A 57,671-nucleotide genomic window follows, 5' to 3' on the forward strand; every position below is an offset into this window, starting at 1 on the left:
ATTGTAGCTACACCAGCAACAATTTTCTTTAAAATACTCCTACTCAATAAGATTATTATCTGTTATACCATTATTCATAATTACTATAATAATTGAATGAAACAGACGATCCATATTACTACCTCACAACTATAAAAATTAATTTTTATATGGTTATATTAACTCGTTTTTTAAAAACAAATGCCAAAGTGGTATAAATGCTACTTTTATAGCAAATATGCCAGTTTTATTAGCAAAATTGACTACAAGTTACTTATTTTCTATCAGAAAGTCTTTAAGTTCATTACTGTATTCAGTCATGCCTGCCAAAGCTATATTTCGGATAACGTCATGGCACTGATCTAAGTAATGTTCTTCTGATTTTTCTTGGTATTGTAATAGGCCTTTAAAGAAAAGCAATAAAGTTTTATAAAAGTATATTTCCGGTATAGTAGCAATTTCTTCGGCACTATTGATATAAAAATCTACTTCTTGGTAGCGCTTTTCCTTAATGCAAAAAATCAAAATATTAATTATTATTCCCAAAATGTTTTTTTGAATAGAAATTGAATTATTGTTTTTAAATTGCGTAACTGCACGTTTACTGATGATTAAATTTTCGTCTAAATTATAAAAAGATATACAATTGCAATAAAGTTTAAGGGTATCAGCATCAAAAACATCGGCAACAAAGATTCGGTTTTTCATGTTTTCTAAGGTAGCCGCATCAATACTAGAATAGTCATCATCAATGATTGCTATGTAAATATTAAGCAGCATTAAATGCTCTTCTTTATTCGGCAAATCTCCCTTAGCAATCTGATTATAAAGCTTGAGCAAATCAGCCCTTTTCCCGTTATAATAGGCCTTATTAGCGGCCAAACGTAATGCTCGATCTTCTGAGCTTATTAAGCGATCATGTGGATTTAACTTCTCAAAAAATTCTATTACCGAAATTTTATTTGCATGCAACAGGTTAATCAGATCATCTGCGGAGATGCGATTCAGTCCTTTTTCCACACGCGCATAAAAAGACGGGCTAAGTACATTTTTTGCCCAAGCCTTTTTAGTTGCAGCGTGCATTAAGCGATATTTTTTTAATAGTTCACCAATTTCCATTATTAACTCCTTTAGCCTAATTTCTTTTACACTTTTTATTGTGGAATTGATTTATAATAATTGCAATCCTAATTGAAAATTATTAAGCAAAACTATTATTATGTTAAATAATTAATTGAATTGCTTATTTAGTGCCAAAATGCCGGGGGTAAATACTAAATGACCCCAACTGCAAAACATGTTAGATTAGATCCGTGAAGATGATGTGGCAATTGTAACCGAACTTGATCGCTTAGGGTGCAATAAGCAAGACTTAACTAAGATTATGGGTGCAATCAAAACAAAGGGGGCAACTAGCTAAACAATTTTTGGCTTAAAAGCCCCATCTCATAACTTGGTAAAGTTAAATTTTAGTGTTTATCTGTGTTTTGTTGAATGTGGGTCAACGAACTCGTTATGAGCTAATAAAAATATAATCATAATTTTTAGATATTGCCGCAAATGATAATGACGTGTCCTTGTTCTTTTACATAGTCTGTAGCTTCACACATTTTCTTCCTTTCCTTTTTTCCAATTCAGGAATTTAATTTTCTCTCGCCCAAGGGCAATTCACTTAATGATGGTTTAATTTAATGGGCACTTGTTTGCAGGCTTAAGAACGGAAATCTTTTCTAGGTACGAAGCTGGCTATCACAATTTACTTGAATTAAGGCAAGTGATTAATGATTATCTGCATAAGGTGCAGACTAAAAGGCTTAATGCCAATTGAAGATTGCCATCAAGCCTTAGCCCAGTAATTATTAAAATTTATTAGTTCAACTTTTGGAACTTACTTTAAATTGTGTCAGTTTTTTATTATCTTAAAGTTAACTTAACAATACATTCACACCGCGGTGTTTGCGGTAGCATATCGACGTTTTCGATTAAACGAACATTATAAATATCACTAAGTAAAACGAGATCTTGCGCTAGCGTAGATGGATTACAAGAAATATAAACAAAAGTTTTGGGTTTAATTTTTAGTAAAGTCTTAATTAAACTTTTGGCTAAACCTGTTCTAGGTGGATCTACGATTAGTGCATCGATTGAGACCCCATTTTGCTCTAGTTGAGGAAGAATTTTTTCAACACTACCTTGGATATAGTTGGCGTTATGTAAGTGATTTAATTCAACGTTATGGTTGGCGTCTGCAACAGCTTCCGGGATAGTTTCAATACCAATTACTTGTTTAACTTGATCTGCTGCTAAGATTCCTAAAGTTCCGACTCCACTATAAGCATCAATTAGGGTGTCCTCTGGACCTAAATCTAAAAACTTCAGAGCATGTGAGTAAAGTGTTGCGGTTTGGACTGGATTAAGCTGGAAAAAGGCTCGTGGTGAGAGAGCAAATTTTTTCGTTAAAATCTCATCAATAATTTGATTTTTACCCATTAGTTTGGTGGTTTTATTACCCCAGACCTGTGGATTGTGCCAATCCGTCTCATTTTGAAAGACACTGACAACATTTGGTAAATTAATAATTTCGGCACTTAATGCTGGTAAGTTTTTAATAAGATGGCCGACGGTTACTAAAGTGACTTGTATTTCGTTAGTTGCTTGGGCTTGACGGACTACAATAGTTTTTAAACCATCTGTATGGCGGTATGGATTGGCAATCGCTACGTGAAACTTTTCTACTAGCTCTTTAATTTGGCGCTCAATTTTTTGCGTTTTTTCACTTTGGGTTGGCATAATGGGTAAGTCATATAGCTGGTGGGAATTAGGCGCAAATAAACCTAAATTAATCTGCCCATGATCTTGTTCAATTTGATATTGAGCTTTGTTACGGTAGTGCCATTGATTGGGTGCTGGAATTGTGGGCTTGACTTTATATTTGTTATAACCACGAGGATGATATTTTTTCAAGGCTTCTAAAACATTATCCCGTTTAAATTTTAGTTGCTTTTGATAGGATAGATGGGCTAATTCTAAGCCGCCAATTGCTAAATCTACTCCCGCAGGAAAATCTACTCGATCAGGACTTTTTTCTTTGATGCGAACTAGTTCAGCCTGAATGTAATGAGGGAATTCTTTAATAATTTTGGCAACTACCACTTCATCAGGTAGTGCATTTGGAATAAAGATAATTTTTTTACGATAATAGCCAATACCTTCTCCATTAATGCCAAGTCTTTTAATCGTAATAATTACATTTTTTTCGTTAGTCATTGTTTGCTTAACTTTTTGGTTCATAATTTTTTCTTTCTACAATAAAAATATTAAGGGTTAATAACATATTCTACTCTATCGAAAAAGTTTTTAGCAAGAAACAAAGAAATTTGTTAGCATAAAAGAGAAATAATAGGAGGGTGGATAAAGATGCCGATTATTACTAAAGTTAGTAGTCAAAAAAAACCTGGTCGCTATAATATCTTCTTAGATGGTCAGTATGCTTTTTCAGCTAGTGAACGAACAATAGCTGAATTTGTACTTTTAAAAGGACAAGAATTAAGTAATGAGAAAGTTGAAGCCGTAAAACAATTTGATGCTGATGCTAAGGCAACAAGTATGGCATCAATTTTTCTAAGTTATGAACCGCGTACGGTTTATGAAGTGTTACAATATTTAAGCAAGCATGGTATTGCTGAACAGTCAGCCCAAAGTGCAGTACGAGAACTTAGTGAAATGGGCTTTTTGGATGATCGGCAATACGTAAACCTTGTATTACAACAAAATTTACGTATTGGCACTGATGGACCACTAAGTTTAGCGCGTAAGCTTGAGCAAAAGGGAATTGATCCTGAAATAATTCAGCAAGCGTTTGAGCAGGTTGATGAGGAACAGTGGCAAGAACCAGGATTACATGTTTTACGGTCATTGAAAAGTAAAATTGGTCAGATAGCACAACTGGAACTTGAACGTAAGATGCGCACAAAATTGCTGAGTCATGGCTTTACTAGTGACCTTAGCGCTGCAATTGTTGCCCAAAGCAATTTACAAACAAATCAAGTAGCACAATTAGCTGCTTTAAAAAAGCAGGGGATAAAAGCCTATAAACGATTTCGAAGGTTAAATAAAAGTGAACGTGAAATTAAGATACGTAATTATCTTTATGCACATGGCTTTAGTAGTAGCGAAATTGAGTCTTTCCTGCAAGGAGAAATTATCCCACTTGATGAATTGGGAGAATATTAGGAGATTAATTATGAAAAAATTACAACCGCAGTTAACTTTTATCGGCCGCCCTTTTGCTGATCAGTTGCTAGACGAGCAACGCACTTTTACACAAGCTAATTTAGAAATGGAGCAAAATGAAGTCTTTCAGTCCTTCTTGGCTAATAATAATTTGAAGGCAAAAAGAAGTAATATGATTGTTTTTGGTCCAGAAAATTTTATGTATTGGTATGGTGTAACTGTTGCTAAAGAAATTGAAGTTCCGCAAGGATTGTTGCGTTTTGTTTTACCTGAGACGCAAGTAGCAATTAAACAACAGAATAATCAAAATCTTTCATTTTTTAGTCAGCCTTTAAATGTTGTTGTAGCACAATTTTTACAAGAAGTAAGGGATGAAGGTATTCAAACTTATGAAAATCTTGGTGATAGTTCAATGCCATATATAGTGCAAGATTTAAATTTAGACACTAAACAATTAACCCAAATGTTGTATCTTGAGGCTGATAATTAAAAGCTAATGTTGGTTAGGGTCAATAGAAAGATTGTCATATTCAACATAAGCACCTAAACATGTTGATAAAAGCATAATCAAGAAAACAAAGCCGACAGATTTGCCAACTATTTGATCTAAAGTTAGAAAATGTCTAACCACAAAAGTTGCCGCAAAACATAAAATAAAATCAAGTATGACGTTTGCCACTAGGAGTAGATATCGTCGCCTAATACTGAAAAAGCGTAGCAGCTGTTTAAGAATGCCATCATTAACTTCTACAGCCAATAGATCGACAGGTCGCTGAATAGTTGCTTTAATGGCAAACATAATAAAAGCGCCAACTATTGCTCCAATGACCGTTCTAAATAAATCAGCCGAGTGTAAAACGAGTGCATCATAGCCGATGCCAATAATTGTGAGGCTACACAAATAGGGAATTAATAGTAAAAAGGTGAAGACAAGTAAGACGTGACTTTTTTTCATAGATTAAACCTCATTTCTTACGTGTATTTTAACATATCAGCGCGGTACATGATATAATGTGACTACTTGAATTGTTATTTTAAGAAAGAGAGAAAAAATATGGCTAGCGACCCCGAAAAGGGTAATTTATTTCGACGTTTCAAAAATAAATTATCCCCTTCAAGTGATGAAGAAACAAAAGAGCATTTAATAAAAGAAATAAAAGCCTTACATGAATGCAATGAGATTAATGATAGCGAATTTTCTATGTTAACTGCAGTTTTGGATTTTCAAAGCAGAATGGTTCGTGAGGTAATGGTTCCACGAATTGATGCTTTTATGGTTGATTGCGGCGAAAGTTTTCAAGATAATCTTGATGAAATTTTACGCGAGCCATATTCACGCATTCCGGTTTATAAAAAGGATAAGGATAAAATTGTTGGGGTGATTCATATTCGAACAGTTTTACGTAAAGCGCGTGAAAAGGGCTTTGATAAGTTGGATTATGCTGACGTAATGAATCCACCTTTGTTTGCACCAGAAACAACAGATTTGAGTGAATTATTAGTTGAAATGCAACAAAGTCAGCAACAACTTGCTATTTTAACGGACGAGTATGGTGGCGTAGTTGGATTAGCTACAATTGAAGACTTAATTGAAGAAATAGTTGGCAATATTGATGATGAGGTTGATCGCGCTGAAGTATTATTTCAGCAAATTGCATCTAATAAGTACGTCATTTATGGCAAAATGTCACTTGATGAATTTAATGAGCAATTTGGAACAAATTTAGAAATGGAAAATGTTGATACAATTGCTGGCTTTGTTATCACCAAATTGGGTATTATTCCTGCTAAAGGTGAAAAACTATCAGTTAAACTTGATAATGGGATGATTTTGACCACTAGAAGAATGATGCGTTCAAGGTTAGCAACCGTTCTGTTGACCATACCAGAAAAAGAAGTACAAAAAGCAAAAAAGGAAGAAGAGCAGAGTAATTAATGAGTGAGGGACTTTTAGATAAAGTACAAAAAAGAAGAACATTTGCTATTATTTCACACCCTGATGCAGGTAAAACGACAATTACAGAGCAAATGCTTCTTTTTGGAGGAGTAATTCGTAATGCTGGTACCGTTAAAGCACGAAAAACGGGCCACTATGCGACTAGTGATTGGATGGAAATCGAAAAACAACGTGGTATTTCTGTTACTAGTTCTGTGATGCAATTTGAGTATCAAGGAAAAAGGATAAATATTCTCGATACTCCGGGACATGAAGATTTTTCAGAAGATACCTATCGGACCTTAATGGCAGTTGACTCTGCCGTTATGGTAATTGATTCGGCTAAGGGAATTGAACCTCAAACCAAAAAATTGTTTAAAGTCGTCAAGCAACGCGGCATTCCAATTTTTACTTTTATGAATAAGCTTGATCGCGATGGGCGCCCACCGCTCGACTTGATTGCTGAATTAGAAGACTTGTTAGGAATTGAGGGGGTGGCGATGAATTGGCCAATTGGCTCCGGTCAAACACTGCAAGGATTATATGATATAGCAAACAATCAGGTTGAATTATATCATCAAGCAGGGGCAAAACAATTCATTCCGTTAAATGAAGCGGGAACTTTACCGGCCAGTGAGCCAATGAGTCAAAATCCTCAGTTCCAAGACACTTTAGGTGAAATTGAATTAATTAAAGAAGCGGGAAATACTTTTGATCTTACTAAGATTATGGCTGGTGACCAGACCCCAGTATTTTTTGGCTCAGCCTTAACTAATTTTGGCGTGGAAACTTTTTTAAAGGGTTTTGTTAAATTAGCACCTGCCCCTGCAAGCCATGTGGTTAATCAGGATGAACGCTTGGAGGCAGATGATGCAGAATTTTCTGGCTTTGTATTTAAAATCCAAGCAAATATGAATCCACAGCATCGTGATCGAATAGCCTTTGTTAGAATCGGTAGTGGTGAGTTCAAAAAGGGACTCGATGTAACTTTAGCGCGAACTGATAAGCCAATTAGATTAAATAATGCGACTGAATTTATGTCTAGTGAGCGAGTTCAAGTTTCTGATGCTGTCGCTGGCGATATTGTTGGCTTATATGATACGGGTAATTTTCAAATTGGTGACAGTATTTATGCTGGTAAACGCAAGATAACGTATCCTGCCTTGCCAGAATTTACGCCAGAATTGTTTGTGCGTGTTACAGCTAAAAATGTGATGAAACAGAAGTCCTTTCATAAAGGAATGAACCAGTTGGTTCAAGAAGGAGCAATCCAGCTTTATCGTAATTACCAAACAGATGATTATATTTTAGGTGCAGTTGGTCAGTTACAATTTGAAGTTTTTAAATTTAGGATGAAGAATGAGTACAATTCTGAGATTGAAATGACTAATATTGGTCATCGTGTAGCTAAATGGATTGATCCTAGTCAATTGGATCCAGCAATGTCAAGTAGCCGTAACTTGCTTGTAAAGGATCGTTATGATCAACCTTTGTTTTTATTTGAAAATCAGTTTGCTGAAAGATTTTTCCAAGATAAATATCCAGATGTTAAATTGACTGAAAAATTATAGGTAAAAAGAACTTTCCTTGAAGTTAAAATGTTTTCATAAATTAACACTTTACAGTATGTAAAAAAATAAGAATCTGGGAAAAACTATTTCCCAGACCACCAAAAAGGGTTTGAACATTTATGTTCAAACCCTCTTTATATTAGTTTAAAGAGCTAGCTTCTTTTTAGACTCTTATTTATCAACGTGAATTTCCATTACTCTTTGATTTTTATCAGATATCAATGTATATGCTGGGGCTTCTTCTTTAATTAGTCGCTCAATGATAAAATCAATTTCTTCTTTACGAACACGTCGGTTGTGGTTTTCCAAAACAATTTCGATTGCATCGTCACTTTCAGTATAGATAACAGAGGTATTGCCTAGGGAATAAACCTTGACATAATTGACGTTAGTTGTATTTAGTTGACTATGAACTAATTCACGATAACTATTGGTCACATCTATCAAATGCATGCTATTCACCCATTTCTTCTATTTTCACTATTTCTTTACTTTATTATAACGCTAATTTTCACTTTTTTCTTTAATATTTAATAAAAATATTATTTTTCTTCACTAATGACTATTTTTTGATTATCAACTTTGGCAAGTAATTTTTTAGCTGTTGGATGATCAAGTTTAAAATCAGCTACTTTATCTTCAATTTCTTCTTGGATTATTCTTCTAAGTGGGCGTGCCCCCATTGCTGGATTATATCCTTCTTGAACTAATTGCTCCTTAGCTTCGTCTGTAACGGTAATATTAATTCCTTGGTTTTTGACCATACCGTTAACTTCATCAAGCATTAAATTGACAATTTTAACTAAATCTTTAGTTGATAATTCGTTAAATTCAATTACATCGTCTAAGCGATTTAAAAATTCAGGTTTAAAGAATTCACTCATTGAATTACGGACAGAATCGGGTTTTTTGCCTGCGGTTTCAGCAGCAAAGCCTACACTGGCACGTTTAATTCCTTGACCTGCATTTGAAGTCATAATGATAATTGTATCCTTAAATGAAACTTGGCGTCCTTGTGAGTCAGTCAAGCGACCATCATCTAAAATTTGTAAGAATAAATTCATTACAGATGGATCAGCCTTTTCAATTTCATCTAGCAAGATTAAACTGTATGGATTACGCCGAACCTGTTCAGTTAATTGACCAGCTTCTTCATAGCCAACATAACCCGGTGCAGAACCAATTAATTTAGAAACTGAATAGGATTCCATAAATTCTGACATATCAAATCTAATCATGGCATTTTCTGAACCAAACATTTGCTTAGCTAATTGCTTTGCTAGCTCTGTTTTACCAACTCCAGTTGGCCCAACGAAAAGAAATGAGCCAATTGGACGACCCGATTTGTTAAAGCCAATTCGATTACGGCGAATAGCTCGCGCCAACTTATCAACAGCTTCATCTTGGCCAATAACATGTGACTTCAAATTTGTAGCCAAGTTTTGCAATTGATTTTCTTCTTGCTTTTGTAATTCGCCTACCGGGATACTTGTTTTTTCTTCTACAATTTTATCCATTATTTTATTTGTAATAATAGGTGACTTATCCGGATCAACGTTTTGATTTTTCATTTTATTATATTTTTCAATTTGATCACGGTAATAAGCGGCTTTTTCATAGTCTTCGTTTTTAAGCGATTCCTGTTTAAGTTGTTGTGCAGCTTCAATACGTTCTTTAATTTTGTCCTTGTCTACATAAGGGATTGTTAGATTCATACGCGAACCAGCTTCATCAAGTAGGTCAATTGCTTTATCTGGTAAAAAGCGATCTTGAATATAGCGTTCAGATAATTCAGCTGCAGCCTGAATAGCATCATCTGTATATTGTACATGATGATAATCTTCATAACGCTTTTTAATTCCTTGGAGAATGCGAATTGTTTCTTTAACAGAGGGTTCTTTTACATCAACTGGTTGAAATCTTCGAGCTAAGGCTGAATCTTTCTCAATTTCACGATATTCTTTGAGAGTAGTTGCTCCCACTAATTGTAAATCACCACGGGCGAGGGCCGGTTTAATAATATTACCAGCGTCCATTCCCCCTTCAGCGTTTCCTGCACCAACAATCTCATGAATTTCATCAATAAAAAGAATAATGTCATCTTGATTTTGTAATTCATTAATCAGTTGTTGCATACGTTGTTCAAATTGTCCACGAATTCCGGTCCCTTGAACTAAAGAAACCACATTTAATGAAACAATTCTTTTGTCTTGTAATTTAGCTGGGACAGATCCGTCAACAATTTGTTGAGCTAATCCTTCAACTACTGCAGTTTTACCTACACCAGCCTCGCCAATTAAGACAGGGTTATTCTTAGTTCTTCTATTTAGAATTTCAATTACACGAGCGATTTCTTGGTCACGACCAATCACTGGATCGATTTTGCCCTTTCGAGCTAAATCAGTTAAATCAGTTCCATACTGATCTAAAAGTGACCGCTTACCGCCATTATTGCCAACTGAAGTCCCACCATTATTATTCATTTGTGAATCATCGGCATTACCACCATTATTGAATGGATTATTAAAATCACCGAAAAAGCTATTATTGTTATTGCTCATATTAATATTTCCTTGTTGTTCAAGTTCTTGATAACATTGACCACATAAATTGATTTCGCGACTTTCACCATTTACCTGAGCAAAGAGGTGAATGGAAGCAGGTCGTTTATGACAGTTTTGACAAAGCAATTATATTACCGCCTTTCGCTTTGATTCATCTTTCCCTAAATTATATAATTAGCACTCTTAATAATCAAGTGCTAAACATAAAAGCTTGGTGGTTGGATGTAGGTACAATATGTTAAAATGTAGATAAGCAAAGTAGTCAAAAATTTGCTAAATTTATCTAGATTATTATTAATTTGAAAGAAACGGTGGTATATTTGGATTATCAAAAAATTCTTGAGCAGTTAGCTAGCGGTGAACTTGATTCATATCAAGTTCACCCAAAAGAAGCCTTTGCTTTCCAAGCTGCTTTAAGATCTTTTGGGAAAAGACAAAATATAACTGGTAAGGCACTCCGTGGAGGTCAAATAATTTACATGCAAAAGAAGACACAAGTTTAATGATGTAAACTGTTACATTAATGTTGTCTATTTTGCAAAAAAATGATAGTCTAAGTACACGAATAGGTATTTACTACCGGTTTTATTTTTTTGAATTCAAAGGAGATATTATAATGGAAAAACGCGATTTTCATGTTATTGCAGAAACAGGTATTCATGCTCGTCCTGCTACCTTGTTAGTACAAGCTGCTTCTAAGTTTGGTTCAGACATCAACTTGGAATACAATGGCAAATCAGTTAATTTGAAGTCAATCATGGGTGTTATGTCACTTGGTGTTGGCAAAAATGCTGATGTTTCAATTAGTGCTGATGGTGATGACGAAAAGGATGCTATTGAAGCTATTTCTGAAACAATGAAAAAAGAAGGCTTAGCTGAATAATGACCAAGACATTAAAAGGAATTGCTGCAAGTGATGGTATTGCTGTAGCACCAGCTTATCTCTTGGTAGAACCGGATCTTTCATTTTCAAAGGCTAATGTCAGCGATGTTGAAGGTGAACTAGCTCGCTATCACGAAGCAATTAAGGTTTCAACTGCTGAAGTTGAAAAGATTCGTGATAGTGCTAAAACAAGCTTGGGAGAAGAAGAAGCACAAGTTTTTGAAGCTCACTTGATGATTTTAAATGATCCTGAATTTACTGGTGCAATCGAAACCGAAATTAAGGAACAAAAAATTAATAGTGAAGCTGCACTTGATGAAACTGCTCAAAAATTTATTACAATTTTTGAAGGTATGACTGATAACGAATATATGCAGCAACGTGCTGCCGATGTTCGTGATGTTTCTAAGCGAATTATGGCTCACTTATTAGGAAAAGAATTACCTAATCCGGCAACGATTGACCATGAAGTGGTTGTCGTAGCTCATGATTTGACGCCAAGTGATACTGCTCAACTAAATAAAAACTTTGTTAAAGGTTTCGTTACTGATATTGGTGGGCGGACGGCGCACTCGGCAATTATGGCTCGTTCGCTTGAATTGCCAGCTGTTGTTGGTACTGAATCAATCACTGCTGATGTTGAAAATGGTCAAAATATAGCTGTTGATGGATTAAATGGTGATGTAGTAATTGAACCAGATGCTGACCAAATAGCAGCCTATCAGCAAAAAAGTGAAGCGTTCTTGGCGCAAAAAGCTGAATGGGAAAAATTGAAAAATGAGCCATCAGTTACTGCTGATAACAAGAAGTTTATTATTGCTGCTAATATTGGTACACCTAATGACATGCAAGGTGTAAATGATAACGGTGCTGAAGCCATCGGACTATATCGTACTGAATTTTTATATATGGATTCGAAAAATTTTCCAACTGAAGAAGAGCAATTCGAAGCCTATAAAGAAGTTATCGAAGGTATGAATGGTAAGCAAGTTATTATTAGAACCATGGATATTGGTGGTGACAAACACCTTGATTATTGGGACTTACCCGAAGAAATGAATCCATTCCTCGGTGTACGAGCAATCAGATTATCTTTACAAAATGAAGAAATTTTCAGAACACAACTACGTGCATTATTGCGGGCTTCGGCTTATGGAAAATTGGGAATCATGTTCCCGATGATTGGTACTCTAGGTGAATTGCGCAAGGCTAAGTCGATTTTAGCTACTGAAAAAGATAAATTGACAGCAGCAGGCATTAAAGTTGGCTCTGACTTGCAAGTCGGAATGATGATTGAAATACCAGCTGCGGCGGTAATGGCTGATCAATTTGCCAAAGAAGTTGATTTCTTCTCAATTGGTACCAATGATTTAATTCAATATTCGATGGCTGCTGATCGTGGTAATGATAATGTTTCTTATTTGTATCAACCAGCTAATCCAGCCGTATTACGCTTAATTAAGCACACTATAGATGCTGCCCATGAAAATAATATATGGTGTGGTATGTGTGGTGAAGCAGCTGGCGATAATATCATGTTCCCAATTTTACTTTCAATGGGACTTGATGAGTATTCAATGAGTGCCACATCAATTTTACGAATTAGAAGTTTAATGAAGAAGCTGAATACTGAAGATATTAAAGATTTGGCCAATCAGGCGTGCTTTGTATCGGAAACGGCGGAAGACAATGAGAAGTTAGTCAATGATTTAATGTCAAAGTTAACTAATTAAATAAAAAATATAAAAGAGTATTAATATCATTAATACTCTTTTATTATATCTTAACGTTTTCTTGATAAAAAAGTCACAGATTATTCATCTTTGTAATTTAATATAAAGATATGGTTAGTATACAAGATATTACTTACAAAAAAGAAGTGTTATGTTATACTAAAGAGGTAAAAGAAATCGTATTGTTCAAAGGAGCGTGAAATATATGGTGAATTTATATATATCTCCGAGTTGTACCTCGTGTCGTAAAGCAAAGGCTTGGTTGAAAAAACATGATATTGCTTTTAAAGAAAGAAATATTTTTTCAGAGCCACTTACGAAAGAGGAACTTATTCAAATATTACGAATGACTGAGAATGGTACCGAAGAAATTATCTCTACACGTTCAAGAGCTTTTCAACAGCTAAAGATTAATCTTGATGATCTATCAATTGATCAGTTGCTTAATTTAGTTGAAAAAAATCCTAGTTTGTTAAGACGTCCGATTATTATGGATGATCGTCGCTTACAAGTTGGTTATAATGAAGATGAAATTAGGCGGTTTTTACCGCGTAAAGTTCGTCGGCTCGAACTTGAAGAAATGCAAAAAATCGCTGACATATAATTAATGCAAAAATTTAAATAAAAGCGTTGGTATTTAAACTAACGCTTTTATTTTAGTTATAAAATAAGCTACAATAGATAAAAGGATTCGATGGAGGTGAGAATTCATGCAAGTAAAACGTATTAATGAAAACACGATTCGAGTACGAATAGATAAAAATGAATTGTCCAAGCGTGGGCTTAAGGTATTGGATTTATTAGGGGATAAAAATAAAATTCAGCAATTCTTTTATTCAATTTTAGAAGAAATTGATAATGACCATTCATTTAGTCAAGATGCCCCGGTCACTTTTCAAGTAATGCCCAATAATGGTGGCTTAGATCTATTAATAACGAAAGTGACAAAGCAAGATCGTGCAGAGTTGTCACAATTATTTGATAGCGATTTAAAAAATGATAATCCGGTCTTAAATAAAGCTTTTGAAGATTTAGAATCAGATGCTGCTGACGACGATGAAAATAATTTTACTGATGAACAGCGACAAAAAGACGATGAAAATTCGCCTTTATCAGAATTAGCTAGTTCACTTAAACCAAAAACTAAAAAGTCAGATCAGCAATTACATAAGCGGCAAGCTTATAGCTTTAGTGATCTTAATCAGGTAACTGAACTAGCAGAAAGTGTGCCAGAACAAATGCTTCTTTCGAGTCTTTATTTTGAGCGCGAGTACTTTTATTTGGATTTAGCTTTTAAAGATGATGATTTTAATGAATTGAAGCCAGCAGAAGTTTGGTCAATTGCAAATGAATATGGTGTTAAGGTACGTCCTAATAAAATGGCACGTATCAGAACAACAGGTAAATGTTTAATTAAGCAAGATGCACTTGAAATTTTAAAACATTATTTCAGTCATAGTAAAAATTAATAAAAGTAGGGGAGGTTAAGGTCAACTTAACCTTTTTTGCGTACATAATTTTGGGTGATTTTTTTGTATGCAGCTTTGTTAAACAATCAGTTAGTATTGGCGGTGACTGAGGCACAAAGTCAGTCAAAAATGTTAGCTAAAAATAATTATATTTGTCCGCAGTGTAAACAAAGAGTTAAATTGGTAATTAAAGAAAAATCGGCTTACTTTAAACATTTTCCTAGTAATAATAATTTAAGCGGGGAAAAAGAAGAACATGCCTTAAGTAAGGCTATATTAAAAAATGCACTTTTAGAGGCAAAATTTAGTGCGCAAACAGAAATTAGTTTGGCTAACGGGCAATTACGAGCCGATATTTTAGTGAATTCAAAACTGGCCTTTGAAATTCAGTGTGCACCATTGAGTAAAGTAGAATTTACAAAAAGGCATAATTTATATAAAAATATTGGGGTTGCAGATATTTGGATTGTTGGTGAGCGTCATTATTTATTACAAGAAATAAAAAAGTCACAACTTAATTTTTTTCGTAAAAACAAGTTGTGGCATGACTATTATTTAGAAATTGTACCCAAGCAAAAAATACTACGGCTAAAATATAATGTTCAGCTTGAACCAATTACAAGTAAAGTTCACTATCAAACAAAGAATTTTGTTATTAATTCTCATGGCTTAGCTAAATTATGGCATTTTAAGCCGATACTGAAACAATATTGCGTTGATCCTAGAACACAAAAAAATTATTTACAATTGCAATTAACACAAAAAACTATTAAAGGTATGAAAATCGCTAATCAATTATATCAACGCAACCTTACCATTGATGAATTACCACCAACCGTATTTACTAATTTTCGTAAAGTTAATAGTTGTGATAATGTTATTACTTTTTTACATCAAATGTAGATGATTAGTTGGCAGATATCCTGGTTCCTCGTTAAGTCGATAATCGTTTTTAAAAAGGGTAATTAATTTATCGTGAGCAACTGTTCCTTCTATTAAGATACCATTATAATTACCATTTTCATTAAAAATAATTGTTGTGGGAATATTGCGGACATTGAACTTTTTAACAAGTTCTTTATCTTGTTGAATTGAATCTTTGATATATTTATCTATCTTAGGGTTATTGATACGATTAAAGTCTAGATTTAAATCTAATGTTATTTTTTTAGGTAAATCAGTAGAATAATTATTGAAATTTCTACTGATTGCCTTTTGTAAACTGATTAAATATAATCTTGCTTTTTTGTTGCCATATTCAAATCTTATTGCATGATAATAGCGTAAAGCTTGATGCGAAGCAACTGTGTACTGTGGAATATCATTTACCTTTTGACCTTCTTTTTTTCTTCGTATAATATCATCTCTAGCAACCATAGTATTAGTTATAGGGATAAAATGGAACGAAGTATTAAGGTTGAGTTCATCGATCGCTTCTTTAATCAGAATCTCTGTGTCGTAGCAATAGATACCTATAGGATTTACAAAGAGAAAAATCTCGAACATAATCAGGTCCTCCATAATTGTCTGTGCAATTATTAATCTAACAATATCTATCCTCCGAAAAATATACTAACATAGTCATATTCTAGCACGATGCTCGAAAGCCCGCTTAATTTTTGCTTGGTTTGTATTAGCTGGGCTTTGCTTAATTACATACTCCTTTTTTAGTAAATTTAAAACGTCGCTAATTAATGAAATTTTAGGGTTCTCGATTTCAAGTTCATAATCTTCGTAACCATCAGGATAAACAGTGTCATCAAAAGTTAGCTCGCAATTTTTGGGTCCGTAAGCTAAAATTCGATGAGTTTTACTAAAAGTTTGCAAATATAATTCACAATTTTGTCCCAAATGTTCAATAAGAAAATGCCCACCAGTTTTACCAAAAGTAACAGGAATGTGCTGTTGGCCGCTGTTAATCATTTCTTGTGCTTCAGTTAAAGTTAAAGTATCAGTAAGTTCAGTTGCTGCATGAAAATTAGTTTGTTTAGCAATTTTACTTGGTATCTTTAAAGTTTGTTCGGCATAATTGTTAAAAATACGAATACGACAGCTTATTTGCATGTTTTTAAGTGAGCTATCTGCAGTATCAAAATAATAATTTTCTTGGTCAAAATTACTTTTTATTGTAAAATTATCGCAAAGTTGTTGATAAGTTTTTTGAGGTAGGATAATTTTAGCTTCAATTTCGCTATTTTTTGCCATCTGAAGTTACTCCAATCTTTAGCCAAGTTATAATTCAGAATATTATATTTTTTAATTTAAAATTCAGCCATGAGAAGGCTTACCTTAAAATTATACTCCTTAATTGCTGTATAGTCTTGCTTTGGATAGAAATAGCACGTATTCATTGATAAAAGGAATTGTTAACTATTTTGCGCTATTTTGCCCATATTAGTCAAAAAATAGGTTTGACAATGTTTGCTTTTTGTAGTTTATAAGCTAAAAGAAAGTTGCTCTGATAGTATTGATATATAATTTATAAAATAATTAAATTACTAAATTTCTAATAAATAAAAAAATATTTTTTATTAAAATTAATCTAATATAATTAATATGCATAATTCATAAAAAAAACTTAAATCAGTAGTAAGCTTAAAGGCGTGAAATTGCTATCATCAGTTTTGTGTTAAAATATAGATGCTGTTTAAGAAGGGGATTATTTCTATGAATATTGATTGGGAAAATTTTTTATGGCCTTATGATGAGGCTGTGCGTGAGTTAAAAATAAAATTTCGTTCCCTTAGACAGAGTTTTTTAACTGAAAGAGAACATTCACCAATAGAATTTGTAGTTGGTCGCGTAAAATCGGTTGATTCTATTAAAGAAAAAATGCAACGGCGTGTTATTAGTCCAGAAGTAATTGAAACGGACATGCAGGACATTGCTGGTATTAGGATTGTTTGTCAGTTTGTTGACGATATTTATAAAGTTGTAGATTTGATTCATGCACGTGATGATATGGAAGTAGTTGAAGAAAGAGATTATGTCAAAAACGCTAAGTCATCTGGCTATCGTTCATATCATATGGTAATTTCTTACACTATTTATTTACCAGAAGGATCAAAAAAATTACTTGCTGAAATACAAATTAGAACATTGGCAATGAATTTTTGGGCAACCGTTGAACATACCCTGAACTACAAATATCAGGGTTCATATCCAAAAGATATTTCTAAACGGTTAAAGTCGACTGCGGAAACGGCTTATAAGCTTGATGAGGAGATGTCGTTCATTAAAGATGAGGTACAAGAAGCGCAAAAAGTTTTTACCAAGAATAAAGGTAAGGAAAATTAATGAGGATAGCAATTGCCCACAATAATAATGATGAAACTTTACAGGTAGTAGCAAGACTTAAGTCACTTCTTGCTACTAAAAACGATGTGGTTTTTGATGCAAAGTATCCTGATGTGGTTATAACAGTTGGCGGAGATGGGACTTTAATTAACGCTTTTCATCGCTATGAAAGCCAAATTAGCTCAATTAGATTTATCGGTATTCATACGGGACATTTAGGCTTTTATACAGATTGGCGAAGTGTCGATGTTGATAAGATGGTAGATGCGCTTTTTTTGCGTGAGCCCGAATCTGCTAAGTATCCCTTACTTGAAGTAGAACTAGTCACGGAAGCCGGAGATACCAAACATTATTTAGCCTTGAATGAGTCAGCTGTTAAACGAATATCGCATACCTTGGAAGCTAATATTTATATTGACGATCAACTTTTTGAAAACTTTCGTGGTGATGGGTTGTGTATTTCAACGCCAACAGGGTCCACTGGGTATAACAAATCGTTAGGTGGAGCCGTTATTCACCCACAACTTAAGGCTTTACAAATGGCAGAAATTGCTTCGATTAATAATCGGGTTTTTAGAACATTATCTTCCCCAATAGTCATTGCACCTGAGCAATGGATTACAATTGTACCTAAAGCTGATCATTTTGTAATGACAATTGATGGTAGTCAAATTAATGTGCGCAATGCTAAGAAAATTAATTATCGTATTTCTAATAAAGTGATTAGATTTGATCGCTTTGGGCATACATATTTTTGGACGCGGGTACAAAATGCCTTTATTGGTGATAAAGATGACGATTTTTAAAGTAATAGTTGCAACTGATAAGCCCATATCTTTGGGCTCATTTTTAGAAAAAAGTGGCTTTTCAAAGCAAGCAATTAATAATGCCAAGAACTTAGGGGGTTGGCTATTAGTTAATCACAAAAAGCGTTATACAAATTATCTGGTTCGTTCTGGGGATGAAGTTATTTTTATACCTGGTAAAGAACCCGCTAATTTGTGGTTAAAACCATCGAATAAGCCATTGAATATTATTAAAGAAACTGAAAACTACTTAGTAATTAATAAGCCAGCTAGCTTACTGTCAATACCATCTCGCTATGATGATAATGCTATTGTTAACCGAGTCCTAGGTTACTTTGCTAGAAATAAGTTAACCGAAGTAAAGCCACATATAATTACTAGACTTGATCGTGATACTTCGGGTTTGGTACTTGTAGGCAAGAATGCAATCGCTCATGGTCGTTTTAGCAAAATTAGTAAAGCTGATTTCGTCAAAAAATATCATGCAATTGTTCATGGCAACTTTAGCCAAAATGAATTAGAGGGTATGATTGATTTGCCAATCGGTCGTATGAATAAAGCTATTAAGCGAACCATTGATGTAAAAGGCAAAAAGGCAGTGACTGCTTATCGGGTTATTGACCAAATTCCAGACATGAGTTTAGTAGAACTTCGTCTCTATACAGGGCGAACACATCAAATTCGACTTCATATGCAAGCAATTGGTCATCCTTTATATGGGGATCCATTATACGGTATTAAGGATGAATTTAAGCGGCAAGCATTAAACTGCTTTTACTTAGCCTTTCCAGATCCCTTTGACAAAAACGAATTAGTTAAAGTAGAAATTGCAGATGCGGCGGATATGCAAAAATTGTGGCAGGAACGTAAATTTTTATCTCTAACATAAAAAACGGTATTAGAACAATACCGTTTTTTTATTATTCATCGAAAAGAACACATGTTCCTTCTGGAATATAAATATTTTTTTGAATAGGGGTCAAGCAACCATTTTCTGCGTTACGGGTATACAGTGTGGCATTATCTGTATTTTGATTAGTTACTACAAGTAATTTTTGATCATTGTCCCAATTAAAATCACGAGGGAACTCACCAAAAGTTGAAATTCGTTGCCGTAATTCTAAAGTATGATCTGCTTTCACTGAAAAAACAGTAATTGAATCGTGTCCTCGATTTGAAACATAGATAAATTTTCCATCATTGCTCATTCTGATTGCCGCAGCACCATTATGTTCTGAATAATCGGTCGGAATTGTGGAATAAGTTGCGATATTTTCGAAGGACCAGTTTTTTTCGTCTAATTTAACTACGTTAATTTTACTTGCTAGTTCGCCTACAACATAAAAATACTGACCATCAGGACTAAAGACTAAATGACGAGTACCAAATCCTGCTTCATTTTGATATTTGGCTAGATGCTTTAGCTGATTATTTTCTAAACTATAAAAATCAACACAATCATTGCCTAAATCGCAACTAACTAAATTTTTTTGCGGTGTTTGATCAAAAAAGTGTGGATGTGGACCATCAACTTGTTCGGGACGGGGTCCTAGGGAATCAGCAGTATGAGTAAGAGAAGCCAATAATTTTAAAGTACCATTACTGTCGTAAGAAAAGATCGCTAAGAGACCAGTATGGTAATTTGCTGAATATAAAAGCTTACTTTCTCGGTTAATGCCAATATATGCAGGTGAAGATCCAGTAGTTAAGTATGAATCTTTTTCGAGATACTTACCTTTGAGCAATTGAAAAGAACTAATTCCGCCTTGGTTACCAGCATTATTGATAGTAAAAAGTAAATCATTATCTTGGACAAAGTAAGTTGGACCACCAATCTTAATTATTTCTTTAGCTGAGCCAACTTCTGGCTGGGAATTTTCGTTAGAATTGGCTAGGGGTAGTTCATAAATACCTGTCGCCTTTTTCTTAGTGTAACCGCCAATTAATAATTTCATTTGTGAGCCTCCCAAATTTAATATTCCTAAATTTAATATCCATATTAAGTATAGCATGCTAAATTGGCGGATGAGTTTATAATCAGGTAAATATTTAAAAAAATGTTAGAGTATATAGTTAGCTTTATTAATAAAAATGAAACTTATAACTAAGGGGTGGATTTGTAATGGAACAGAATAAAATTCGTAAACTTTATGCTCAGAATAAAATTTCGGAAGTTTTTTTAAATTTGAAATCTGCTGATGTTGGGTTGACTTCAACAGAAGCTAATAATAGGTTAAAAAAGTATGGCTTAAATGAAATAAAAAAACCACAAGAAGAATCAGAGTGGAAATCTTTTTTAAAAAATTTTATTAGTATGATGGCCATTTTACTATGGATATCAGGTGCAATTGCCATATTAAGTGGTACTTTGGAATTAGGAATTGCTATTTGGCTAGTTAATATTATTAATGGATTATTTAGTTTTTGGCAGGAACGAGCAGCTAAAAAAGCCACAAATGCCTTAAATAATATGCTGCCCAGCTATGTGCAGGTGATTCGCAATGGTAAAAAGGTTCAGCTTGATGCCAAAAAATTAGTCCCAGGTGATGTTTTTATTCTGCAAGCTGGCAATACCATTCCGGCTGATGCCCGTATAATTTCTGCTAGCTCTTTACAAGTGGACCAGAGTGCGTTAAATGGTGAGTCAACGACAGAATCAAAATCAGTTGAGTATGCACCAGGAGAAGGAAAATATGCTGAAACTAATTTGGTCTATTCTGGAACTTCTGTTGCTGCTGGAACGGCAAGAGCGATTGCTTTTGCTACGGGAATGGAGACAGAATTTGGTAAAATTGCTCAATTAACTCAAAAACAAAGAAAGGTTGATAGTCCCTTAACTAAAGAACTTAATCGGTTGACTAAACAATTATCAATGATTGCTGTATCGATTGGATTATTGTTTTTATTGGCCGCTATTTTTTTGGTCAAATATCCTTTTGCCAAAGCCTTTGTTTTTGCATTGGGCATGGTAGTGGCCTTTATTCCAGAAGGGTTATTACCGACTGTTACTTTGAGTTTGGCGCAAGGTGTAAAGCGAATGGCAAAAAAACATGCCTTAGTTAAAGAACTTAATTCAGTGGAAACCTTGGGTGAGACGACCGTTATTTGTTCAGATAAAACTGGTACTTTAACCCAAAATCAAATGACAATCCATTATATTTGGACACCTAAAAATGAATATCGGGTAACTGGCAACGGTTATGTAAACAATGGGCAGATAGAATTAAATAAAAAGCAATTATGGTATGATGAGAATCCAGATTTACAAAAATTGGTTGAAATTGCGGCGCTAGATAATGATACTTCAGTTGAGCAGACTAAAATGAAGGGTGCCAAACCCAAAATACTAGGCACACCTACAGAAGCAGCTTTAGTTATTATGGCTGAAAAGGGAGGCTTTGATCGATCAAAAGTAATTATCAAATATCCTAGATTGTCTGAATTACCATTTGATTCTGAGCGCAAACGCATGTCAACAATTCATCGCTGGAATGATCAACAATTCATTATATTTACTAAAGGTTCATTTAGTGATGTTATTAAGCAGTGTGATCAAATTCAAATTGATGGTCAACTCCAACCAATGACTCCTAGTCAGCAGCAAGCAGCTGCTAATCACAATGCTCAATATGCACTAAAAGGTTTGCGCAGTATGGCAATGGCTTATCGGATTGTTGATAAAGATAGTATAGATATTAATAAGGTGACTGCTACGACTATTGAGCAACACTTAATCTTTGTTGGTTTAACGACGATGAGTGATCCACCAAGGCCAGAAATTTATAATGCAATTAAGCGTTGTCATGAAGCAAAAATAAAGATCATTATGGTAACAGGTGATTCAAAATTAACGGCTAAGTCGGTTGCGGTTCAAATAGGACTAACTACTAATCAAGCACGGGTTATTTCAGGTGATGAACTTGAAAAAATGAGCAAGCATGAATTGAGTGCAGCACTAAAAGGAGAAGTTATTTTTGCGCGTGTGGCACCAGAACAAAAATATAAAGTTGTAAAAACTTTACAACAAAATGGTGAAATAGTAGCCTCTACTGGAGATGGTGTGAATGATGCACCAGCATTAAAACAAGCCGATATTGGAATAGCAATGGGGATGACAGGGACCGATGTAGCTAAAAATGCTGCAAATATTATTTTGACAGATGATAATTTTGCTTCAATTGTAGCCGCGATTGAAGAAGGAAGAGCTGTATATAGTAATATTCGAAAATTTTTAACTTATATACTCACCTCAAATGTACCTGAGGCCTTTCCCTCAATTTTATTCTTGTTGTCTGGTGGCATAATACCTTTACCCATGACGGTAATGCAAATTCTAACAGTTGATCTAGGTACAGATATGTTACCTGCTTTAGGATTAGGAGGAGAAGCTGTCGATTCTGATGTAATGAAACAGGCACCTAGAAATCGTAAAGAACATTTACTTAATAAAACGGTAATTGCTAAAGCTTTTCTTTGGTATGGGTTTATTTCAAGCATGATCTCAATTGGTGCTTATTTTCTAGTTAATTTGAAAAATGGTTGGCCTAGAATTCCCTTAGCTAGTAATGGAGAAGTTTATCTAAGAGCAACGACAATGGTCTTGGGGACAATTATTTTTACTCAAATTGCCAACGTTTTGAATTGTCGAACGAATCGTATTTCAATTTTTAAAAAGGGCTTATTTAGTAATACTGGTATTTGGTATGGAATTATTTTTGAAATCCTTTTATTCTTAATTTTGACGATAACTCCAGGGTTACAACAATTATTTAATACGACTAATTTATTAATGACTGATTGGCTATTTCTCTTTTGTTTACCAATTCCGTTAGTTTTACTTGATGAATTAAAAAAATGGATACTCTATCGTAAGAAGTAAATATGATCCTAGAAAGCCACTTATATATTAGTTAAGCGGTTTTTATTATGCTAGAATTAGAAGTTAAGGAGTGTAAAAAATGAAATGGACTGCAACAATTAAGAAAATTGGCCCAGAAGCTCTTACAACTGAGGGCAATATGATAATATTATTTGGTGAAAATGTTGCAACTGAATTATTTGATGTATCAGTTATTCAAAAATTTAGTACAGCTACACCAAGCGAAGATTTTGTTTTCCAAAAAGGGGACAAGATTACGATTGACAATCAGACCTATGTGGCTGATTATGTGGGCACAATGGTTGAAAATAATATGAGAACTTTAGAACAGGTAACTTTGTGCTTTGATAAAAAAAGTGACGATAATCCTTTAGCTAATGCTATTCATTTTACTTTTGCCAATAATCAGAGTATGCCTAAATTTAAGGTAAATGAAAGCATTGAATACGAGCATATTTGATGGGGTAAATTAAATGGACTACGAGAAAAAATATAAGAAATCAACGATTATGCAAAAATGGTTTTCGAATAACCGCTTTAGCGTAGCATTATTAAACATTTTATTATTCTTTTTGGTAATTTGGATGTTTAATAAAATTTCTTTTATATTAAATCCAGCTAAAGTATTTGTAAGTGCGATTTTACCACCACTGCTGTTGGCATTAATTCAATTTTATATTATGAATCCGTTAGTTGACTTTTTGGAGCGTAAGTTTAAAGTGCCGCGGATTGCTACTATTATTGGTTTGTTTGCATTAGTTACGGTTTTACTTATCTGGATTGTCAATACGCTTTTGCCAATTGTTCAAGGGCAGATCGACTCTTTAATTAAACATTGGCCTAGTATTTGGAAAGATGCCACAATGGTGGTTCAGAACACTTTAAATGATCCGCATTTAAATAGTGTGAGAAATGACTTAAATGATGCTCTTACTAGGGCTCAAAACATGATTTTTAAATCAGGTAGGAACACTATTGATACTGCTATGAATAATATTTCGTCTGCGATTAGTATTGTAACAATTATTTTCATGACAGTTTTAACAGCACCGTTTATTTTGTTTTTTATGCTGAAAGATGCACACCATTTACGCCCATACATTACCCAATTTGCCCCTTATCGGTGGCAAAAAAGTTTTAGTCAGTTACTTTATGATATTAATACAGCTCTTGCCTCATATATTCGTGGACAAATTACCGTTGCCTTTTGGGTGGGAGTAATGTTTGCTATTGGATACAGTATGGTAGGTTTGGAGTATGGAATCGCGTTAGCAGTATTGAGTGCTTTTTTGAATTTGATTCCCTATTTTGGGACATTTATTGCTTTTGTGCCAGCAATTGTAATTGCGATTATGATGTCAATGCCAATGGTTATTAAAGTATTGATTGTTTTTGTAATTGAACAAACCATTGAGTCTAGAATTATTAGCCCCTTAGTTATGGGCAATAAAATGGCGATGCATCCGGTTACTACAATTCTACTTTTGATAGGTTCTAGTGCAGTTTGGGGGCTATGGGGAGTTATTTTTGGTATTCCAATTTATGCAATTTTAAAAATTATTACTATGCGGGTGTACAATTATTACCGTAAAGTTTCTCAAGTATTTGAGGAAGATGAAAGTACATCTTTGTCTTCGTTTAATCAGCAAAAGGTTAAAAAGTGACAAAGAGTTAGAACTGTGTGGTTGTGTTGCCACACTTTTTGATTAAGGAGAAAAAATGACCAATCACGTTGTTTTATATGAACCACTGATGCCAGCTAATACCGGTAATATTGCTCGAACTTGTGCCGGGTCTAATGCAGTGCTTGATTTAATTGAACCACTTGGATTTCAATTTGATAATAAAAAAATGAAGCGAGCGGGGTTAGACTATTGGGACAAGGTTGATGTTCGTTTGCATGATGATTTAGATGCATTTTTACAAAAATTAGGACCAAACGATGAAATTTATCTTATTTCAAAATTTTCATCTAAAAATTATGCTGAGGTTGATTATACTGATTCAAATAAAAATTATTATTTTATTTTTGGTAAAGAAACAACGGGATTACCTGAAACCTTTATGCGTGAATACCAAGAAAGAAACTTACGTATTCCAATGTCAGATAATATTCGGTGCTATAATTTGGCTAATTCAGTTGCAATTGTTTTGCTTGAAGCGTTGCGGCAACAGGGTTTTCCTAACATGGAAATAACACATCATTATGCAAATGATAAGTTAAAAGATAATTATAATCGGCCACAACGTTATGAGCGTAATTTAAAGGGAGAGTAAAAATGGATTATAGTAAAGAAACACCAATATTAGTTAAAAATTTTCACTACGATATCAATGAAGAATTACAAACTAAGAACCAAGTAAATTTTGGTTTGAAGGAAGTAGAAAAACAAAATGAGGACGGTTCAGTTGATGAGGGTAGGGAAGGAAAATATTTTGATGTAACTGTCATTTTTGAAGTTGCCCCTGCTCCGGGTCAATTTACTGTTAGTGGGATGATTAGTCAAATTGTCCAAATTAAAGATTATTTTGGTGATGGGAGTGATTTAGCTAAGACAGATTATCAATTGCTAAGTCGACCTTTGATCGAATATATTGAAACACTAACTTATGAAGTTACTCAAATTACACTCGATGAACCAGTTAATTTGAACTTCCAGGCCAATTTTTAATGCTGATTAGGTGAAAAGATGCCTAAGAAAAAAAGAAAAACAACTAAGGCACGTAAGAAGGTCCAGAAAACAGGCATGACTTGGGCTATTGTGGGGCTCATCCAGCTAATTATTGCTATTACTGCTTTTACTAAATTTGGTAATTTAGGCAAACAGGTTGCTAATCTTTTTCGTCTATTTGTAGGTGATTCTTATTTACTTATAGCAGGGATATGCATTGTTTTCGGTTTGGTTATGCTGATTTATAATAGGCCAATGCATTTTAAATTTAAAAGAAGTTGTGGCCTGTTTTTAGCAATTCTGGGTTTTTTACTGGTGCAAAGTAGTAATTATTTTGCGCATGAATTGGTCAATAATGCTTTTATGAATGTTTTTTGGTATGAGATGCAGGCAGAGTTTATGCGTGTTTCAATTACTAAATCTGTTGGTGGAGGCATAATTGGAGCAATGTGTTACCAATTTCTTTATCCGCTTTTTGGGCACATTGGAATAAAAATCATTGCAATTTTATTCATTCCAATTGGAATTTTAATGTTTTTTGATATTAAATTTGCGGATATTATCCGAAAGTTTCAGCTTTTTAGTCAACTCTTTATCAGTAAAAATAAAGAAGCAAGTTCTAAAATAAAAAATCAATATAATATTATCCGCACTAAGCAAGTAGAAAGACGAGAAAATAAAAAAGTACAAGATTTAGCCGATCCTTTAGCTGAAGAGCCATTGGAGTTTCCGAATGTGACTGATTTTAATGAGCAAACAGAAAAAAATGATGATAGTCAAAATGACGATGAAACTGAAATAAGTGAATCTTCTGCGACTGCTGAATCGAATTCTGCTATCGAAGAAGAAAAATTTGAACCACCAATTCAAATTGCAAGTGAAAATGATGAAAAGGCAAATTCTCCTCTAGAAGAAACTGATTTGCCGCGACCGCATTCTTTCGTTGCTGAAGATCAGAAATTACAACAAGAAATAAGCAATGTTGAACATGATGCTTCAAGGCAAACTAAGCAAATAAAGCAAAAATACCAAAAGCCACCGCTATCACTACTTGATGCAGTTAAGAATATTGATCAAAGTTCAGATAAAGCATTAATCAGAAAAAATACGCAAACTTTACAGACAACTTTTAAAAGTTTTGGCGTAAATGTAATTATTAAAAAGGCGATTTTGGGCCCTACCATTACCCGATACGAAGTTCAACCAGCGGTGGGAGTAAAAGTAAGTCGTATAGTTAATTTGGCAGATGATTTAGCCTTGGCTCTTGCTGCTAAGGATATTAGAATTGAGGCTCCAATTCCGGGGAAGCCTTTTATTGGTATTGAAGTTCCTAATCGGACTAATAGTGTGGTGGCGTTCAAGGATGTAATGCAAAATCAAGATAAAAAAGCACAAGCAGATCCAATGGAAGTTCCGCTGGGAAAAGATGTTACTGGCCAAATAATTTCGGCTAATTTAGCAAAAATGCCCCATTTATTGATTGCTGGTTCAACTGGATCAGGTAAGTCAGTGGCCATCAATACTATTTTAACTAGCATTTTAATGAAAGCTAATCCGGATCAAGTCAAGCTTATCTTGATTGATCCTAAAATGGTCGAATTATCAGTTTATAGTGGTGTACCTCATTTATCAATTCCGGTTGTAACTGACCCTAAATTAGCGGCCAATGCTCTAAATAAAGCTGTGAAAGAGATGGAGCGGCGTTACAAGTTATTTGCAGCAAGTGGGGCCCGTAATATGGGTGAATTTAACGAAAAGGTTCGTATAAATAATCAAGATAAGGCCAATCCGGTGATGAATCCTTTGCCGTATATCTTAGTTGTTGTGGATGAGTTAAGCGATTTAATGATGGTTGGAGGACATGATGTTGAAGGTGCAATTGTCCGTTTAGGACAGATGGCTAGAGCTGCCGGTATTCATATGATTTTAGCTACGCAGCGTCCCAGTGTTGATGTTATTACTGGACTAATTAAGGCTAATGTACCTTCACGAATTTCTTTTGCTGTCTCCAGTGGGATAGATTCGCGAACAATTCTCGATCAAACTGGAGCTGATAAATTGCTAGGGCGAGGCGATATGCTGTATATGCCAGTAGGAGCTGCTAAACCTGAAAGAATTCAGGGAGCATATGTATCTTCGCATGAAGTAGAAAAAGTGATTGCTTGGGTTAAGGAGCAACAGCAACCTGAATATGATCAAGAACTAATCCCTAAAAAAGGAGAAGAAACGACCGAAAATGCTGCTGACGAACCGGTAGATGAATTATACGATCAAGCAGTTGACATGGTTCAGCGGCAACAAGCGGCCAGTGTATCAATGTTACAAAGACGTTTTCGAATCGGATATAATCGAGCAGCACGAATTGTGGACGAAATGGAAGCAAGAGGAGTAGTCGGTCCATCAGAAGGATCTAAACCACGTCAGGTACTTGTTAAACCTACAAAAGATCAAACAAAATAGTAATTTTTAAGAAAGTTTAGCATGTAACAATTTTGCTTAGTTTTATTTAAATTCATGGTAAAATTAAAGATGTTGTGTGCAATTATAGTAGAAATTTAGCAAGTGCGGTATAATTGCATTGCTGTTTTTGATTGATAGTTTATCAAAAAGGAATGTTTTATTTGAAACGAGCAATCGTATTTGGTGCCATGGGTGGAATTGGACAAGCTATTTGTGCTGACTTAGCTAATAGCGGCTGGTCACTTTATCTTCACTATAATCAAGATGAGCAAAAAGCATCTAATATGGTGCAAAGATATAGTCGGCTTTATCCTCAACAAGATTTTATTCCAATCAAATTGAGTTTTTTGACAGATAATAAAGGCTTGATGGAGTTTGTTAATAGTTTATTACCTATTAATGCTGTTGTTTTTTCTCAGGGTATTACGGATTACACTTTTCTGAGCGACCAAGATCTGAATAAAATTGATCAACTTGTACAAGTTAATTTGAACACACCAATTAAATTGACAAGTCTACTTGAATCATTACTGATAAAAAATGATTTTAGTCGTATTGTATATCTTGGTTCTGTTTATGGTGGAAATGGTAGTGCACTAGAAGCAGTATATAGTTCAACTAAAGCTGGATTGTCGCGTTTTGCACAAAGTTATGCGCGAGAAGTGGCATCAGCAAATTTGACAGTTAATGTTATTGCTCCTGGGGCAGTAGATACAAAGATGAATGCGTTACTTTCATCTGAAACTATGGTAGAAGTTAAGGAAGAAATTCCGTTGGGTCGCTTAGCAAAGGGTACGGATATTTCTTACTGGGTCAGAACCTTGCTTGATCCGAATGCGAATTATTTGACGGGACAAACAATTTATGTCAGTGGAGGCTGGCTTATATAAATAAAAATTAATAGTTAGTAGTATATGTTATACTCAATGTATAAAATAAAGAATTTAAAGAGGTAACTATGGCGGATATCGGAGACAAATTACGCAGTGCCAGAGAGGCAAAAGGACTTTCAATTGAAGATGTTGAAAAAGCAACTAAGATTCAAGGTAGATATCTGACGGCAATTGAGCAAAATGATTTTGATAAGCTACCAGGTGACTTTTATGTACGCGCTTTTATTAGACAATATGCTCAAGTAGTCGGATTAGATGGTAAAGAATTACTTAATGAATATCACCAAGAAATACCACAAGCTGAACCTGATGAGTATGTTGAAGAATCTATCGATAATAAAAGTGAAGAAGTAAGTAAGACTACTAACAGTAAAAAAAAGCTCTGGAAAGATTATCTTCCGCGAATTATTATTATTTTAGGAATCGTAGTAGTTGTGCTAGTGTGTTATATGGTATATGCCCACTTTTCATCAGCAGGAAATCAGAATAATAATTCTGCTAGCGATGTATCGGTTTCATCAGAAAATACTAGCAGACCAAAAAAAGTTAAAAAGGCTAAACCCAACCTAGTCAAAGTTAGGGAATTAGCTGTAAATCAATATGAAATTACTGGTTTAAAGAAGAATCGTAATATAGTAGTTCGAGCAGGTGATCAAGTAACAACGATTTCGGTTGCAATGAATGGTGTGAATCAAGGAGCCCAGACCTTGACTGCGGGGCAAAAACATACAGTGCGTATACCTGAAAGTGCCCAAACAGTAGTTGTTACTTTTAGCAATGCGCTTGGAACGACCGTTTCAGTTGGTGGCAAAAAAGTACCTTATAATGGCCAAAGTGCAGGGCTATCACTAACCTTATTTATTGGTAAGCATCACCAAGTTCAAAGAAATGGTGAGGTAAATCAAAATAACAATACAAGGAATGCTAATACTGGTACTACCCAAAACCAGCGTACTGAAACTGAGCAAAATCAAGACCACCATCAGACCAATAATACTGAAAATAACAGCACCACTAACAATAATCAATCTACTGGACAGCAAACTAACGGTCAGGTAAACCATGATAATCAAACCGATACTACTGATCATCATCAAGCTAATAATAACTCAAGCAGTTCGTCTGATAACCAAGGTGGCAGCAGTAACTAATTACTGTATTTTAGGAGGAAAATTTAAGAATGAATTTACCCAATAAGTTGACGGTGTTTAGAATATTTCTAATACCGGTATTTATGTTAATTGTTATCTTTGGCGGAGATGCAAGTTTTAAAGTAGCAGGTAGTACTGTTTACTGGAATTTAGTTATTGCAGCGATAGTTTTTGCAGTAGCATCAGCTACTGACTGGTTTGACGGTCATCTTGCTCGCTCACGCAATTTAGTGACCAATTTTGGTAAATTTGCGGATCCATTAGCAGATAAGATGTTAACTATGACTGCTTTTGTTATGTTAATTTCATTAAAATTAGCACCAGCTTGGATTGTGGCAATTATTGTCTGTCGTGAGTTAGCAGTTACTGGGTTACGGCTGATTTTAGCTGAAAATAAAGGTCAAGTAATGGCAGCTGAGATGCCGGGAAAGATTAAGACAACTTGTCAGATGCTGTCGATTATTTTCTTATTAATTGGTGATATTTATCATATTGGAACAGTTTTACTCTATCTTGCTTTGATTTTTACAATATATTCTGGCTATGATTATTTTCGTAGTTCTTGGAATATCTTCAAAGGTTCAATGTAGTTTTAAATATTTAAAAACACTAACAATGTTAGTGTTTTTTATTTTAGTTTTATAATTTAAAAAATATGTAATAGTATATTATTGCCCGTCTTTAATTATGTTGATAGGATTGAACTATAATACTATTGAAAAAAGGGGGAAATATTATGGTAAAAAATATACCGATGGTTGAATTTAAGAATGTAACAAAGCTATATCCTAAAATGAGCAAACCAGCTGTTGACAACATTAACTTCAAAATAAATAAGGGTGAATTTTGCTGTCTAATTGGAACCTCTGGCTCGGGTAAAACAACACTAATGCGAATGATTAATCGGATGAATAGTGTAACTAAGGGAAAGGTTTTAATTAAAGGAAAAAATGTTAAAGAATTTAACCCTGTTTTTTTAAGACGACATATTGGATATGTGATTCAGAGTAATGGCTTAATGCCTCATATGACGATTCGACAAAATATTGCTCTGGTACCAAAATTATTAAAATGGCCAAAGGAAAAAATAGCGGTTGCTGTAAATAAGTTAATAGAATTAGCTCAGTTACCTAAATCATATTTAGATCGCTATCCTAATGAATTATCTGGTGGTCAGCAGCAGCGAGTAGGTGTCATTAGAGCTTTAGCTGCAAATCAAAACTTGATTTTAATGGATGAGCCATTTGGTGCATTAGATCCGATTACGCGTGAAAGTTTGCAGACTTTAGTGAAAAATTTACAATCCAAGTTAGGTAAAACAATAGTGTTTGTTACACATGATATGGATGAAGCCCTAAAGCTTGCTACTAAAATAGTTGTTTTACACGGGGGTCATTTAATTCAGGTTGGCTCACCAGATGAAATTTTGCACTATCCAAAAAATAAATTTGTAGAGAATTTGATTGGTGAAAAGCGCCTTTCTGAAGCAAAATATGAAACTGTTAAAGTAAAAAACGTGATGCTCACTGATCCCGTCAAAATTAATCAAACGGCTTCTTTAACGGCTGCATTAGCAATGATGAAGGAACATCGAGTTGATACGCTGTTAGTTGTTGATCTCGAAAATCACTTTAAAGGATATATTTCAATTAATGAGTTACAGAAAAAATATAACCATGCTAATAAGATTAGTGAAATTTTATTAACTAAAATTCCAGTCCTAAGACCAGATGAATATTTACGTGATAATTTTAGTCGAATTTTAAGCCGCGCTGGACAATATATTCCGGTTGTTGACGATAATGAAAGATTAGTAGGTATAGTAACTCGTTCTAGCCTGGTTAATGTGATTTATGAAAAAATATGGGGCGATAAAACAGCTTTAATTGAAAAATCAGAAAAAGAGGTAAAATAATGGTTGCTTTTTTAACTCAACATGGATTAGAGTTAATTGTTAAAACTTGGCAGCAAATTTATATAGCGATTATTTCATTATCCTTAGGAATTATTGTAGCAATTCCTTTAAGCGTTTTTTTACTAAAAATTCCACGAATTGCGAAAATAATAATTTCGATTACGAGCATTTTGCAAACTATTCCAGCTCTTGCATTATTAGCAATGATGATTCCATTATTTGGAGTAGGACGTTTGCCAGCAATTATTGCACTTTTTTTGTATAGTTTAATGCCAATTTTGCGTAATACTTATGTGGGACTAACTAATGTGGATACTAATATTATCGATTCTGCTCGTGGTCTTGGCATGACCAAAATACAATTAATTACTAAAGTAAGGCTCCCTTTAGCAATGCCGGTAATTATGGCTGGAATTCGTTTAGCTGCAATTTATATAATTGCTTGGGCAACATTGGCTTCCTATATTGGAGCTGGAGGATTAGGCGATTTTATTTTTAGTGGACTTAGTCTTTATCAACCTGATTTAATTCTTGGTGGAACCCTCCCAGTAATTGCTTTAGCATTATTAACAGATTTTTTACTTGGTTTACTAGAGAAAAAAATTATTCCTAAAGGTATATAGGGAGGCTTAGTAATGAAAAGACGAGCAAAAATATTAATTTCTACCATTACATTTATGACTATGATAGCTACTTGTGCGTGTGGATTAGTTGATAATCAACCTAGTAGTGATCAGATTAGAGTAACTGCCTTAACAACAACTGAATCTCAAATTGTCGCTAACATAATTGTTCAATTAATTGAACATGAAACGCCATATCGCGCTTCCATTGTTAATAATTTAGGTTCAGCCCCAATGCAGCACCAAGCATTGTATCGTCATGATGCTGACATCCAAGCGGTTGCCTATGATGGGGGTGAATTGACTGCTAATTTACATCTAGCTCCAATTAAAAATGCAAAAAGGGCCAATCAGACAGTGCGGAGTGAGGCGAAAAGAAGGTGGGATCAAACATATCTTCCCACTTATGGCTTTGCCAATAATTATGCCTTTATGGTAAAAAAAAGTGCACAAAAAAAATATAATTTATATAAAATTTCTGACTTAAAACAATGGCAAAATAAATTTTCATTTGGAGTTGCTTCGGAATGGATTAATGCACCAGGAGTTGGTTATAGGCAGTTTAAGCAAGCGTATCATATGGCTTTTACCAAAATTGAGCCAATGAATATTGGTCTGGTTTATTCCGCCCTAAAAAGTGGTAAAGTGAATGTGATTTTAGGTTATTCTACGGATGGGCGAATTGATAGCTATCGATTAAAATTATTAAAGGATAATAAGCATTTTTTTCCGCCATATAATTGCGGCATGTTAATTAATAATTATTTATTACGTAATCACCCCGACCTTAAGCCTCTTTTGATGAGATTAGTGGGGAATATTAGTATTCATGACATACGAAGAATGAATTTTGAAGTAGATGATAGATTACTAGAACCCTCTACCGTGGCTCATCAATTTTTGGTAAAACATAATTTTTTTAGGGGTAAAAATAATGGCTAATTTAACTTTATGGCAACAATTTATTTATTATTATCAACATAATGGCAATTATATACTTAGTCAATTTAATCGTACTTTTTTAATGTCAGTTTATGGTGTATTGTTTGCAGCAATTATTGGTATTCCGCTGGGAATTGTGATTGCTCGTAATACACATTTGGGAAGTTTTGTGCTTGAATTTGCTAATTTCATTCAGACAATCCCCTCACTTGCTCTTTTGTCAATCGTAATGATTGGAATGGGTTTAGGAGTAAAAACAGTTGTTTTTACTGTTACGCTATATTCATTGTTACCAATTATTAAAAATACATATACTGGCATGTGCAGTGTTGATAAAAATATTATTGATTCAGGTAAAGGTATGGGAATGACTAAGCTGCAATTACTTTATTTGGTTCGGTTACCTTTATCAATTTCAGTAATTGTAGCTGGTTTAAAAAATGCTTTAGTAGTAGCAATTGGAATTACTTCAATTGGTTCTTTTGTTGGTGCCGGCGGATTAGGCGATATTATTATTCGCGGTACTAATGCAACTAGCGGCAACGCAATAATTTTAGCTGGGGCGTTTCCCACTGCATTAATGGCAGTATTAGTTGATCTATTGCTTAACTTGGTCCAAAATTGGGTACAACCTAAAGGATTAAAAAAATAAATCAAAAAATATGGGTTATTTTTGCATATATATTAGTAGGGCTTAAGCTTATTTAAACATTTGTTCGCTATATTTCTTGCAAATATATCTTCAAGCAACGTATAATTAATGAGTATAAACTGGTGATTATTATTTTAGAGGAGGAAAAGTCTTGCCCAAAGATGAAAAGCAGGCAGCATTGGAAAATGCGCTTAAAAAAATAGAAAAGAACTTCGGTAAGGGCGCTGTTATGCGCATGGGCGATAAAGCAGATACTAAAATTTCAACGATTCCATCTGGTTCACTTGCACTTGACTCAGCTTTAGGGGTCGGGGGCTATCCACGGGGAAGAATTGTTGAAATTTATGGTCCTGAATCTTCTGGTAAGACCACGGTTGCTTTACATGCTGTAGCTGAAGTACAAAAGCGTGGTGGTACGGCTGCTTACATTGATGCTGAAAATGCAATGGATCCAGCATATGCAGAAGCCTTAGGGGTTGATGTGGATTCACTCATTTTATCGCAGCCTAATACTGGTGAAGAAGGATTACAAATTGCGGATACACTAATTACAAGTGGTGCAATTGATATTTTAATTGTCGACTCTGTAGCTGCTCTAGTTCCCCAAGCTGAAATTGACGGAGAAATGGGTGATAGTCATGTGGGGTTACAAGCACGTTTAATGAGTCAGGCTTTGCGTAAGCTTTCTGGAAATATTAACAAGACAAAGACAATTGCCATTTTTATTAATCAAATTAGAGAAAAAGTTGGCATTATGTTTGGTAATCCGGAAACGACTCCAGGTGGGCGCGCACTTAAGTTTTATGCGACAATCCGTTTAGAAATTAGACGTGCAGAAAAAATTAAGCAGACTGGTGGCGAAATAACGGGAAATCGTGTCAAAATTAAAGTTGTTAAAAACAAAGTTGCACCGCCTTTTAAAGTTGCGGAAGTAGATATGATGTATGGCAAAGGTATTTCCCAAAGTGGTGAATTGCTAGATATGGCAGCTGATAAAGATATTATTGCGAAAGCTGGCTCTTGGTATTCATACAAAGATGAACGTATTGGTCAGGGGCGTGAAAATGCAAAGCAATATTTAGAAGATCATCCAGAAATATACGCTGAAGTTCAAAAGGAAGTTCGTCATATTTATGGTATTGATGAAGAAGCCATTTCTGAACGTGAAGATCCAGAAAATGCTAAAGCTAAAAAAGCTAAGGCAACCAAACCAGAAACTAAAACGACTTCTGCTGAAAAAGAAGTAGATGACAAAAGTAACTAGAATTGAAGAAATTAACCTTGATCTATAAATTTTGGTCAAGGTTTTTTTTAGTTGATTGACATAAGTGATTAGGTTATTTATCATTAAGTTTGTGTGAATAATCTAAAAATAAAAAAAGGCGATAGTAATCATGATAAAAACAATTTTGGTTCCCATCGCGATTGCTATTATTTCAATTTTACTAGGTTTAATTATTGGCTATTATTTCAGAAAAAATATTTGGGAAAAGAAAGCTCAAAATGCCAAAAAGAATGCTGATAATATTTTAGCTGAAGCAAAGTCTCAAGTGGCAGCTACCCAAGCTGAAATAAGTTTTCAAAAGCAAGCTGCTGAAACTTTAAAGCAGAGTGCACTAAATATTAAAAAAGAAAAAATTCTTGAAGCGCAAGAGCAAATTCAAACTTATCGACAAAAGGTTGAAGATGAATTAAATGTTAAGCGCGATTTGGTTGCACGCGATACTAATCGTTTAAAGCAACAAGAAGATACTTTTGAACATAAAAACTCTTTATTGACGGAAAAGGAAGCCGAATTAACTGAAAAAGAAAATCACTTTCGTAAGCAAGAACTAGAGCTAAAGAAAAATATAAAGGTTGTAACTGACTTAGTCGATCAAACTAAGGAAAAGCTGTACGAGGTTGCTCAACTGAGTAAAGATCAAGCACAGAAGTTAGTTTTGACCCAATTATCTGATGAACTAGTTAAGGAACGGGCAGAAATGATCAAGGATAGTAATGAAGAAATTCGGGTTAAAGCTGATCATTATGCCCGTAAAATTATTATTGATGCAATTCAAAGTAGTTCGGCTGATACTGTTGCTGAAACAACAGTTTCAGTAGTTAATTTGCCTAATGAGGAAATGAAGGGAAGAATTATTGGTCGAGAAGGTCGGAATATTCGCTCCTTTGAAGCTCTAACTGGAGTTGATTTAATAATTGATGATACTCCTAAAGTAGTTACTTTGAGTGGCTTTGACGCGATTCGACGTGAAATTGCTAAACGAGCAATGGAACGGCTGGTTAAGGATGGTCGTATTCATCCAGCTCGAATTGAAGAGATGGTTGATAAAGCACGCAAAGAAGTCAATGATGACATTTATGAAGCTGGTGAAAGCGCATTAATGGAGCTAGGGATTCATCGAATGAATCCTGAACTTGTTAAAATTCTTGGTCGCCTTAAATATCGAACGTCCTATGGCCAGAATGTTTTAGGGCATTCAATTGAAGTGGCTAAATTAGCTGGAGCAATGGCGGCTGAGCTTGGTTTAAATGAAAAATTAGCAGTTCGCGCGGGATTATTACACGATATAGGAAAAGCCATCGATCATGATATTGAAGGTTCACACGTTGAAATTGGTGTAGAATTAACTAGAAAATATCATGAATCAGATGTAGTTGTTAATGCAATTGCGGCCCATCACGGTGATGTACCGAAGTTATCATTTATTGCTGAGCTAGTAGTGGCGGCAGACACGATATCTTCGGCTCGACCTGGGGCAAGAAGTGAAAGTTTAGAAAATTATATAAGAAGATTAACTGAATTAGAACAAATTGCTAAAAGATATGATGGAGTTGATCAAGCTTATGCCATTCAAGCTGGACGAGAAGTTCGCGTGATGGTCAAGCCAGATAAGATTTCAGATGACCGAATTACTGTATTGGCCCATGATATTCGTAAGCAAGTTGAAAAGGAACTTGATTACCCAGGTAATATTAAAATTACGGTTATCCGTGAAAAAAGGGTAGTCGCAGTTGCAAGATAAAAAAGCTGAATTAAAAAATTCAGCTTTTTTGATTTGTGTTTAAATATAGTAAAAAATTCAATTATTAAATAGTAAATTTTGTGATTTGTGGATTTTTGCTTCACCCTGTATAATTAAAGCAATTAATTATGAAAGTAGTCGACTATGTTTAAAATTATTGTTGAATTATTCTTTCTAGTGATTATTCAAGCGTCAATTACACCATTTATTAGGCGTCTTGCCTTTGTTTTGGGGGCGGTTGATAATCCTAATGCTAGAAGAGTTAATAAAAAACCAATGCCAACCCTTGGTGGCTTGGGTATCTTTGTGACCTATAATATTGGTACATTTGTTCTATTGCGAGAGCAGTTTCCCACGCATGAAGCTTTTAGTGTATTGTTAGCTTCTAGTGTAATTGTTTTAACGGGAATTATTGATGATATTCTAGAACTAAAGCCGCGCCAAAAAATGTTTGGCATTTTAATTGGTGCTTTAATTATTTATTTTTTGGCTGACATTAAGATGAATGTACTCAATTTGCCACTCTTGAATAAACAGATTAATTTGGGCTGGTGGAGTTTGCCAATTACAATTTTTTGGATTCTTGCATTGACTAATGCAGTAGATTTAATTGATGGGTTAGATGGCTTAGCTGATGGTGTATCACTAATATCGCTGATTACCATGGGAATTGTTGGTTACTTTTTTTTACATACCAATCAACTTTATATTCCAATTAGTTGTTTTATGCTAGCTGCTTGTTTACTGGGCTTTTTACCATATAATTTTTACCCCGCAAAGATATTTTTGGGTGATACAGGTGCTTTGTATATTGGTTTTATGATTGCTATTTTTTCTTTAAAGGGACTAAAGAATGTTACTTTTATTTCACTCTTAGTACCAGTAACAATTTTAGGTGTGCCAATTACTGATACCATTTATGCAATGATTCGGCGTAAGTTGAATAACCAACCTGTTTCGCAAGCAGATAAGCACCACTTACATCATCAATTAATGAAGATGGGCTTGACTCATCGACAGACAGTTTTAGCAATCTATTCTTTATCATTGATTTTTTCATTTATTTCACTGTTATTCTTGTTATCACCAACCTGGGGGATGTGGTTGTTAATTGCAGGACTAGTTGTTGCATTAGAAGTATTTGTGGAATCGATTGGCCTGCTAGGAGAAAAATATAAGCCCTTATTATGTTTACTTCAAAAACTAATTAGTATGCGCAGTAAAAATGATCCAACAGTTGAAGTATGGCATTTAGGTCAAGAAAAACCAGAACAATTAAAAAATAAGAAGCATGATTGACCGAGTTGAATTCAATAAAAAAGCCATGGAAATAGTTTGATTTCCATGGCTTTTAATTATTGTGAATGATAATTATGTTCGGTAATAGGAACTTCGATATAACGTTTTTCGCCTAGGTTGAACGTGATTTGTCCAGCTAAAAGATTGGTTAGGTTATTTTCAACAGCAGTTCGTACTTTTTCGTCGACAAAAATTTGAATATTTACATCTACTCCATAATCAGTATTGGCAATAAAAATTTGTTCATTAGTTAAAAAATGTTGTACCTCATCAAATTTATTATATGCAACATGAAAATCGACTTTTTGCTGTTGCATGCGTTTAACCACTCCAATTGTTTCAGCCGCTTCAGTCACGCTATTTGAATAAGCACGAATTAGTCCACCAGTACCAAGTTTAATTCCACCAAAATAACGTGTCACTACAGCAGTTACATTTTTTAGATTCATCAATTGCAGTGCTTTTAATTCCGGAACTCCTGCTGTTCCAGCAGGTTCGCCGTTATCACTAGCTTTGACATGATCTTCTACGACATAAGCATAGGTATTGTGGGTTGCATCTCGGTATTTTTTAGTAATAGCCGCAATTGCTTGGTCAGCTTCAACTATTGTATTAGTTCGTACTAAGGTGGTAATAAAACGACTTTTCTTAATTATTAGTTCATTTGTACCATTATTCTTAATAGTTAAATAATTTTTTTCTTGCATCAAAAGAATTCACCTTCGTTTTACGTACTTATAGATTGGAGGGAAAGTAGATGGAAAATTTAACTAGCCTCATCGGCCGCCAATGGATTGGTAGTCAAGAGGATTTTAGCATAAATACCGATTTAACAAAAGTAAGTGCGATTGAAGATAGTCATTGCAAGCGGTGTGGGGCAATGGTTAATGCCAAATTGCCAAACGGTAAGCGGTATTGTCGTTCATGTATTGAACTGGGACGAATTGTTGAAGGTGACATTTTGATTCGGAATGAACAAGAAGTTGCTTTTCCCAAAGATAAACGCCAATTAACATGGAATGGTAAGTTAACGCCTTTGCAAGAAAAAATTTCGCAAAAATTAGTTGAAAATTTCATAAATAAGAAAAATACTTTGGTCTATGCGGTGACAGGGGCGGGTAAAACAGAAATGCTTTTTGCCTTGATAAATCAAAGCTTAAGTTGGGGTCAACGCTGTTGTATTGCTAGTCCTAGAATCGATGTTGTTAATGAATTATACCCGCGTTTTAAAGCGGCTTTTAATAAAACTAAAATTGGTAAATATCACGGTCAAGAATATGTTGATCCAAGGCTTGATCAATTAACAATTTGTACTACACATCAATTATTAAAATTTTATCATGCATTTGATCTGTTAGTAATTGATGAGACTGATTCTTTTCCGTATGTTGAAAATAATACTTTGCATTTTGCGGCTAAGAATGCATTAAAAATAGCTGGTGTTCAAGTTTATCTAACAGCTACGCCAACTAAAGATTTATTAGCAGATGTTAAAGTAGGAAAAATCGAAATTTTACAGTTAAAGCGGCGATTTCATGGTGGCAAGTTACCTTTACCAAAAGAGAAAATGTTTTTACGGCCCTTTTTAAGTAAGGGCAAAATTCATCCTAAGTTACTAAAGGAGATTATTGCTGTAACTAAAAAAGGACATCCGCTTTTACTTTTCGTACCGCGAATTGAACAAATCTCTTTGTATTTGTCAGCTCTTAAGCAAGTTGAACAACTTAGGCAAATAAAAATAGCTGGTGTTTATGCTGGCGATAAAGAGCGTCTAGAAAAAGTACAGCAATTTCGCAATCAAAAATTGCAAATTCTAGTAACAACGACAATCTTAGAGCGGGGAGTAACGTTTAAGCATGTTTGGGTGATTATTGTTCAAGCAGATGATAAAATTTATACCGCTTCGAGCTTAGTTCAGATTGCGGGAAGAGTGGGACGGGCTAAAAATGATACTGATGGGTTAGTGTTATTTTGCTATCACAAGTATACAAACCAGTTACGGAAAGCATCACAGCAGATTAAGGAACTTAATAGATGAAAAAATGTTTACTATGTAATCAAATGTTTGCGCCTATTTTGTCGTTAAATCAGCTTCTTTCTTGGCGAAAATGGCATGAAGAACAGCTATGTCATCATTGTTTAGCCCAATTTGAATTTTTACCTGCAATTAGCTGCAAAATTTGCTCGGGTAAATTACTACAAGACGCTGATAAGCAAAGTTTGATTTGTTCAGATTGCCGCCGTTGGCAAAAAATCTATGGTAACAATGTACTCTATCATCAAGCGGTTTATCTATATAATCAGGCATTTCACGATTTAATGGTCAATTATAAACGTTATGGAGATTATGTTTTATGTTATGTTTTACAAGATTTATGCTATAAAAATTTAGCTAAAATAAAGGCTGACTACTATGTACCAATCCCCACATCTGCTAGCCACATAGCTGAGCGGCAATTTGACACAGTTAGTGCAATTTATGGTGATTTAGTTAATTTAACTACTATTTTGGGTAAAATTGATGGGCAACAAGCACAAGGTGAAAAAAGTAGAAAAGAGCGCTTGCAAAGTAAACAAAGCTTTTTTATAAAAGCTAAATATAATATTGACTTAAATATGAAAAAAGTTTTGCTTTTGGATGATATTTATACTACGGGCAGGACCTTGTATCATGCACGGGATGCGGTTTTGGCGACCTTCCCTAGGGCTAAAATAAGTAGCTTTTCAGTTTGCAGATAGAATAATATTGTTCAGCGCTTTCAATTTTTGTTATAATGTAAGTATCGTAAGACTGCATAAGCAGTTGAAAGGAGAATCTCATATGTTAAAGTATAATGTTCGTGGTGAAAATATTGAGGTAACCGATGCTTTGCGTAGTTACGTTGAGAAGCGCTTAAAAAAATTAGAAAAATATTTTGATATGACTCAAGAGATGGTTGCTCATGTAAACTTAAAGGTGTATCGTGATCGGACTGCCAAAGTTGAAATTACTATTCCACTGCCATACTTAGTATTGAGAGCAGAAAAGACAACTGATGACATGTATCGTAGCATCGACTTTGTCTCTGAAAAACTGGAAAGACAGATTAGAAAATACAAAACACGTGTAAACCGTAAGGGGCGCGAAAAGGGTGTGGATAATTTCTTCGTTGAACAAGTGGTAGATGAAGATGTAAATGAAGAAATTCAGGATACTGATAGTGGGTTTACCATTGTGCGTAATAAGCAGATTGGTTTAAAGCCAATGAATCCTGAAGAAGCTATTTTACAAATGAATATGCTAGAACATGATTTCTTTGTCTTTCAAGACGCTGAAACAAATGGAACCAGTATTGTTTATCGCAGGAATGATGGGCAATATGGTTTAATTGAAACTAAATAAAATAGTGTATTTGAATGAGGACCCCACATTTAATGTGAGGTTTTTATTTGGTTAATTTTTCATTTAGCGCTAATCATGTTAAAATTAGCATGTGTTTTTATACTTAAGTACATATAAGGATCGATTAAATGGTAAACGTTTTAAAGAAACTATACAATAACGATAAAAGAGAACTAAAAAGATTTGAAAAAATAGCAAATCAAGTTGAAAGTTATGCTGACAAATATGATCAACTTACTGATGATCAACTAAAAGCAAAAACTCCAGAATTTCGTGAACGGCTAGCTAAAGGTGAAAGCTTAGATGATCTTTTACCCGAAGCTTTTGCAGTAGCGCGTGAAGGAGCCAAAAGGGTACTGGGACTATTCCCATTTCATGTCCAAATTTTGGGTGGAATTGCATTACACTTTGGTAATATTGCGGAAATGATGACCGGTGAAGGTAAGACTTTAACTGCCACAATGCCTGTATATTTGAATGCTTTAACAAGTAAAGGTGTTCATGTTGTCACAGTTAATGAATATCTTTCGAGCCGTGATCAAGAAGAAATGGGTCAGCTTTATAAGTGGTTAGGTTTGACTGTTGGCTTGAATCTTAATTCAATGTCACCTGACGAAAAAAGAGAAGCATATAACTGTGATGTTACTTATTCAACTAATGCTGAATTAGGCTTTGACTATTTGCGGGATAACATGGTTGTCTATAAGGAACAAATGGTGCAGCGAGAACTTAACTATGCCATTATTGATGAGGTCGATTCCATCCTAATTGATGAGGCAAGGACGCCACTAATTATTTCAGGTGAAGCAGAACAGGCTAATGGTGATTATATTCGGGCTGATCGTTTTGTTAAGACTTTGAAAGAAGATACTAGTGGCGATGATGCGGATGACGATGAAGATCATGGCGATTACAAGATTGATTGGCCTACTAAGACGATTTCTTTAACTAGAACTGGTATTCAGAAGGCTTGTGATCACTTTGGCTTGAAGAACTTGTATGATGTAGAAAATCAAAAATTAGTTCACCATTTGGACCAAGCTTTACGCGCTAATTACATCATGCTTAAAGATATTGATTATGTTGTTCAAGATGGGGAAGTTTTAATTGTTGATTCTTTCACTGGTCGGGTTATGAGTGGCCGGCGCTATTCTGATGGTCTGCACCAAGCAATTGAAGCAAAAGAAAACGTTAAAATTCAAGAAGAATCAAAGACGCAGGCGACAATTACTTACCAGAACTTCTTTAGAATGTATAAGAAACTATCTGGTATGACTGGTACCGCTAAAACAGAGGAAGAAGAATTTCGTGAAATATACAATATGCAGGCGATTACGATTCCAACTAACCGACCTAAAATTCGTCAAGACAAGTCTGATATCCTATACCCAACTTTAACTTCAAAACTAGCTGCAGTAGTGGAAGAAATTAAAGAACGTCATGCAAAAGGTCAACCCGTGTTAGTTGGTACAGTTGCTGTTGAAAGTTCAGAGCGGTTGAGTCAGCTACTAAAAGAAGCAGGTATTCCACATGCTGTTTTGAATGCTAAGAATCATGCTAAAGAAGCCCAAATTATCATGAATGCAGGTCAACGCGGTGCTGTAACTATTGCTACTAATATGGCTGGTCGTGGGACTGACATTAAACTTGGACCTGGAGTAAAAGAGCTCGGTGGACTAGCAGTGATTGGTACTGAGCGGCATGAATCACGGCGAATCGATAATCAACTTCGTGGGCGTGCTGGTCGGCAAGGGGATCCAGGTGTTACCCGTTTTTACCTTTCACTTGAAGATGATTTAATGAAACGCTTTGGTGGTGATCGGGTTAAGGACTTTTTGGATCGACTATCTGACAATGATGATGAAAAAGTGATTGAAAGTCGTTTAATCACGCGCCAAGTTGAATCTGCTCAAAAACGAGTAGAAGGTAATAACTATGATACCCGTAAACAAACATTACAGTATGATGATGTTATGCGAATTCAACGTGAAATTATTTATGGTGAAAGAATGCGAGTTATTGATGAAGATAATTCACTTAACTTTGTTTTAATACCGATGATTAAGCGTACAATTGATAGTCAAGTTGATATGTTTACTCAAGGAGATCGTAGTAAATGGCGGCTTGATTCATTGCGGGACTTCATTAGTTCAAGTTTGTTAAGAGAAGATGAAGTAGATAAAATCAACTTCAAGACGATTACAGTTCCTGAATTAAAGCAAAAATTATATGATGCTGTAGAAGCTAATTATAATGAAAAGTCGCAAGCATTGGCTGACCCATCTGAGATGCTCGAATTTGAAAAAGTTGTTATTTTGCGAGTGGTTGATGACCGCTGGACAGATCATATTGATGCAATGGATCAATTGCGGCAGTCGATTAGCTTGCGTGGTTATGGTCAACTTAATCCACTTGTTGAATATCAAGATTCTGGTTACAGTATGTTTGAAGAAATGATTTCAAATATTGAATTTGATGTAACTCGCTTATTTATGAAGGCTGAAATCAGACAAAATCTTAGTCGGTAAAAGTTAAGATTGAAGAGAAAGTTACAGCTTTCTCTTTTTTACTATAAATTTATGATGGAGAAACACTTATGATGGAAATTAGTGAAATTCAAAGTGAGTTGGCTAACTTGCAAAAGCGGTTAAACCACTTTAGGGGGTCTCTTTGACCTTGATGCAATTGCTGAAAGTATTGCGATTAATGAGAGTAAAATGCAAGAGCCCTCATTTTGGGATAAGCAAGAGCGCGCCCAAAAATTAATTGCCGAAACAAACTTATTAAAGGAAAAGCGTGATTCTTTTTTAAGTTTGCAGGAAAATTATCAAAATGAATTGACCGCCATTGAATTATTAAATGAAGAGCCAGATCAAGATTTACAAATAGAAGTTGAAGCTGATTTAGAAAAGCTGCAAAGTGCATTCCATAACTATGAGATGGATTTGCTTTTGGCAGGTAAATATGACAGCCATAATGCCCTGTTAGAAATTCATCCTGGTGCAGGCGGTACAGAGGCAATGGATTGGGGACAGATGCTATTGCGAATGTATCAGCGTTATTGTGAAATGAATGGTTTTAACTTTGAAATTAATAATTATGAAGCAGGTGAAGAAGCTGGGCTTAAGAGTGTTAACGTAAGAATTAGCGGTAAAAATGCTTATGGGTTATTGAAATCAGAAAATGGAGTTCATCGCTTAGTAAGAATTTCACCGTTTGACTCGGCTAAAAGAAGACATACTTCTTTTGCTGCGGTTGAAATTATTCCCGAAATTGATGATAGTATTAAAATTGATATTAATCCCAAAGATTTACGAATTGATGTTTATCGTTCAAGTGGCGCAGGCGGCCAGCATATTAATAAGACATCGAGTGCAGTGCGAATTACTCATTTGCCAACAGGTTTTGTTACCACTTCGCAAGCACAGCGTTCGCAATTACAAAATCGCGAAACTGCAATGAATGAGTTACGCGCAAAGCTTTTTCATTTAGAAGAAGAAAAAAAACGCCAGCATAAACAAGAGCTTAAAGGTGAGCAAATGGAGAATGGCTGGGGTTCGCAAATTAGGTCCTATGTCTTTCATCCTTATAATTTAGTTAAAGATTTGCGCACAGGTTATGAAACTGCTGATACTAGCGGTGTAATGGATGGAAAATTGCAGCCATTTGTTTATGCATATTTACAATGGCAGCTTAGTCAAGAGAATCCGGAATAGGTTAAATAATAGGTGTAAAAATGAGTTTTTTGGGAATTGTCAGTATTTTATTGTTAGTGTTAATTGCCTTATTCATTATTTTTGCTATGTTTCATATTATCTTTATGCTTTTACCGGCAATTATAGTTATTGCTTTAATTATTTGGCTAATCAATTATTTCACTAAAGACAAAGATGATAGCTCTGCTAATCAGAAAAAAACTTGGAGTACGGGTTGGTCTAACGAAAATACCCCCAAACATAAGCGTAAAAAAGTGCGTGACGCCGAAACTAAGGATGTTGATAAGTAAAGTCTAGAGGTATAAGAATGGGAAATGCCATTAAATTAAAAAATCTAATTCGTGATAATCGGATAGTGCACGTTGTTCAGGGAGCGCAATATATTAGTGAGAAAGAAATTGTTGTTTCTGATATATATCGACCAGGCTTAGAATTAACTGGCTATTTTGATTTTTATCCGCAACAAAGAATTCAACTTTTAGGTCGTACAGAAATTTCTTATGCTGCTCGACTAGATCATGAAAGTCTAGTGCGGGTTTTTACCAAACTGTGTACACCAGAAACACCATGTTTTTTTGTTTCACGTTCGTTGCCAGTGCCACATGAATTAAAAGAAGCTGCTGATAAGGCGCAAATCCCGATTCTTTCTTCGCCAGAATCAACTACTTATGTAGCTAGTATTTTGACGGAGTATCTACGAGAGCGCCTTGCTGTTCGCGATACAATTCACGGAGTGTTTATTGAGGTCAAGGGATTAGGTATTTTGTTAACCGGTGATTCTGGTGTAGGGAAATCAGAAACGGCTTTAGGACTTATTAGGCGCGGACACCGGTTAATTGCTGACGATCGTGTTGATGTCTATCAAAAAGATGTTGAAACTGTGATGGGTGAACCACCGCAAATTTTAAGGCATTTGATGGAAATTCGCGGCATCGGTATTATTAATGTAATGGATTTATTTGGCGTAGGAGCTGTCAAAAATCGGGCTAATATTCAATTAGTAATTAAATTAGTTAATTGGGATAATAAGGCTAACTATGACCGTCTTGGCTTTGAAGAGAGTAAACGTGATATTTGTAATGTAGAAGTACCGCAAATTACAATTCCAGTTAAAGTCGGTCGCAATATGGAAGATATTATTGAAGTGGCAGCAATGAATTTTAGAGCTAAAAAAATGGGTTACAACGCAACTTCTGCTTTTGATGATAATTTAACTACTTTAATTGCCCAGAATTCACGAGAAAATTAAATAATTAAATAAAGGAAAATAAAATGACTTTAACAATTAATCCAGTTGCGTTTAACTTGGGTGATATTAGTGTTAAATGGTATGGCGTCATTATGGCAACTGCAATTATTTTAGCAGTAGTAATGGCAATTATTGAAGGCCAAAAAAGACATATTATAAGCGATGATTTTGTAGATTTACTTTTATGGGCAGTACCGATTGGCTATCTAGGTGCGAGGATATATTACGTTGCATTTGAATGGGACTATTATGCGCAACATCCAGATCAAATTATTGCAATTTGGAATGGGGGTATTGCTATATATGGTGGATTGATAGCCGGATTAATTGTTTTATTGGTATTTTGTTATAAGAAATTATTGCCACCGTTTTTGATGCTAGATATAATCGTTCCTGGAGTAATGGCAGCCCAAATTTTAGGCCGTTGGGGGAACTTTTTTAATCAAGAAGCCCATGGCGCAGCGACTTCACTCCAGTTTTTGCAGAGTTTACATTTACCACTATTTATCATTAATCAAATGAAAATAGCTGGCACTTATTATCAGCCGACGTTTTTATATGAATCTGTACTAAATCTTATTGGCTTAATTTTAATTTTACTTTTGCGCCATCGCAGACATATTTTCAAGCAGGGGGAAGTTTTTATGCTATATTTGGCTTGGTATGCTGTGGTAAGATTTTTTGTTGAAGGTTTGCGCACAGATAGTTTATATATTGCAAATACAATCAGGGTATCGCAACTGCTAAGTCTAGTTTTGTTTATCGTGGTTTTCTTGTTATTTATCTATCGTCGAGTAGTGGTTAAACCTAAGTGGTACTTAGATGGTAGTGAATTAAAATACCCGTATACAAGGGATTAAATATTGAGATAGTTATTAAAGAAAGTTTGGAAGTTAAATGACAAAAATTGCAGTTTTAGGAGCAGGTTCATGGGGAACGGTTTTAGGATCTTTACTTGCTGATAAAGGTAATGAGGTTATACTTTATGGTAATAATGCTCAAGTTAATCAAGAAATTAACACTGAGCATACTAATACACATTACATGAAGGATTGGCAAGTGAATGAAACGGTTTGGGCAACAGCTAATTTAAATCAGGCTTTAAATAATGCCGCAATTATCTTATTTGTTTTACCTACACAAGCAATTCGCAGTGTTGCAAAAGAAGTTAAGCTTGTTTTAAACCAAAGTAATCTTCAGCCATTGATAGTTACTGCTACTAAAGGAATTGAACCCGGTTCTAAAAAATTAATTTCAGAAATTTTAACAGAAGAAATATATCCGGAAAATCCAGAGAAAATAGTTGCTATTTCTGGGCCGAGCCATGCTGAAAGTGTAGCGCAAAAAGATCTTACTGCCATTACATGTGCTTCAATCAGTAAGGAAAATGCACAAAGAGTGCAAACTATTTTTACTAATGACTATTTACGCTTGTATACCAATAGTGATTTAATTGGTGTTGAAGTGGCTGGTGCGGTTAAAAATGTGATTGCAATTGCTGCAGGCATTTTAGCTGGTAAAGGTTATGGTGATAATGCAAAAGCAGCACTAATGACGCGAGGATTAGCTGAGATTACGCGTTTAGGTGTAAACTGCTACCAAGCACAGCCAATGACTTTTAGTGGTTTAGCGGGAATTGGCGATTTAATCGTAACTTGTACATCAGTCAATTCTCGTAACTGGCGTTGTGGCAAGCAATTGGGTGAAGGGAAGAGTTTTGCTTATATTGTTGAAAATATGGGTCAGGTGATAGAAGGCGCAACAACTGTTAAGGCAATTCATGAAATATGTCAGGAAAAAGCAATTGACATGCCAATTAGTGAAGCTGTTTATCGTGTTTTATATGAAAAAAGTAGTGTTGCTACTGAAATTACTAAAATGATGGATAGAAAGCCAAAACAGGAAATTAGACTTTAGAGTTATTTAGGAGTAGTATTTACTTACTAAAAGAAAGTGGCTAAGGTGAAAAAATGACTCAAAATTATGATGTAATTATTATAGGGGCTGGGCCAGGTGGCTTAACCGCAGCTTTATATGCCTCGCGAGCTAATTTGTCAGTTTTGCTTCTTGATCGCGGGCTTTATGGCGGTCAAATGAATAACACTGATGCAATTGATAATTATCCTGGATTTAGCGAAATTAAAGGTTCGGAATTAGGCGAAAAAATGTATAATTCCATTATGAAATTTGGTGCAAAATTTGAATATGGTGATGTACAACAGGTTAGTCTTGAAGGTAACTACAAAGTTGTAACAACTGATACCGGTGAATATCGTGCACCTGCTTTAATTATTGCAACTGGGGCAGATCACCGGCACTTGAATATTCCTGGTGAAGATGAATACGCTGGTAAAGGTGTTTCCTACTGTGCTGTTTGTGATGCTGCTTTTTTTAAAAACGAGGATATTGCTGTAATTGGTGGTGGCGATTCGGCTATTGAAGAGGGCATTTACTTAGCTCAAAATGCTAAGTCGGTTACAGTTATCCATCGCCGCGATCAATTACGGGCACAGCCAACTTTACAAAAAAGGGCTTTTGCCAATGAAAAGATGAATTTCATTTGGAATGCAGAAACTGAATCAATAGATGGGGATGGCAATCGCGTTACTAGTGTTACATATAAAGATAAGGAAACGGGTATTACTAAGAAATTAACTACTCGTGGGGTCTTTATTTATGTTGGTGTGATTCCGCAAACTGCTCCTTTAAAAGACATCGGTATTGTTAACGAGCAGGGCTGGATTCCTACTGACGAACATATGAAAACTAAAGTGGCCGGTATCTTTGCTGTAGGAGATGTCCGGGCAAAAGATTTACGGCAAATTGCTAATGCTGTTGGTGACGGTAGCATTGCTGGACAAGAAGCTTATAATTATTTACAAGCTTTAAATGATTAAAAAACTTAAAAAAGAATTCAGCTTGTGGGTTGAATTCTTTTTTTTAGTTAATAAATGCTAGAATAGGGGTTATGAAAACGAATTTATTATAGAAAAAGAGGTTTAGTGCAGTAATGAGTGCAAAAGAAACTTTTAAAATATGGCAAAAAGCGCAAAATATGCCTGATTATTTGCAAGCACAATTAAATTTACTTGGTCAAAATGAACAGTGGATTGATGATGCCTTTGGTCAAGATATAAATTTTGGTACAGCTGGGATGCGCGGCAAACTTGAACCTGGAACTAATCGGATTAATTTATTTACAATTGGTCGAATCACTGAGGGACTAGCTCGTTTAATTGTTGAAAAAGGTTGTAAAGAAAAAAAAGCGGGGGTAGTGATTTCTTTTGATTCACGCTATCATTCGCGTGAGTTTGCTGAACATGCGGCTAGAATTTTAGGATTTCATGGTATTCAAGTTTATTTATTTGATGATATTCGGCCCACACCAGAATTATCTTACGCTGTTCGTCACTTAAAGGCCTTTGCAGGAATCAATATCACGGCTTCGCATAATGCCAAAGAGTATAATGGCTATAAAGTTTATGGGGCTGATGGCGCGCAGATGGGACCTGCTGACGCAAATCGAGTATTTACTTATGCCCAAAATGTAGAAGATATTTTTCAAGTTGAGGCAGCTAGTGTAGCCGAATTACGCTCTGCCGGCTTACTTAAATTAATTGGTGAAGATATTGACGAGCAATATTTAGCCAGATTACAAACGGTTTGTGTTAATTCAAATATGATTGCCAAAAATGCTAGCAGACTAACAATTATTTATACGCCGTTACACGGAACTGGTAAAATATTATATGACCGTGCGTTTAGGCAAGGGGGATTTACTAATGTAATACCAGTTCCGAGCCAATCGATTATTGACCCCGAATTTCCAACTACTAAGAAACCCAATCCCGAGTACCGGGATGTATTTGATGTAGGAATTAAATTAGCTAATGAAAAAAATGCGGATTTGATTATTGCAACTGATCCAGATGCTGATCGGATGGGGGCTTGTGTCAGAACAAAGACTGGTAATTTTGAGGTTTTAACCGGTAATCAGATAGCAACATTAATGATTTATTATTTGTTGACTAATTTAAAAGAAAGTCAGCGCCTTTCTAATGATTATGAGTTAATCACTTCAATAGTTTCAAGTAGCATGCCACTTAAAATTGCTCAAGATTTCGGGATAAGAACTAAGTCTGTTTTAACTGGCTTTAAGTTTATTGGTGAAGAAATTGATCGGCTGGCAAGAGAAAAGGATGGCAAATTTTTAATGGGCTTTGAAGAAAGCTATGGTTATTTATTTAAGCCATTTGCTCGTGATAAGGATGCGATGCAAGGGGCATTGATGTTTGCTGAAGTTGCTGCATATTATGCTAGTCGAGGAATGACCGTATTTGACGGCTTAAACGAAATATGGAAAAAATACGGCACTTCTTATGAAATTACTACTGCAATTGAGATGCCTGGAATTGATGGGCAAAGCCAAATGAACAAGTTAATGAGTCAATTGCGTAGTGAGCAACTAACACAAATTAATGGAAGTAAAGTTGTCAAAACGCAAGATTTTTTACAGCAAAAAGAAATAGTTAATAATGAAGTAAAATCACTAAGCGAACTACCACCAGCTAACGTATTAAAGTATTACTTAGCTGATGAAACTTGGCTTGCCCTGCGTCCTTCTGGAACTGAGCCAGTAATTAAAGCCTATGTTGGAGTTAACCAGTCAAGTATTGCAAAAGCTAAGTCTAAAGCTGAACAGTACCAAGTAACTTTAAAACAATTATTACAATAAGCAAATATTGTGCGAAAATATGTTCGAGAGCGTAAAATAATATCTGTCAATTGAGAGTTGGACTGTGAATGTCCAACTTTTTTAGAAGGAGCCTTTCTATGATTAAACGACAAGAAAAACGAAAATTTGAGCTTGTATCTAAGTTTAAGCCTGCGGGCGATCAAGAGCAGGCAATTACTAAACTAACAGCTGGCTTTAACAATGGATATAAAGAGCAGATTCTTGAAGGGGCCACCGGGACAGGTAAAACTTTTACGATGGCTAATATTATTGCTCAACTTAATAAACCAACTTTGGTTATTTCACATAATAAAACGTTAGTTGGCCAACTTTATGGTGAATTCAAGGAATTTTTTCCTAATAATGCAGTTGATTATTTTGTTTCATATTATGATTATTATCAGCCAGAGGCTTATGTGCCTCAATCCGACACATACATTGAAAAGGACTCCGCTATTAACGATGAAATCGATCAGTTACGTCATCAAGCAACTAGTGATTTAATGGAGCGCAATGACGTAATTGTGGTTGCCTCTGTTTCATGTATTTATGGTTTAGGCGATCCTAAGGAATATTCTGCTAGTGTAATTACGGTTCATGAGGGTGATGACTATGGGCGCAATACGCTTTTGCGAAATTTAGTCAATATTCAATATGACCGTAATGATATCGATTTTCAGCGGGGACGTTTTCGTGTCCGTGGGGATGTAGTGGAAATTTTTCCAGCTGGAAATTCTAATCATGCTTATCGAATTGAATTTTTTGGTGATGAAATTGACCGGATTGTGGAGATAGATTCCCTAACTGGTGAAGTAATAGGCGAAAGAGAAAGTATTTCACTTTTTCCTGCCACTCATTTCATGACTAATGAAGAACAATTGCGGCGTGCTATTAAGGCAATTTCGCAAGAAATGAAAGTTCAGGTAAAAGAATTTGAGGGACAAGGTAAACTATTAGAAGCGGAACGGATTAAACAGCGGACAACTTTCGATCTCGAAATGATGGGTGAAGTAGGCTACACTAACGGGATTGAAAATTATTCGCGGCATATGGAAGGGCGAAAAGAAGGTGAACCGCCCTATACACTGTTAGATTTCTTTCCAGATGATTTTTTAATTTTGATTGATGAGTCGCATGCTACAATGCCTGAAATTCGGGCCATGTATAATGGTGACCGTAACCGAAAAAAGACCCTGATTGATTATGGCTTTCGTTTACCCTCAGCCCTTGATAACCGGCCACTAAAAATAGCAGAATTTGAGCAGCATGTTAATCAAATTTTATATGTTTCAGCTACTCCAGGTGATTATGAGTTAGCGCGGACAGATCACAAGGTGGAGCAGATAATTCGGCCGACAGGGTTGCTTGATCCTAAAATTGATGTTCGACCAGTTGCAGGTCAAATTGATGATTTAGTTGGAGAAATCAATCAACGCATTGACCATAACGAACGTGTTTTTGTAACAACCTTAACCAAAAAAATGGCTGAAGATTTAACGGATTATTTAAAAGATATTGGAATTAAAGTGCAATATTTACATTCAGATGTTAAAACACTAGAACGGATGCAAATTTTGCATGATTTACGAGAAGGTAAGTATGATGTTTTAATTGGGATTAATTTGTTGCGTGAGGGAATTGATGTACCAGAAGTTTCCCTAGTGGCTATTCTAGATGCTGACAAAGAAGGCTTTTTGCGGGCTTATCGTCCCTTAGTTCAAACAATGGGGCGAGCTTCACGTAATGCAAATGGTGAAGTTATTTTGTATGCGGATACGATTACTGACTCAATGCGCCAAGCAATTGAGTCAACTAAGCGTAGACGTGACTTACAAATTAAATTTAACGAAGAACATCAACTTAAACCGCAGACAATTATTAAACCAATTAGAGCAGTTATTTCGGCAACTAAAGCAGTTGATGAAGAACAAAATGAAAGCTTTGCTGATTTAAATTTTGACGAATTGAATGCTAAACAAAAGAAAACAATGATTAAAGACTTGCGTCAGCAAATGCAGCAAGCTGCTAAAAAATTGGATTTTGAAGGAGCAGCCACTTTGCGTGATGCAATAATGGAATTGGAGAGTTCTACTAGAAAACCAAGTATCAAAAAAGGAAATAAAATAAATGGCAAATAATCAAATTGTTATTCGTGGTGCACGAGAACATAATTTAAAAAATATTAGCTTAACAATTCCTAAGGACAAATTAGTTGTAATAACTGGTTTATCTGGTTCAGGTAAAAGTTCATTAGCTTTTGATACCCTATATGCTGAGGGACGAAGACGTTATGTCCAATCACTTTCAAGTTATGCAAGACAGTTTTTAGGACAAATGGATAAGCCTGACGTTGATGCAATTGATGGCTTAAATCCCGCAATTTCGATTGATCAAAAAACCACATCGCATAATCCACGTTCAACTGTTGGTACAGTGACTGAGATTAATGATTATCTGCGATTATTATGGGCACGAGTTGGTCATCCAATTTGTCCCAATGATCAAACCCCAATTGAACGGCAATCAGCCGAACAAATGGTTGACCGTATTTTAGAATTACCTGATCGGAGTCGAATTCAATTGCTAGCCCCGGTTATTCGAGCTAAGCGCGGTGCCCACCAAGAGGTCTTTAAGCGTGTTCAACGTGCAGGTTATGTCCGTGTAATTGTTGATGGTGAGATGCATGAAATCGGTGATGATTTTACGCTTGATAAAAATAAAAGGCATACTATTGATATTGTAGTTGATCGCTTAGTTATTAAAGATGGTATTCGCTCGCGTTTATTTGACTCAGTAGAAGCAGCGTTGCGCTTGTCTGATGGATATATGAATGTGGACGTGATTAATAGTGAGATGCTCAACTTTTCAGAATACTACGCTTGTCCGAAATGTGGCTTTACAGTTGGCGAAATGGAACCACGACTTTTTTCGTTTAATGCTCCTTTTGGTGCTTGTCCAGATTGTGACGGTTTAGGCATAAAATTAGCGGTAGATGAAGAATTAGTTATTCCGGATCAAAGTAAAACCTTGGCAGCAGGGGCAATTGCACCATGGAAAAATTCTAAATACTACAGTGAAATGCTAACTCAAGCTTGCGCTGCCTTAAAGATACCGCTAGATAAGCCCTTTGGAAAATTAACCAAAAGACAAAAAGAAATAATTTTGCATGGTTCAACTAAAAAAATAAAATTTCATGTGACTGGTGATTTTGGTGTTAATGATACAACTGCTCCTTTTGAGGGCGTAATGGAGAATGTGGAAAAGCGTTATTTGCATCCTATGTCTAAATTTATGCGTGATGTGATGGCCAAGTATATGGCAGAATTAACTTGCTCAACCTGTCATGGCAAGCGGTTAAATTGCAAAGCTTTAGCTGTTAAAATAATGGGTAAAGATATTGCGGAAACATCAAATTTAGCGATTAGTAAAGCCATAGAATTTTTTAATCATATTCAGCTTAGTGAGCAAGAAGAAGTTATTGCTAAGCCAATTTTAAAAGAAGTGCGTGATCGCTTAACTTTCCTAGATAGCGTGGGCCTTGATTATCTGACTTTATCACGAACTGCTAATACTTTATCTGGTGGTGAAGCGCAACGTATAAGATTAGCTACCCAAATTGGGTCTAATTTATCAGGTGTAATGTATGTCTTAGATGAACCCTCGATTGGTCTGCATCAACGTGATAATGATCGCTTGATTGCTGCCCTAAAAAGAATGCGTGATTTGGGGAACTCCCTAATTGTGGTTGAACATGATGATGAAACTATGCGCCAGGCAGATTATTTAATTGATATGGGACCAGGTGCTGGTAGTTTTGGTGGTAAAATTATGGCTGCTGGCACACCAAAAGAAGTTGAAAAAAATACCAAATCACTAACCGGCCAATATCTAGCTGGTAAAAAATTTGTACCGGTTCCTTTAACAAGGCGTAAGGGTAATGGCAAAAAGATAACTATAACTGGAGCAGCGGAAAACAATCTTAAAAATATAAAGGTAGACTTCCCACTAGGTAAATTAATAGTAGTAACTGGGGTTTCCGGTTCAGGAAAGTCAACTTTGATTAATATGATTTTGAAAAGGGTATTAGCGCAAAAGTTAAATCGCAATCAAACTAAACCTGGTAAATATCAGAGCATTAGCGGGTATAAGAATATTGAGAAAGTTATTGATATTGATCAAAGTCCAATTGGGCGAACTCCAAGAAGTAACCCGGCAACTTATACTAGCGTTTTTGATGATATTCGCTCGCTTTTTGCGCAGACTAATGAAGCCAAGTTACGAGGCTACACTAAAGCAAGATTTTCATTTAATGTCAAAGGTGGACGTTGTGAAGCGTGTCATGGGGATGGAATTATTAAGATTGAAATGAACTTTTTACCGGACGTTTATGTACCGTGTGAAATTTGTCATGGCAATCGTTATAATTCAGAAACACTTGAGGTAACTTACCGTAATAAAAACATTGCACAGGTGTTAGGCATGACAATTGTTGATGCGTGTGACTTTTTTAAAAACATTCCGAAGATTGCGCGCAAGCTACAAACAATTGTTGATGTGGGCTTGGGTTATGTTAAATTAGGTCAGTCTGCTACTACATTATCTGGTGGTGAAGCTCAACGGATGAAGTTAGCGGCTGAACTACAAAAACTTTCAACTGGTAAAAACTTTTATATCTTAGATGAGCCAACCACTGGGTTACATACGGATGATATTAAGCGTTTACTTGAGGTGCTCCAAAGGTTAGTAGATCAAGGAAATACTGTTTTAATTATTGAACATAATTTAGATGTTATTAAAAGTGCAGATTGGTTGATTGATTTAGGACCTGAAGGAGGAGAAAGAGGTGGCACAATTATTGCAACTGGAACTCCAGAAAAACTTGTTCAAGTTAAAGAAAGCTATACCGGACAATACCTTAAACCAGTGCTGGAGCGTGACAAAATTTTAACAGAAAGCGCTAACAAAAAAGCAAACAAATAGTAATTATTTTTAATACAGTGTAGAATACTCTTCAAGGGGGAAAAGAGATGGATAATTTTTCTACTTATAGGGAAAAGCATGGCTTTAACTGGGCTGCTTTAATAGCTGGTGTACTAATGGTTGTTGCTGGGCTATTCTTGATACTTCATCCTGGCCGAGCTTTACATGCCTTTGTATTACTTTTTGCTATCTTGTCGATTGTTCAAGGTTTTGTTTGGTTAGCAGTTTATAGTCATTTACGTTATTTTATTTCCTTTAGTTGGCTAGCAATTGTTTCTGGAGTTATTGATATTATAATTGGTATTTTATTTCTCTATTCGTATGATGCCGCAGGACTGACTATTGCTTATTTATTTGCTTTTTGGTTTTTATTTGATTCCGTATCAGGTATTAGCTTTAGCTGGCATCTAAAAAGTACATTAGGTCCTTACTTTTGGATTAATATGATTTTGAGTGTTTTAAGCTTATTTATCGCCATTGGGATGATGTTTAACCCAGCATTATCGGCATTAACTCTAATTTGGCTAGTTTCATTCTGGTTATTAATTTTTGGAGTAAGTGAGATTGTAGCAGCATTTGGAAATCGTTAATTGTTATAGATGAAAAGTTCGTTTGAGAACTTTTTT

The 57,671-nt window shown here is 35.0% G+C and carries 53 protein-coding genes (1 of these 53 cut by a window edge); 43 read left to right on the top strand and 10 right to left on the bottom strand.

All coding sequences use genetic code 11. The features are described 5' to 3' along the window. The 3 genes from F5ESL0237_RS02185 to rlmD form a co-directional block, all read right to left on the bottom strand. A protein-coding gene (locus F5ESL0237_RS02185; RefSeq protein ID WP_233551847.1) for a lactococcin 972 family bacteriocin crosses the window boundary here: on the bottom strand, positions 1-47 show its 5' end (the start). It extends 313 nt beyond the left edge of the window; the window shows 47 of its 360 coding nt (coding positions 1-47); the start codon lies at positions 45-47; its stop codon lies beyond the left edge, outside the window. 202 nt (positions 48-249) lie between these two features. Next, positions 250-1,098, bottom strand: a complete 849-nt coding sequence (locus F5ESL0237_RS02190) for a hypothetical protein (protein ID WP_122024511.1) — start codon at positions 1,096-1,098, stop codon at positions 250-252. A gap of 795 nt (positions 1,099-1,893) precedes the next feature. Continuing rightward, positions 1,894-3,270 carry a 23S rRNA (uracil(1939)-C(5))-methyltransferase RlmD gene (gene rlmD / locus F5ESL0237_RS02195; protein ID WP_122024512.1) on the bottom strand — a complete coding sequence of 459 codons (1,377 nt, stop codon included), beginning with the start codon at positions 3,268-3,270 and terminating at the stop codon, positions 1,894-1,896. Between the two features lie 126 nt (positions 3,271-3,396). Between rlmD and recX the strand changes: the two genes are divergently transcribed. Both recX and F5ESL0237_RS02205 read left to right on the top strand, forming a co-directional pair. Next, positions 3,397-4,212: a recombination regulator RecX gene (gene recX, locus F5ESL0237_RS02200; RefSeq protein ID WP_122024513.1), complete on the top strand. Its 816-nt coding sequence runs from the start codon at positions 3,397-3,399 to the stop codon at positions 4,210-4,212. Between the two features lie 10 nt (positions 4,213-4,222). Next, positions 4,223-4,702, top strand: a complete 480-nt coding sequence (locus F5ESL0237_RS02205) for a hypothetical protein (protein ID WP_122024514.1) — start codon at positions 4,223-4,225, stop codon at positions 4,700-4,702. A 3-nt stretch (positions 4,703-4,705) separates the two neighbouring features. Here F5ESL0237_RS02205 and F5ESL0237_RS02210 read toward each other — a convergent pair whose 3' ends face one another. Further along, positions 4,706-5,167 (bottom strand): hypothetical protein, encoded by a 462-nt coding sequence (locus tag F5ESL0237_RS02210; protein WP_122024515.1) that lies wholly within the window; start codon positions 5,165-5,167, stop codon positions 4,706-4,708. 99 nt (positions 5,168-5,266) lie between these two features. On the opposite strand from F5ESL0237_RS02210, the gene F5ESL0237_RS02215 reads away from it, so the two are divergent. Together F5ESL0237_RS02215 and F5ESL0237_RS02220 are read left to right on the top strand one after the other, a co-directional pair. After that, on the top strand, positions 5,267-6,148 hold the full coding sequence (locus F5ESL0237_RS02215) for a hemolysin family protein (protein ID WP_122021444.1): 882 nt from the start codon (positions 5,267-5,269) through the stop codon (positions 6,146-6,148). Beyond that, positions 6,148-7,719, top strand: a complete 1,572-nt coding sequence (locus tag F5ESL0237_RS02220; RefSeq protein WP_122021445.1) for a peptide chain release factor 3 — start codon at positions 6,148-6,150, stop codon at positions 7,717-7,719. The genes F5ESL0237_RS02215 and F5ESL0237_RS02220 overlap by 1 nt, the downstream gene beginning before the upstream one ends. Before the next feature lie 171 nt (positions 7,720-7,890). Here the strand turns inward: F5ESL0237_RS02220 and F5ESL0237_RS02225 are convergent, their stop codons facing one another. After that, the gene (locus tag F5ESL0237_RS02225; RefSeq protein ID WP_090093025.1) at positions 7,891-8,172 is read right to left on the bottom strand and encodes a DUF1827 family protein; all 282 of its coding nucleotides are present in this window, start codon (positions 8,170-8,172) and stop codon (positions 7,891-7,893) included. Positions 8,173-8,261: 89 nt separating this feature from the next. Beyond that, positions 8,262-10,409 carry an ATP-dependent Clp protease ATP-binding subunit gene (locus tag F5ESL0237_RS02230; RefSeq protein WP_122021446.1) on the bottom strand — a complete coding sequence of 716 codons (2,148 nt, stop codon included), beginning with the start codon at positions 10,407-10,409 and terminating at the stop codon, positions 8,262-8,264. A 194-nt stretch (positions 10,410-10,603) separates the two neighbouring features. Here F5ESL0237_RS02230 and F5ESL0237_RS02235 point away from each other — a divergent pair, with 194 nt between their 5' ends. The 6 genes from F5ESL0237_RS02235 (at position 10,604) to F5ESL0237_RS02260 (ending at position 15,271) form a co-directional block, all read left to right on the top strand. Beyond that, positions 10,604-10,786 carry a hypothetical protein gene (locus F5ESL0237_RS02235; protein WP_090093245.1) on the top strand — a complete coding sequence of 61 codons (183 nt, stop codon included), beginning with the start codon at positions 10,604-10,606 and terminating at the stop codon, positions 10,784-10,786. 113 nt (positions 10,787-10,899) lie between these two features. Beyond that, on the top strand, positions 10,900-11,166 hold the full coding sequence (locus tag F5ESL0237_RS02240; RefSeq protein WP_090093029.1) for a phosphocarrier protein HPr: 267 nt from the start codon (positions 10,900-10,902) through the stop codon (positions 11,164-11,166). After that, positions 11,166-12,899, top strand: a complete 1,734-nt coding sequence (ptsP, locus tag F5ESL0237_RS02245) for a phosphoenolpyruvate--protein phosphotransferase (RefSeq protein WP_122024516.1) — start codon at positions 11,166-11,168, stop codon at positions 12,897-12,899. The genes F5ESL0237_RS02240 and ptsP overlap by 1 nt, the downstream gene beginning before the upstream one ends. 205 nt (positions 12,900-13,104) lie before the next feature. Next, positions 13,105-13,503 (top strand): transcriptional regulator SpxA, encoded by a 399-nt coding sequence (spxA, locus tag F5ESL0237_RS02250; RefSeq protein WP_090093032.1) that lies wholly within the window; start codon positions 13,105-13,107, stop codon positions 13,501-13,503. Between the two features lie 106 nt (positions 13,504-13,609). After that, a complete protein-coding gene (locus tag F5ESL0237_RS02255) occupies positions 13,610-14,368 on the top strand; it encodes an adaptor protein MecA (RefSeq protein ID WP_122024517.1) in 759 nt (252 codons plus the stop codon). A gap of 54 nt (positions 14,369-14,422) precedes the next feature. Next, the gene (locus tag F5ESL0237_RS02260; protein WP_370448606.1) at positions 14,423-15,271 is read left to right on the top strand and encodes a competence protein CoiA; all 849 of its coding nucleotides are present in this window, start codon (positions 14,423-14,425) and stop codon (positions 15,269-15,271) included. On the opposite strand, the gene F5ESL0237_RS02265 is transcribed toward F5ESL0237_RS02260, so the two are convergent. Further along, positions 15,257-15,874, bottom strand: coding sequence for a DsbA family protein (locus tag F5ESL0237_RS02265; RefSeq protein WP_158592377.1), 618 nt, complete (start codon positions 15,872-15,874; stop codon positions 15,257-15,259). The genes F5ESL0237_RS02260 and F5ESL0237_RS02265 overlap by 15 nt on opposite strands. 75 nt (positions 15,875-15,949) lie before the next feature. Beyond that, positions 15,950-16,573, bottom strand: coding sequence for a CYTH domain-containing protein (locus F5ESL0237_RS02270; protein ID WP_122024519.1), 624 nt, complete (start codon positions 16,571-16,573; stop codon positions 15,950-15,952). Positions 16,574-17,035: 462 nt separating this feature from the next. Here F5ESL0237_RS02270 and F5ESL0237_RS02275 point away from each other — a divergent pair, with 462 nt between their 5' ends. From F5ESL0237_RS02275 to F5ESL0237_RS02285, 3 genes are read left to right on the top strand one after another with little or no spacing between them, the layout of a single operon-like run. Then, on the top strand, positions 17,036-17,665 hold the full coding sequence (locus F5ESL0237_RS02275) for a GTP pyrophosphokinase family protein (protein WP_122024520.1): 630 nt from the start codon (positions 17,036-17,038) through the stop codon (positions 17,663-17,665). After that, the gene (locus F5ESL0237_RS02280) at positions 17,665-18,471 is read left to right on the top strand and encodes an NAD kinase (protein ID WP_122021453.1); all 807 of its coding nucleotides are present in this window, start codon (positions 17,665-17,667) and stop codon (positions 18,469-18,471) included. The genes F5ESL0237_RS02275 and F5ESL0237_RS02280 overlap by 1 nt, the downstream gene beginning before the upstream one ends. Further along, positions 18,458-19,360: an RluA family pseudouridine synthase gene (locus tag F5ESL0237_RS02285; protein WP_122024521.1), complete on the top strand. Its 903-nt coding sequence runs from the start codon at positions 18,458-18,460 to the stop codon at positions 19,358-19,360. The genes F5ESL0237_RS02280 and F5ESL0237_RS02285 overlap by 14 nt, the downstream gene beginning before the upstream one ends. Before the next feature lie 31 nt (positions 19,361-19,391). On the opposite strand, the gene F5ESL0237_RS02290 is transcribed toward F5ESL0237_RS02285, so the two are convergent. Next, positions 19,392-20,426, bottom strand: a complete 1,035-nt coding sequence (locus tag F5ESL0237_RS02290; protein ID WP_122021455.1) for a lactonase family protein — start codon at positions 20,424-20,426, stop codon at positions 19,392-19,394. A 167-nt stretch (positions 20,427-20,593) separates the two neighbouring features. Between F5ESL0237_RS02290 and F5ESL0237_RS02295 the strand changes: the two genes are divergently transcribed. The 16 genes from F5ESL0237_RS02295 to F5ESL0237_RS02370 all read left to right on the top strand — a co-directional run bounded on the left by F5ESL0237_RS02295 (position 20,594) and on the right by F5ESL0237_RS02370 (position 38,983). Further along, a complete protein-coding gene (locus F5ESL0237_RS02295; protein ID WP_122021456.1) occupies positions 20,594-23,350 on the top strand; it encodes a cation-transporting P-type ATPase in 2,757 nt (918 codons plus the stop codon). Between the two features lie 79 nt (positions 23,351-23,429). Beyond that, positions 23,430-23,810 (top strand): PTS glucitol/sorbitol transporter subunit IIA, encoded by a 381-nt coding sequence (locus tag F5ESL0237_RS02300; protein WP_122024522.1) that lies wholly within the window; start codon positions 23,430-23,432, stop codon positions 23,808-23,810. 13 nt (positions 23,811-23,823) lie between these two features. Continuing rightward, on the top strand, positions 23,824-25,014 hold the full coding sequence (locus tag F5ESL0237_RS02305) for an AI-2E family transporter (RefSeq protein WP_090093049.1): 1,191 nt from the start codon (positions 23,824-23,826) through the stop codon (positions 25,012-25,014). Positions 25,015-25,069: 55 nt separating this feature from the next. Then, a complete protein-coding gene (locus tag F5ESL0237_RS02310; protein ID WP_122021459.1) occupies positions 25,070-25,627 on the top strand; it encodes a tRNA (cytidine(34)-2'-O)-methyltransferase in 558 nt (185 codons plus the stop codon). 2 nt (positions 25,628-25,629) lie between these two features. Then, on the top strand, positions 25,630-26,022 hold the full coding sequence (locus F5ESL0237_RS02315; RefSeq protein WP_090093051.1) for a DUF1149 family protein: 393 nt from the start codon (positions 25,630-25,632) through the stop codon (positions 26,020-26,022). 18 nt (positions 26,023-26,040) lie between these two features. Then, positions 26,041-28,482: a DNA translocase FtsK gene (locus F5ESL0237_RS02320; protein ID WP_122024523.1), complete on the top strand. Its 2,442-nt coding sequence runs from the start codon at positions 26,041-26,043 to the stop codon at positions 28,480-28,482. A 161-nt stretch (positions 28,483-28,643) separates the two neighbouring features. Further along, on the top strand, positions 28,644-29,372 hold the full coding sequence (ymfI, locus tag F5ESL0237_RS02325; protein ID WP_122024524.1) for an elongation factor P 5-aminopentanone reductase: 729 nt from the start codon (positions 28,644-28,646) through the stop codon (positions 29,370-29,372). Between the two features lie 68 nt (positions 29,373-29,440). Then, positions 29,441-30,526 carry a RodZ family helix-turn-helix domain-containing protein gene (locus tag F5ESL0237_RS02330; protein WP_122024525.1) on the top strand — a complete coding sequence of 362 codons (1,086 nt, stop codon included), beginning with the start codon at positions 29,441-29,443 and terminating at the stop codon, positions 30,524-30,526. Between the two features lie 29 nt (positions 30,527-30,555). Then, complete coding sequence (gene pgsA, locus F5ESL0237_RS02335; RefSeq protein WP_090093058.1) at positions 30,556-31,116, top strand: CDP-diacylglycerol--glycerol-3-phosphate 3-phosphatidyltransferase; 561 nt, start codon at positions 30,556-30,558, stop codon at positions 31,114-31,116. A 146-nt stretch (positions 31,117-31,262) separates the two neighbouring features. Further along, entirely contained in the window at positions 31,263-32,441 is a 1,179-nt protein-coding gene (locus tag F5ESL0237_RS02340) for an ABC transporter ATP-binding protein (protein WP_305020018.1), read from the top strand. Continuing rightward, positions 32,441-33,064, top strand: a complete 624-nt coding sequence (locus F5ESL0237_RS02345) for an ABC transporter permease (protein WP_122021462.1) — start codon at positions 32,441-32,443, stop codon at positions 33,062-33,064. The genes F5ESL0237_RS02340 and F5ESL0237_RS02345 overlap by 1 nt, the downstream gene beginning before the upstream one ends. Positions 33,065-33,076: 12 nt before the next feature. Beyond that, complete coding sequence (locus F5ESL0237_RS02350) at positions 33,077-34,006, top strand: glycine betaine ABC transporter substrate-binding protein (RefSeq protein WP_122024526.1); 930 nt, start codon at positions 33,077-33,079, stop codon at positions 34,004-34,006. Continuing rightward, on the top strand, positions 33,999-34,658 hold the full coding sequence (locus F5ESL0237_RS02355) for an ABC transporter permease (protein WP_122024527.1): 660 nt from the start codon (positions 33,999-34,001) through the stop codon (positions 34,656-34,658). The genes F5ESL0237_RS02350 and F5ESL0237_RS02355 overlap by 8 nt, the downstream gene beginning before the upstream one ends. Before the next feature lie 151 nt (positions 34,659-34,809). Continuing rightward, complete coding sequence (recA, locus tag F5ESL0237_RS02360; RefSeq protein WP_118896757.1) at positions 34,810-35,922, top strand: recombinase RecA; 1,113 nt, start codon at positions 34,810-34,812, stop codon at positions 35,920-35,922. Positions 35,923-36,052: 130 nt separating this feature from the next. Next, the gene (rny, locus tag F5ESL0237_RS02365) at positions 36,053-37,684 is read left to right on the top strand and encodes a ribonuclease Y (RefSeq protein WP_118896758.1); all 1,632 of its coding nucleotides are present in this window, start codon (positions 36,053-36,055) and stop codon (positions 37,682-37,684) included. Positions 37,685-37,828: 144 nt separating this feature from the next. Next, a complete protein-coding gene (locus F5ESL0237_RS02370; RefSeq protein WP_122024528.1) occupies positions 37,829-38,983 on the top strand; it encodes a glycosyltransferase family 4 protein in 1,155 nt (384 codons plus the stop codon). A gap of 56 nt (positions 38,984-39,039) precedes the next feature. Here the strand turns inward: F5ESL0237_RS02370 and F5ESL0237_RS02375 are convergent, their stop codons facing one another. After that, positions 39,040-39,693 carry a YigZ family protein gene (locus F5ESL0237_RS02375; protein WP_122024529.1) on the bottom strand — a complete coding sequence of 218 codons (654 nt, stop codon included), beginning with the start codon at positions 39,691-39,693 and terminating at the stop codon, positions 39,040-39,042. A gap of 47 nt (positions 39,694-39,740) precedes the next feature. Between F5ESL0237_RS02375 and F5ESL0237_RS02380 the strand changes: the two genes are divergently transcribed. From F5ESL0237_RS02380 to F5ESL0237_RS02445, 14 genes are all read left to right on the top strand, one after another. Further along, entirely contained in the window at positions 39,741-41,021 is a 1,281-nt protein-coding gene (locus tag F5ESL0237_RS02380; protein ID WP_122024530.1) for a helicase-related protein, read from the top strand. Beyond that, positions 41,018-41,722: a ComF family protein gene (locus tag F5ESL0237_RS02385; RefSeq protein ID WP_122021469.1), complete on the top strand. Its 705-nt coding sequence runs from the start codon at positions 41,018-41,020 to the stop codon at positions 41,720-41,722. Before F5ESL0237_RS02380 ends, F5ESL0237_RS02385 begins: the two co-directional genes overlap by 4 nt. Before the next feature lie 82 nt (positions 41,723-41,804). Further along, the gene (gene hpf, locus F5ESL0237_RS02390) at positions 41,805-42,365 is read left to right on the top strand and encodes a ribosome hibernation-promoting factor, HPF/YfiA family (RefSeq protein WP_122021470.1); all 561 of its coding nucleotides are present in this window, start codon (positions 41,805-41,807) and stop codon (positions 42,363-42,365) included. 128 nt (positions 42,366-42,493) lie between these two features. Continuing rightward, complete coding sequence (secA, locus tag F5ESL0237_RS02395) at positions 42,494-44,893, top strand: preprotein translocase subunit SecA (protein WP_122021471.1); 2,400 nt, start codon at positions 42,494-42,496, stop codon at positions 44,891-44,893. A 71-nt stretch (positions 44,894-44,964) separates the two neighbouring features. Further along, positions 44,965-46,081, top strand: a protein-coding gene (gene prfB, locus F5ESL0237_RS02400) for a peptide chain release factor 2 (protein WP_199688759.1) whose coding sequence is annotated in 2 segments (ribosomal slippage) — positions 44,965-45,036 and positions 45,038-46,081 — 1,116 coding nt in all. Because the reading frame shifts where the segments join, the coding sequence is not laid out codon by codon here. A 20-nt stretch (positions 46,082-46,101) separates the two neighbouring features. Further along, entirely contained in the window at positions 46,102-46,371 is a 270-nt protein-coding gene (locus tag F5ESL0237_RS02405; protein ID WP_122024531.1) for a hypothetical protein, read from the top strand. Between the two features lie 17 nt (positions 46,372-46,388). Beyond that, complete coding sequence (hprK, locus tag F5ESL0237_RS02410) at positions 46,389-47,330, top strand: HPr(Ser) kinase/phosphatase (RefSeq protein ID WP_122024532.1); 942 nt, start codon at positions 46,389-46,391, stop codon at positions 47,328-47,330. Between the two features lie 23 nt (positions 47,331-47,353). Further along, complete coding sequence (gene lgt / locus F5ESL0237_RS02415; protein WP_122024533.1) at positions 47,354-48,190, top strand: prolipoprotein diacylglyceryl transferase; 837 nt, start codon at positions 47,354-47,356, stop codon at positions 48,188-48,190. A gap of 37 nt (positions 48,191-48,227) precedes the next feature. After that, complete coding sequence (locus F5ESL0237_RS02420) at positions 48,228-49,247, top strand: NAD(P)H-dependent glycerol-3-phosphate dehydrogenase (RefSeq protein WP_122024534.1); 1,020 nt, start codon at positions 48,228-48,230, stop codon at positions 49,245-49,247. Between the two features lie 53 nt (positions 49,248-49,300). Further along, complete coding sequence (trxB, locus tag F5ESL0237_RS02425) at positions 49,301-50,227, top strand: thioredoxin-disulfide reductase (protein ID WP_122024535.1); 927 nt, start codon at positions 49,301-49,303, stop codon at positions 50,225-50,227. 113 nt (positions 50,228-50,340) lie between these two features. Further along, positions 50,341-52,065 carry a phospho-sugar mutase gene (locus F5ESL0237_RS02430; RefSeq protein WP_122024536.1) on the top strand — a complete coding sequence of 575 codons (1,725 nt, stop codon included), beginning with the start codon at positions 50,341-50,343 and terminating at the stop codon, positions 52,063-52,065. Positions 52,066-52,163: 98 nt separating this feature from the next. Continuing rightward, complete coding sequence (gene uvrB / locus F5ESL0237_RS02435; protein WP_122024537.1) at positions 52,164-54,203, top strand: excinuclease ABC subunit UvrB; 2,040 nt, start codon at positions 52,164-52,166, stop codon at positions 54,201-54,203. After that, the gene (gene uvrA, locus F5ESL0237_RS02440) at positions 54,193-57,045 is read left to right on the top strand and encodes an excinuclease ABC subunit UvrA (RefSeq protein WP_122024538.1); all 2,853 of its coding nucleotides are present in this window, start codon (positions 54,193-54,195) and stop codon (positions 57,043-57,045) included. The genes uvrB and uvrA overlap by 11 nt, the downstream gene beginning before the upstream one ends. Before the next feature lie 47 nt (positions 57,046-57,092). Next, positions 57,093-57,635, top strand: coding sequence for an HdeD family acid-resistance protein (locus F5ESL0237_RS02445; protein ID WP_122021480.1), 543 nt, complete (start codon positions 57,093-57,095; stop codon positions 57,633-57,635). Positions 57,636-57,671: the final 36 nt, after the last annotated feature.

Source organism: Lactobacillus sp. ESL0237, assembly GCF_003692985.1.
GTDB lineage: Bacteria > Bacillota > Bacilli > Lactobacillales > Lactobacillaceae > Lactobacillus > Lactobacillus bombicola.

Excerpts from the sequence above, each read along its gene's own strand:
- F5ESL0237_RS02190 (WP_122024511.1), bottom strand. The coding sequence starts at position 1,098 with ATGGAAATTGGTGAACTATTAAAAAAATATCGCTTAATGCACGCTGCA.
- rlmD (WP_122024512.1), bottom strand. The coding sequence starts at position 3,270 with ATGAACCAAAAAGTTAAGCAAACAATGACTAACGAAAAAAATGTAATT.
- recX (WP_122024513.1), top strand. The coding sequence starts at position 3,397 with ATGCCGATTATTACTAAAGTTAGTAGTCAAAAAAAACCTGGTCGCTAT.
- F5ESL0237_RS02205 (WP_122024514.1), top strand. The coding sequence starts at position 4,223 with ATGAAAAAATTACAACCGCAGTTAACTTTTATCGGCCGCCCTTTTGCT.
- F5ESL0237_RS02210 (WP_122024515.1), bottom strand. The coding sequence starts at position 5,167 with ATGAAAAAAAGTCACGTCTTACTTGTCTTCACCTTTTTACTATTAATT.
- F5ESL0237_RS02215 (WP_122021444.1), top strand. The coding sequence starts at position 5,267 with ATGGCTAGCGACCCCGAAAAGGGTAATTTATTTCGACGTTTCAAAAAT.
- F5ESL0237_RS02220 (WP_122021445.1), top strand. The coding sequence starts at position 6,148 with ATGAGTGAGGGACTTTTAGATAAAGTACAAAAAAGAAGAACATTTGCT.
- F5ESL0237_RS02225 (WP_090093025.1), bottom strand. The coding sequence starts at position 8,172 with ATGCATTTGATAGATGTGACCAATAGTTATCGTGAATTAGTTCATAGT.
- F5ESL0237_RS02240 (WP_090093029.1), top strand. The coding sequence starts at position 10,900 with ATGGAAAAACGCGATTTTCATGTTATTGCAGAAACAGGTATTCATGCT.
- ptsP (WP_122024516.1), top strand. The coding sequence starts at position 11,166 with ATGACCAAGACATTAAAAGGAATTGCTGCAAGTGATGGTATTGCTGTA.
- spxA (WP_090093032.1), top strand. The coding sequence starts at position 13,105 with ATGGTGAATTTATATATATCTCCGAGTTGTACCTCGTGTCGTAAAGCA.
- F5ESL0237_RS02255 (WP_122024517.1), top strand. The coding sequence starts at position 13,610 with ATGCAAGTAAAACGTATTAATGAAAACACGATTCGAGTACGAATAGAT.
- F5ESL0237_RS02265 (WP_158592377.1), bottom strand. The coding sequence starts at position 15,874 with ATGTTCGAGATTTTTCTCTTTGTAAATCCTATAGGTATCTATTGCTAC.
- F5ESL0237_RS02270 (WP_122024519.1), bottom strand. The coding sequence starts at position 16,573 with ATGGCAAAAAATAGCGAAATTGAAGCTAAAATTATCCTACCTCAAAAA.
- F5ESL0237_RS02275 (WP_122024520.1), top strand. The coding sequence starts at position 17,036 with ATGAATATTGATTGGGAAAATTTTTTATGGCCTTATGATGAGGCTGTG.
- F5ESL0237_RS02280 (WP_122021453.1), top strand. The coding sequence starts at position 17,665 with ATGAGGATAGCAATTGCCCACAATAATAATGATGAAACTTTACAGGTA.
- F5ESL0237_RS02285 (WP_122024521.1), top strand. The coding sequence starts at position 18,458 with ATGACGATTTTTAAAGTAATAGTTGCAACTGATAAGCCCATATCTTTG.
- F5ESL0237_RS02290 (WP_122021455.1), bottom strand. The coding sequence starts at position 20,426 with ATGAAATTATTAATTGGCGGTTACACTAAGAAAAAGGCGACAGGTATT.
- F5ESL0237_RS02295 (WP_122021456.1), top strand. The coding sequence starts at position 20,594 with ATGGAACAGAATAAAATTCGTAAACTTTATGCTCAGAATAAAATTTCG.
- F5ESL0237_RS02300 (WP_122024522.1), top strand. The coding sequence starts at position 23,430 with ATGAAATGGACTGCAACAATTAAGAAAATTGGCCCAGAAGCTCTTACA.
- F5ESL0237_RS02305 (WP_090093049.1), top strand. The coding sequence starts at position 23,824 with ATGGACTACGAGAAAAAATATAAGAAATCAACGATTATGCAAAAATGG.
- F5ESL0237_RS02310 (WP_122021459.1), top strand. The coding sequence starts at position 25,070 with ATGACCAATCACGTTGTTTTATATGAACCACTGATGCCAGCTAATACC.
- F5ESL0237_RS02315 (WP_090093051.1), top strand. The coding sequence starts at position 25,630 with ATGGATTATAGTAAAGAAACACCAATATTAGTTAAAAATTTTCACTAC.
- F5ESL0237_RS02320 (WP_122024523.1), top strand. The coding sequence starts at position 26,041 with ATGCCTAAGAAAAAAAGAAAAACAACTAAGGCACGTAAGAAGGTCCAG.
- F5ESL0237_RS02330 (WP_122024525.1), top strand. The coding sequence starts at position 29,441 with ATGGCGGATATCGGAGACAAATTACGCAGTGCCAGAGAGGCAAAAGGA.
- pgsA (WP_090093058.1), top strand. The coding sequence starts at position 30,556 with ATGAATTTACCCAATAAGTTGACGGTGTTTAGAATATTTCTAATACCG.
- F5ESL0237_RS02340 (WP_305020018.1), top strand. The coding sequence starts at position 31,263 with ATGGTAAAAAATATACCGATGGTTGAATTTAAGAATGTAACAAAGCTA.
- F5ESL0237_RS02345 (WP_122021462.1), top strand. The coding sequence starts at position 32,441 with ATGGTTGCTTTTTTAACTCAACATGGATTAGAGTTAATTGTTAAAACT.
- F5ESL0237_RS02350 (WP_122024526.1), top strand. The coding sequence starts at position 33,077 with ATGAAAAGACGAGCAAAAATATTAATTTCTACCATTACATTTATGACT.
- F5ESL0237_RS02355 (WP_122024527.1), top strand. The coding sequence starts at position 33,999 with ATGGCTAATTTAACTTTATGGCAACAATTTATTTATTATTATCAACAT.
- rny (WP_118896758.1), top strand. The coding sequence starts at position 36,053 with ATGATAAAAACAATTTTGGTTCCCATCGCGATTGCTATTATTTCAATT.
- F5ESL0237_RS02370 (WP_122024528.1), top strand. The coding sequence starts at position 37,829 with ATGTTTAAAATTATTGTTGAATTATTCTTTCTAGTGATTATTCAAGCG.
- F5ESL0237_RS02380 (WP_122024530.1), top strand. The coding sequence starts at position 39,741 with ATGGAAAATTTAACTAGCCTCATCGGCCGCCAATGGATTGGTAGTCAA.
- F5ESL0237_RS02385 (WP_122021469.1), top strand. The coding sequence starts at position 41,018 with ATGAAAAAATGTTTACTATGTAATCAAATGTTTGCGCCTATTTTGTCG.
- hpf (WP_122021470.1), top strand. The coding sequence starts at position 41,805 with ATGTTAAAGTATAATGTTCGTGGTGAAAATATTGAGGTAACCGATGCT.
- secA (WP_122021471.1), top strand. The coding sequence starts at position 42,494 with ATGGTAAACGTTTTAAAGAAACTATACAATAACGATAAAAGAGAACTA.
- F5ESL0237_RS02405 (WP_122024531.1), top strand. The coding sequence starts at position 46,102 with ATGAGTTTTTTGGGAATTGTCAGTATTTTATTGTTAGTGTTAATTGCC.
- hprK (WP_122024532.1), top strand. The coding sequence starts at position 46,389 with ATGGGAAATGCCATTAAATTAAAAAATCTAATTCGTGATAATCGGATA.
- lgt (WP_122024533.1), top strand. The coding sequence starts at position 47,354 with ATGACTTTAACAATTAATCCAGTTGCGTTTAACTTGGGTGATATTAGT.
- F5ESL0237_RS02420 (WP_122024534.1), top strand. The coding sequence starts at position 48,228 with ATGACAAAAATTGCAGTTTTAGGAGCAGGTTCATGGGGAACGGTTTTA.
- trxB (WP_122024535.1), top strand. The coding sequence starts at position 49,301 with ATGACTCAAAATTATGATGTAATTATTATAGGGGCTGGGCCAGGTGGC.
- F5ESL0237_RS02430 (WP_122024536.1), top strand. The coding sequence starts at position 50,341 with ATGAGTGCAAAAGAAACTTTTAAAATATGGCAAAAAGCGCAAAATATG.
- uvrB (WP_122024537.1), top strand. The coding sequence starts at position 52,164 with ATGATTAAACGACAAGAAAAACGAAAATTTGAGCTTGTATCTAAGTTT.
- uvrA (WP_122024538.1), top strand. The coding sequence starts at position 54,193 with ATGGCAAATAATCAAATTGTTATTCGTGGTGCACGAGAACATAATTTA.
- F5ESL0237_RS02445 (WP_122021480.1), top strand. The coding sequence starts at position 57,093 with ATGGATAATTTTTCTACTTATAGGGAAAAGCATGGCTTTAACTGGGCT.